The following is a 57,671-nucleotide window of genomic DNA, read 5'->3' as shown; positions in this document are numbered from 1 at the left end:
GGCTTTGATTTAACAAATGGTCAGGCTGAAAGAGCAATGAAATTGGCAATGGACGCTGCCCCCATTGAATTGTTGGGACTGCATTGCCACATTGGCTCTCAAATTTTTGAAACAACCGGTTTTATACTGGCTGCCAGGAAAATCATTGAAAAGGTGGCAGAGTGGAATTCTCAATACAGCTTTCATCCAAGGGTCCTTAATTTGGGTGGAGGGTTTGGAATTCGTTACACGAAAGACGATGATCCGATTCCACCTGCACAATATGTGAAGGAAATGATTGCTGCTGTTAAAGAAGAGGTAGAAAAATACAATCTCACGATGCCTGAAATCTGGATTGAACCGGGGCGTTCACTTGTAGGGGATGCCGGGACCAGTCTCTATACAATGGGGTCTAGGAAAGATGTGCCAGGCATCCGTAAATATGTAGCGATTGATGGGGGGATGAATGATAATATCAGACCTGCCCTGTACAAGGCCAAGTATGAAGCGATGATAGCCAATAAAGCGGACCGGATCACTGAAGAAACGGTCTCTGTTGCCGGGAAATGCTGTGAGTCCGGCGATATGTTGATATGGGATGTACCTTTGCCTCAATCAGAACCAGGAGATATTCTTGCGGTGTTCTGTACAGGAGCGTATGGGTATTCCATGGCAAATAACTATAATCGGATACCGCGCCCACCCGTCGTATTTGTCGAGAACGGAGAAACAAGATTAGCCGTACGGAGAGAAACATACGATGACTTAATCAGCCTTGATGTAACGTTTTCTTGATACAAGGGATCTAGTCTTTAAGTATATCATGCTTAAAGACTACTTTTTTTGCATTCCGAATTACATACTTTAACAAATTTCGTTTTTACTATACAATAACAATGGCATAAACGAATAGAGTTAGAAAAGGAGTCAGTCATGAAGATCAGTAATAAAGGGTTATTCTTGCTATTAATCGGTGCAGGTCTGGTGTGGGGAGTCATCTACTGGATGTTCATCGCCGGGAACTGATTGGTTTTGATTTGCTTAATAATAGTAAATTTAGTAAGATAAATAAACGTTCATATCATTAAATTTCTAGTTTTTGTCTATAATAGGAAATAAATAGATTAGACATAAAACATAACGAGGGGTTAATATGTTAATTCGGTATAAAAAGGCGTTTGAAAAGATTGCTATGGGATTATTATCTTTCATGCCAAATGAAAAGGATTTGAAGAAGCTTCAACAAACGATGAAGCAATACGAAACTGAAGAAAATTGGCAGCTCTTTTTATGGAAAGAAGAGGACATAGTAGGATTAATCGGAGTGTATAAAACAGATGGTACCTTAGAGATTCAACATATATCAGTCAACCCATCACACCGTCATGAGGGTATCGGGAAATCGATGGTCAAACACCTGAGGGAGATGCACTCAGAGCTAGAAGTGAAACCTAATTCAGAAACCGCTTCCTTTTTTGAGAAATGTGATGAAATGGATTCGTTAGAAATGAAACATGAGGAATAATGAAGAGACAGACCTCCTAACCGGAAGGTCTGTCTCTTTTTTTTCTCAAGGCATTTTCACGCTCGGCGATCACTTCAGACCTGTCTCGAAGGGAATGTCGGTGAACGAGTCCTGTATTTGACAGGTCACTTGGTGCACACCAGGTATAACCATTTTCCTTGCAAAGGTCTTGAACCTGATCTATAAGTGTATCATCAGTCAGAGGAAGGATGATACTTTGATAATGGTGACCATGGTTGATTTCATACGTAATCTCTAAAAGCTTTTCCTTCAGATCAATAGAAGCGATTCCCAGTTTCTCAAGTTCTTTTTGGTTCAGCTCGATATTATTGATAGCTTTATTGAATGTTCTAACCGCTCCTGCGAGGTTCCCTCGTCTGTAATGGTAAAAGCCGACAGCCACTTGGATCAATCCCACCCAATGAGAAGTCCTATTCTTGGGATCGGCCTCCTTCCAATATTCTTCTAATACTTCATGGCACTCAAAATAGTCACGATTTCCGTGGAAATACATCAGGAACTCGACAAAGGCTTTTGGATAAACCATAAGATCCCTCCATTGGATGTAAGGTAGTTTAAATTGTAGCACAAACCCTTATCAAAACGACAGGAAGCCCCATACATACAAAACTTTCTATTGGAGAATAGTGGTCTTTCTACTATACTATTAAGTAGCTATCAGGAAAGATGGTAATTAGAAATTTGGTGATAAAATGGAATACAATGTGAAGATTGACGCATTTGAAGGTCCCCTGGATCTATTATTGCATCTCATTAACTCGTTAGAAATCGATATATATGATATTCCTATGGCGGAGATCACGGAGCAATATATGTTATATGTACATACGATGAAAAACCTGCAACTGGATGTTGCCAGCGAATACTTAGTAATGGCGGCTACACTACTCGCCATCAAGAGTAAGATGCTTCTTCCTAAGCATGATGATGGCATGGTGAACGATGAAATTGAATTTGAAGAAGAAGATCCCCGTGATGAATTAGTGGAACGGTTGATTGAGTATCGTAAATTCAAAGAAGCGGCGATTGAGTTGAAGCACCGTGAAGAAGAGCGTGGACAAGTATATACGAAACCTCCTAGTGATCTTTCTGAGTTCAGTGAAGAGGTGGATTTGAAGAATACAGACGTACAGGTGTCTTTATATGATATGCTTGGGGCTTTTCATAAATTATTAAGAAGGAAGAAGCTTCAACGACCCGTTCAAACGAGAATCACCAGGCAGGAAATTTCCATTGAAAAGAGGATGAATGATATTCTCGAGAACCTGAGAAGTCTCAACGCACGTACATCCTTTACAAGTCTTTTCCCTTCCGATAGTAAAGAGCATCTTGTTGTGACGTTCCTTGCTGTGCTGGAATTAATGAAGCGGAAACAAATCATCGTCAATCAGGAAAAAAACTTCACGGAAATATTTGTGGAAGCAGGAGAGGAGGCAGGACTTGTTGAACAGTATTAATTGGAAAGGAATCCTGGAAAGCCTTTTATTTGCAGCCGGTGATGAGGGACTTTCTCTGAAACAGGTCTGTTCCGTATTGGAAATTGAAGAACAGGAAGCAATGGATGTCCTTGAAGAATTAAAGAATGATTACGAAAAGGATGATGACAGAGGCATTTACATCATTGAAATAGCAGGTACCTTTCAACTGGTGACGAAGAAAACCAATGCTGATTTCTTGAAAAAACTGGTAGAGTCACCAAATGTAAGCTTCCTTTCCCAGGCGGCTCTTGAAACACTTGCGATCATTTCGTATAAACAACCAATCACAAGGATGGAAATTGAACAAATAAGAGGTGTGAAGACCGAGAGACCGATTCAGACCCTTATGTCAAAAGGGCTTGTCAAGGAAGTGGGCAGGGCGGAGGGAACTGGCCGTGCTTACTTATTTGGCACAACGAAAGAATTCCTCGACTATTTTGGTCTGAAAAGTATCGAAGAGCTTCCCCCTCTCCCTGAAAGTATCCAAGACGAATTCGCGCAGGATGAAGCCGATCTATTCTTTGAAAAATTTCAGGAAACGATGGAAACGAACGAATAAGAACATAATCAACGAACAGGCAGGACTACTTGAGACAGAAAAAAAGTCCTGCCTGTTTTATCGAGATTAAATTCTGAACATTCGCAATTATGTCCTGTTGATGAGATGGAGGGGAATATGTGAACGAGTTCTTAATGAAAAGCCGGGTTCAGGAAATCCATAACTTTCTTGAAGATGTAATTACTCAATTTGAAGGGTATTTAAATGGTGTAACCATTAACATGCTGTTGCAAGAAAGGCCAGGAGATAAAGTATACTACGAAGGTCTTTTTTCCAATTTGAGAAGATTGGTGGTCTATTGTGAAGACGGTCTTGATTCCTGTACGACCCTGTTACAACTGGAGCCATACAAGAAGGATCTTGCCGAGAAGGCCCTTTGTAAAATCTATCATAAATGTATCGTTGAATATTACTCTCCCCGCTATAATCTCTGGTTTGAAGATCTTCGTACCACTTTCCCGGAAGGCAGCGCCATTCGATTCAGGCAGGAGCCTCCCCGCTGCCTTGCTGCATTGTTGCGACATGTGGAAGGGGACTTTCATGGGACGAGAGAGAATCTAGCTGAGTTTGTGAGCCAATGCCGGCAACATCATGCATGATTAGGATACAAATAGGAATGCTACACACAGTCCATCAGGATGACTGTGTGTTTTTTTATAACTCTCTTGATACTAAACAGCAGGGTATCGGTTTCTGGTGACATGGCCATCTGCTCATAAGATTTCACTCATATTACCCCTTGTCCTGCATAAACTTGTACAAACACGTTAGATTTAAAGGAGTAGATGGGTGTGAATCGAAAAAGAGCGAAATTTTACATATATTTTTTTCTGATATTCACATTATTATTTGTAACGGTATCCAATGACGTTCAGGCAGCACCTTCTGTCAGTTCCCAAAGAGCGATCTTAATGGATCAGGAAACAGGGAGGATCCTATACGAAAAGGATGCCCATACTCAAAGCCGAATAGCAAGCATCACGAAAATCATGACAGCGATCCTTGCCGTTGAGTCTGGAAAGATGGATCAGGAGGTGACTGTTTCTTCAAATGCAGCAGGTACGGAAGGTTCCTCCCTTTACTTAAAGGCGGGGGAAAAAATCAAACTCGAGGACCTGGTGTACGGGTTGATGCTGAGATCCGGGAATGATGCTGCGGTGGCTATCGCAGAATTTGTAGGAGGAAGCCTCGACGGATTCGTGTATATGATGAATGAAAAAGCAAACGAGATCGGGATGGAAAATACGCATTTCTCTAATCCCCACGGCCTTGATGATCATAAGGATCACTATTCCACTGCGTATGATATGGCCATTCTGACAAGGTATTCTATGGAAAACGGGGAATACAAGGAAATTGCTGGGACAAAAGTACACACAGCACCTAATCCTGAAGAGAAATGGGACCGGAAATGGAAGAATAAAAATAGATTATTGACTGAATTGTATAAACATAGTACGGGCGGGAAGACGGGGTATACGAAACTGGCAAAAAGAACACTTGTGTCCACTGCTTCAAAGGATGGAGAGAACCTGATTGCCGTGACCCTCAACGGTCCCGATGACTGGAATGATCATATCGGTATGTTTGAATACGGATTTAAGAACTATGATTATAAAATTGCCCTGGAAAAAGGAAAGATCGAAAAAATGGACGACAAAGTATATAAGGGCCATGCCTACTTAAAAAGGGAATCCATATTGACGCTGACAGATGAGGAAGTGAAAGAGGTAAAGGTCGAGTATAAAATGTTGAAGCCGAAGAAGGAATGGTTAAAGAATCAGGATGTGCCTGAGGTGGTTGGAAAGGCCATCGTGTATTTAGGTAACGAGAAAGTAGATACTCTTCCCATTTATTATGAAGCTTCAAGTGAAGAGAAGAAAGAAAAGAGCTGGTGGAAATTCTGGGCTTACTCATTCGAGTCCATCATAGGGGTAAAAGACAATGGTTAACTTAATATGGGTGGGCATGACGATCATTGGATTGGTATTCGCGGTCATTAACGGGAAAATGGCAGAAGTGAACGAAGCCATCTTCACCTCTGCGAATGAAGCCGTCACTCTCTGTATTGGCCTGGTCAGTGTCTTAGTGTTTTGGTTGGGCGTTATGAGGATCGCACAGGAAGCAGGGTTACTGGATAAACTGGCAAAGATGTTCAGGCCTTTTGTGACGAGACTATTTCCGGAAGTACCTGAAAATCATCCTGCAATGGGATACATCCTTTCTAATATGATGGCCAATATGTTTGGACTGGGAAATGCCGCAACTCCACTAGGCATCAAGGCCATGGAACAATTAAAAAGCTTGAACGGTGGCAGGGATGTCGCAAGCAGGTCGATGATTACGTTCTTGGCGATCAATACGTCAAGCATTACGATCATTCCAACCACGGTGATTGCGATCCGTATGAAATATGATTCAGCTTCTCCCACTGAAATTGTAGGACCGACTCTGATTGCTACTATGTTATCCACCATAGGTGCGATATTGATCGATCGTTATTTTCATTATAGGCGTACCCGTCGAGAGGTGAAGTAGATGCAATGGATATCCACAATCTCATTATGGCTGATCCCCATCATGATTGGGTTTATACTAATCTATGGGACTATCAAAAAGGTACCCACGTATGAAGTTTTCGTTGATGGAGGAAAAGAAGGGATCAAAATCGCCGTTTCCATCATTCCCTTCCTCATCGGTATGCTTGTGGCCATCACAATCTTTCGTGAATCGGGTGCCCTTGAATTTTTTGTGGGTCTTATAAGACCCGCACTGCTTGCCCTTGGGATTCCTCCGGAAATCGTCCCCCTGGCCATCATCAGGCCAATATCAGGAACAGCTGCCCTTGGCATGATGAGTGACATTATCGCAACATACGGCCCGGACTCGTTTATTGGCAGATTGGCTTCGACCTTACAGGGTAGTACAGATACAACTCTTTACGTATTAACGGTGTACTTTGGTGCAGTCGGAATCCGAAAAATGGGCGATGCCCTAAAAGTCGGTCTGCTGGCAGACCTTGTAGGAATTGCTGCCGCCATTTTCATCGTCACCATCATGTTCTAACGGGATAGCGTTACTTGAATAAAAGATAAAATGGCATAAAGAAATCGGCCAATGAGGTCGATTTTTCTTTATGCCTTTCTATTTTGCCTGGATTGTGTAATAATTCATGAAGACAAATGTATTGAAATTTAAATGAGGTGAAAGACCGTGGAACGATTACAAAAGGTTATTGCTCACAGTGGAGTGGCATCTCGACGTAAAGCAGAGCAATTAATTATAGAAGGCAAAGTGAAGGTCAATGGAAAAGTAGTGAAGGAGCTTGGGACAAAGGTTTCGGGTTCGGACCGGGTTGAAGTGTCGGGAATTCAAATTGAACGAGAAAACAAAGTATATTATATGCTATATAAACCAAGAGGAGTCATTTCCGCTGTCACCGATGATAAAGATCGTCAGGTCGTGACTGATTTCTTCCCGGAAATCGAGGAAAGGATCTACCCTGTAGGCAGACTGGATTATGAAACTTCAGGCATCCTGCTGTTAACGAACGATGGAGATTTCGCCAATGCTCTTATGCACCCAAGCAATGAGATCGAAAAAACATACGTAGCAAGATTAAAAGGAATTCCACCGAAATTTAAGATCCGTGAGCTTGAAAAAGGGATTAAGCTGGAAGACGGGATGACCGCTCCAGCCAAAGTGAAAGTCCTGAGCATTGATAAAAAGCAGGGGAAATCGATTGTTGAAATTACCATCCATGAAGGAAGAAACCGTCAAGTCCGCCGGATGTTCGAAGCCCTTGGATACCCGGTACAAAAACTAAAGAGGGAACGATACGCATTCCTCACACTTCACGGTTTAAATGCAGGAGAAGGCAGAGAGCTGACACCACATGAGGTGAAGCAGTTGAGAACACTGGCTGAAACTGGAAGCATTCATTAACGATTGACATGGAAAGTGTCACATATCCTTCATATAATTTACATTAATGTGAATCTGATAAATGATATAATGAGGAAGGAATTTTACCCTGAAATCATGGGATATTTCTCTGCTTATTATGAGGATATGAAACAGTACATTATGGCAGGGACTGGAATCATAAGTGAACCCTTATGACTTCAGGCCCTTTGCTACTGTAAAGAGAGAAAAAACTTCTCCATTCTTGAGAACGATTTCAATATGGGAGGCACACGTAAATGAATAAGAAAAAACGCAGATTACTCATCCGGGCCATCATTCTCATTGTGCTGACTTCTGCAGTTGCATATACGCTTTATGCAAACTTCACAAAGGATGAAAGAGGAATGTTAAAGGCAGGAGACAAGGCACCTGACTTTGTTCTCACGGATATGGAAGGGAATACACATCGCCTATCCGACTATAAGGGACAAGGTGTCTTCTTGAACTTCTGGGGAACATGGTGCAAACCGTGCGAAAGAGAAATGCCCTATATGAATAATCAGTATAAGAAATATCAGGACCAAGGCGTACAGATCTTAGCTGTCAATGTGGGTGAATCCAATTTCTTGATTAATCGATTCGTCTCAAAACACGGGTTGGAGTTCCCTATAATAGTAGATAAAGAAGAGGAAGTGCAGAATGCATACGGGATCGATCCACTTCCAACAACGTTCCTGATCAACCCTCAAGGGGAAATCGAGAAGATCATAACAGGTACGATGACAGAAAACGATATCATCGAAGATTTAGAGAGCATCAAGCCGTAAGGCAGTTTAACTTGAATTAAGGAGTTTTAACATGAAAGAGATCAAATGTGTATGCGGTCATGTGAATCCAAACGGTACCGTTCTCTGTGAATCTTGTGGAAGAGCTTTAACAGAAGAAGCAAAGAATGAGAAACTCCATGACATGCGTTATGAGGGAAGTGCCCGACGTTCCCAAACGTATAACAAATCGATTGTAGATAAGATATGGAACTTTTTCTCTTCTGTGAAGGTTGGGGTGTGGCTGATTGTTGTCACACTGGTGGCTTCAGCAGTTGGAACGATATTACCTCAGGAACAGTATATTCCAAATGGTCAGCCTGCTGATGAATACTATAAGGATGTTTATGGTTTCTTCGGAGACTTGTACTATACGGTAGGTTTCCATGACCTTTATAGCTCTTGGTGGTACCTGCTTTTAATCGCATCCATCGGGGTTTCCCTCGTCATTTGTAGCTTGGACCGAGTGATCCCCCTATACCGCGCGTTGAAGAATCAACGTGTTACAAGACATCTGGGCTTTCTTGAACGCCAAAGGATATACGGCAAAACAGAAATGATAGAGTATAAGGAACCTGTCAACAAAATAAAAGAAAAGTTGACCAAGAAAAAGTATAAGATCCGTGAAGAGGATGGAAATATCCTTGCAGAGAAGAATCGCTTCTCCAGATGGGGTCCATATGTAAATCATATAGGTCTAATCATCTTCCTTTTCGGAGGGATGCTGCGATTTGTTCCGGGGATGTACATCGACGAAACGGTTTGGATTCGTGAAGGCGAAACGAGAGCCGTACCTGGTACGGACCAGGAATACTACTTAGAAAACAAAGAATTCACACTTGAGACATACGATAAAGACAAAGATAAAGAAGTGTTTGGTGAAGCGATTGACAAAAACGGAACCATCGCTAAAAATTTCCAATCTGATGTAATCCTCTATAAAGAATCAGGGGATCGTGTTCCGGGCCAGAAGGCAAAACGTACAAAAGAGCAGGAAGAATCCATTAAAGTAAACCAGCCTCTTAAATTCGGCCATTTTGCCGTGTATCAGACAAGTTATAAATTGGATGAATTCAAATCAATGTCCTTTACCCTTGACAATAAAAAGTCGGGGGAAAGCTTCGGGGAATTCACCGTCGATTTATTCGATCCTCAGGATTCATATGAATTTGAAGATGGATATAAGGCAGAGTTGATGGGATATTATCCGGATTTTTCAGGTTTTAATGAGCAGGGGGAACCTCAAACAAAATCCCCACTACCAAATAATCCGGCTTTCCTGTTTAAGTTATTTTCACCTGAAAAGCCTGAAGGTGAAATCAGTTTTGTAGGGATTCGAAAAAACCTCGAGCCACTTGGGGAAAATGACTATAAACTGTCATTTGCAGGTGTTGGGACGAGAGATGTATCCGCCCTGACCGTGCATAAAGATCTGACTCTCTGGATATTGGCTCTCGGAGGCGCGATCTTCATGATCGGTGTCATACAAGGTGCCTATTGGCATCACAGAAGAATCTGGATTAGACGGAGTGAGGATGGAGTCATCGTGGCCGGTCATACGAATAAAAACTGGCACGGCTTGAAAAATGAAATCAGCTATGTGCTGGAGGGTACCGGAATCAACGAGCCCGACGACCAACAACAAAAAGACGAAGTGAGGAGGAATGAGGATGTCAACGACAACAATGGCTGAATGGAGCAGTAATTTACTCTATGTATCCTTTATCATGTATTTAATTGCTACACTATTTTTTGGCGGGAGTATCCGTCAAAAGAATACAACGGAAACAAACCAGAAGAAATGGGGATGGATTGGGATTGTCTTAACCCTGATCGGATTTGCCTCACAGTTGGGATACTTCTTTCTTAGATGGGGAGCATCCGGTCATGCACCTGTAAGTAATTTATTTGAATTTACGACGTTTTTCGGAATGATGCTTGTTGGGGCATTCATCATTCTTTACTTTATGTACAAGACAACGATACTTGGTGTCATTGCTCTGCCATTCGCCTTGTTGGTCATTGCCTACGCGAGCATGTTTCCTAAAGATATCAGCCCGCTCATCCCAGCCCTTCAAAGTGATTGGTTGAAGATCCATGTCACAACTGTATCAGCAGGAGAAGCGATTCTTTCCATCAGCTTTGTGGCGGGACTTATCTACTTATTAAAATCCGTTCAGCATACAAAGGGGAGCAAGCAATCTTTCTGGCTCGAAACCGTGATGTATTCACTGGTGGTCGTTTTAGGGTTTGTTGTCGCATCAACAGCCTTTACTCTGGGGAATTACGAAGCGGATTTCCAATATGTGAATCAACAGGGTGAAGAAGCTGTTGCGGAATACACACTCCCTGCACTTGTAGGACCGAATGAAGGTCAATTATTAACAGACGGTGTGATGGAGCCGGTTGTCGAAATGCCTGCCCTTATAAATGCCAAAAAATTAAACACAGTCATTTGGTCATTTACGATCGGTACTGTAATTTATCTAATTCTACGTTTGATCTTCAGAAAACGTATAGCAGCTAAGATGCAGCCCCTTGTCAAGAATGTGAATCTTGATCTGATGGACGAAATCGGATACCGCTCCGTCTTGATCGGTTTTCCAGTCTTTACACTTGGCGGACTCATCTTTGCCATGATATGGGCACAAATTGCCTGGACCCGCTTCTGGGGATGGGACCCCAAAGAGGTATGGGCATTGATTACATTTCTATTCTATGCAGCTTTTCTTCACCTTCGCCTGTCAAAAGGATGGCATGGTGAAAAATCAGCATGGTTAGCCGTGGTGGGGGTTGCGATCATCCTATTCAATCTTGTGGCCGTTAACCTTATCATTGCGGGATTACACTCATATGCTTAAAGGATCGTAATGAATGGGAAGGAGCTGATGATCACGAGAATTACATTCTCTTTGAGTCAGCTTCTTTTTTCATATAAAATATAGGATAATATGGTTAAATATACAAAGGGGGATGAACCCATGGAGGAAAATATCCGGATTTTAGTCGTAGATGATGAAGATCGGATCCGCAGACTGTTAAAAATGTATCTGGAAAGAGAAAATTATGTCATTGATGAAGCTGAAAATGGAGAAATAGCGTTAGAAATGGCTCTGGCACAAAATTATGACTGTATCCTTTTGGATATTATGATGCCAGGTATGGACGGAATCGAAGTGTGTCAGCACCTTCGTGAAAGTAAGGCGACCCCCGTCATCATGCTTACTGCGAAGGGTGAAGAAGTGAATAGGGTACAAGGGTTCGAAGTCGGGACCGATGACTATATTGTGAAGCCATTTTCCCCCCGCGAAGTCGTCCTGAGGGTGAAAGCTTTATTAAGACGGTCTACGAAATCCAGTTTCATCCAAAGTGATACAAAAGCTAAGGATCTTATCGTGTATCCGCATCTAACAATTGACAATGACGCACACCGTGTGACAGCGGATGGAATCGATGTCAATTTGACCCCTAAAGAATATGAACTTTTATATTTTCTTGCAAAAGCACCGGATAAAGTATTTGACCGTGAGCATCTTCTCAAGGAAGTTTGGCATTATGAATTTTTCGGTGATCTGAGAACGGTCGATACCCATGTGAAACGTTTAAGGGAAAAGCTGAATAAAGTTTCTGAAATGGCAGCCAAAATGATCGTGACCGTTTGGGGAGTTGGCTATAAATTCGAGGTAACAAATGAATGAGGCTTTGGCGTAGTGTAGTTGGGAAACTGTGGCTAACCATCCTGCTGCTGGTTTCATTTGTATTATTTATTCTGACCATTCTATTACTTGAATTCTTTCAGAATTACCATGTGGATGTAGTGGAGAAAGAATTGACCCATACGGCAGAGAAAGTGGCAAGAGTCATCGAGAATCATAATGATCTAACCCTTGGGATGGAATTAGGGAAGGAAATCATTGATGAACCGGTGAATATCATCATATCATTGGATCAAAATGAATCCCTGTATTCACAGGACTCGACCGCCTTTCAGAAGAAAGTTCACGATTATATTTCTAAGGATAAGCAGCTTCAATCGGTCAAAATGAAAGGCATCACGAGCAAAAAAGAGGTTGAACTGTCGAAGGAGTCGTCCAATCGATATGAGAATGTCATCATTGTCGGCACGCCCCTTCATATTAACGGAAAAGATGGAGCCGTTTACCTCTATCAGTCACTTGGGGTAATAAAGGATACAACTAGACAGACCACCAAGCTGATCCTGCTTGCAGCAGGCATCGCTATCATTCTGACGACCATCTTTGCATTCTTCCTGTCCACCCGTATCACTGCACCACTCAGGAAAATGAGAGAGGCCGCATTTGAAGTGGCTAAAGGAAAGTTCGATACCAAGGTGCCGATCCTGACGAAGGATGAAATCGGAGAACTCGCCACTGGCTTCAATCAGATGGGAAGACAATTAAAGTTTCACATCAACGCACTCAGTCAGGAGAAAGAACAGCTCTCATCCATTCTAAGCAGTATGGCAGATGGGGTCATCACCTTTAATCGGGACGGCACCATTCTGATCACCAATCCTCCTGCAGATCGTTTCTTGCAGCATTGGTATTATGAGCAAAGTGAAGAGGCGATCCCGACGACTGTAAGAGAATTATTGCAAAGCGTAGTTGTAACCGAGATGGAACAAACAGGTGAACTGAGTCTGCAGGGACGTTCCTATGTGGTGATCGTCAGCCCACTCTATAACAACAACACCATCAGGGGAGCCGTTGCGGTGGTTCGAGATATGACAGAAGAACGACGATTGGATAAACTTCGGAAGGACTTTATCGCAAACGTCTCGCATGAACTGCGTACACCTATTTCCATGCTTCAAGGATATAGTGAAGCAATCGTGGATGATATAGCAGGTTCGGAAGAAGAAAAGAAAGAAATTGCCCGTATCATCTATGATGAATCTCTTCGAATGGGGAGGCTGGTGAACGATCTTCTCGATCTTGCCCGGATGGAGGCTGGACATATCACGTTGAATAAAGACGTGATAGCGGTCATGCCTTTCACGGAAAGAGTGACAAACAAGTTTATCGGTTTGGCTAAGGAAAAAAAAGTTTCCATATACTTTGAAAGTGACGTAGAAATCAAGAAGGAAATCTATATGGACCCGGATCGGATTGAACAAGTATTAACCAATCTCATTGATAATGCATTGAGACATACACCGACAGGAGGGGAAGTGACGGTTTCCCTGACAGAGAAGAAAGGCGGTTACCTGTTTCATGTAAGAGACACGGGTTCTGGGATTCCTGAGGAAGATCTTCCTTTCGTGTTCGAACGTTTCTATAAAGCTGACAAAGCCAGAACAAGAGGAAAGTCCGGAACAGGTCTCGGTCTTGCGATTGCAAAGAATATCATTGAATCCCATAAAGGGCATATACAAGTGCAAAGCAAAGTCGATCAAGGGACAGCCTTCACTTTCTTTCTTCCTATTTAGCCAAAAATCGATGGAATCCATAGAAATATGGCGATTTTTCTTGTTACATGGGAAACATTCTTTATTTTTTATCGGATTGTAAAAGGATGTTGAAAAAAAGAATAATCTGGCCAACAGGGTGATTTTACTCTGTTGGCCTTTTTCATGGGGAAGCCTGTTCAATATAGGTCTTTCCTTTTCACCCAAAAAATACTATATTGATAGTGTGTAACTTTTTTACAGATAATACGACTAATAATTTGACGGGGAGGTAATAGAATGGACTCCGTTTTTGAGAAGTTATATTCTTCCTATCATCAGGATGTATTCCAATTCCTTATATATATGGTACAGAACAAGCAGCAGGCTGAAGATTTAGTTCAGGAAGTTTATATTCGGGTGCTTAAATCTCATGAAAATTTTGAAGGGAAAAGCTCCGAGAAAACCTGGCTTTTTTCCATTGCGAAAAATGTAGCCATTGATCATTTCAGAAAACAGAAAAACTGGAGAAATCGTATTCTGGATAAATTCGATTGGAGTCGAAATGAAGTAACAGATGATGGGGCTCTTCCCGAAGAAATCGCCGTCGCTAATGAGGAGATCCAAGTTTTATATGAATGCTTAAAGCATTGCTCAACAGATTTTCGAATGGTGATCATCATGCGGTATTTACAGGAACTTTCAATCATCGAAACCTCAGAAGTGCTTGGATGGTCAGAAAGTAAAGTTAAGACGACCCAGCATAGGGCGATCAAATGGTTACGAATTGAAATGAATCAACGGCTCCCAAAGGAGGAAAGAGACATTGAACCAGTCAGAATGGAAAGATCGTGATATTGAGGATCTTGTCAGAAAGCTCCCTCACATCAAGGATGATCGAAGCTCTCAATCTATCCACGCACGAATGGAAAGGCAAAAAAAGAAAAATCAACTATCATTTAAACGATTTACTCCTGCAGTTGCAACACTTGCTGCCATCTTTATCCTATTTCTGCTTGCTCCTGCCGTTTTAAATCAATTTAGCGAGCAAAGTATGGAAAAGTCCGAATCTGGTATGGCTGATACTTCAGGAAGCACAGAGGAAAAAATCGAGATCTCAACAAAAATGAAAGAACCTGAAGTTTCCGATAAAGAAGAAAAAGCAGCCGTGGCAGAAAACGGTTTAGAGGAACAGGAAAGTTTGACTGTAGCCGAGGACCTCGAAGAACCTAAAGAAAGGCTCTCTCTATATGAAGAGGACTTGAATGGGAAGGAGTTTTATTCCTTTGGACTTGTCTCTCTGGATGCAGTACCGATACCCGTTTCGATCGTAGATGAACAGACAGACGAAGACTGGTTATCACGACATGAGCAACTTGCGGAGAAGCTGCCGGAAACCGATTGGGGACTGGAGGACTACCTTCCATTAGATGGGGAATTTTCGTTGGACAGGAACAAAGTGGTCTTCACACTTGATGCGGATCATTCGTACAGCGGCAGCAGTGCAGTAGAATACGCTTTTTATCATTCCTTACAATATTCATTCCAACATAAAGGAATAGAAGAGGTTGTATTGAAAAACCCTGATGGTACTGTCCCTCAGTTCAGTTCCACTGGAGAATTCTCAAAGGTCGATCTGAACGAAGAAGGTCATACGGCATACTATCTGTATTCTCCAAATGGAAGGGACCGCTTCCTGGTGCCCGATAATATAAACAGAGGGGGCATCAAAGAATCCTTGGAAGCAATGAAAAATGCAGAGACTGGCCTCTTTCAGAGTGTGATCCCCAAAGATATTAACTTCAGTGTGACAGAAGGAGATCAATGGGTGACGATCAGCTTCTTAAACGAATTGGATTTGGACACATTTGATGAACAAACCGCCTTGGAGTTGATTGAAGGAATACTCCTGACAAGCAGAAGTTCTGGGTTTAAACAAGCCAGGTTTGACAATATCAAACAGGAAAGCTGGAACGGTTTCGACTTCAATGAACCTATCAAGACACCAATCAGTCCAAATAAAAAAAGCTTAGTCAATTGAATAGAGAGCAAAAGACCAGTAGCGGACACGGATCCGTTACCGGTCTTTTCTTTTTTTTCTTTGATATTTAGAATATTTACACGCTACATAGCCAAACTACCCAATGGAAAATGATTTCAGAATGGTTTTTCCGTGGGGTGCATGTAATATGCGTAAAAAGGTTAGAATGGTCTAATACATAGAAGTCGAGGTACGTCTGTCATAAGAATTGAGGAGGACAAGGATGATTTCCCATTGTGCAAAAAGGCTTTTCATCGTTTGGGTGCTATGTGTGAGCGTGATGCTCTTATCGGGACATGTGTCTGAAGCTGAGGAGGATAAGGTGTCTGAGGAAACCGTATCCTGGACATTTCCCGTAGAAGGGATGATCACAGACTCATATGGAACAAGGTCGGGTTCTCATAAGGGAATGGACATCGGAGGGGAGCTGGGGTCTCCCGTTTATTCTGTTGCGAAAGGGATAGTGATCAGATCGTATCTTTCTGAAAGCTATGGTCACGTTGTATTCGTCAGACACGAAAACGGATATGAAACAGTATATGCCCATCTTAAAAGCAGGAAGGTACACGAAAATCAGGAAGTAGAACAAGGTGAACAGCTTGGACTCTTAGGAAATACGGGAAGGTCGACAGGGGCTCATCTTCATTTTGAAATACATAGGGGAGAGTGGACGTTCGATAAAGAAAATGCCATTGATCCCTATCGTGTATTTGGAAACGGTGAAGTCGGTCAGCTCGTATTTGCGAAAGAGAAGGACCCTTATCAGACGGTTGGGGTAGCTGGCACACCTGAAGGAAATATGTCCCGGGACACAAAACATGAAGTGATGCATATCGTTCATAAAGGAGAAACTCTCTGGGGGATATCTCAAACGTACGAGGTATCAGTTGAAGATATTTTGAAGGAAAATGCATTAAAGAGTACTGAACTGGTAATCAATCAGCTATTAAGAATACCTGCCTCTTTACCAAGTGACCAGTATGAAGTAAAAAAGGGAGACACATTATATTCCATCTCTATGGCACATGGCATAGATGTAGAGGAATTAGCCGACAGAAATGGTCTGGACATGCAATCAGCTATTTTCCCTGAGCAGGTATTAATAGTGCAATGATCCAATCGAATCCCCGGCAAAAAGGCGATGTATGACATATAGTTCGAATTCGAACTGTTTTTCTTCACATTATCCCAAACATTATGTATAATGAAATGGAATAAAAAAATAAAGATTCGTCTTCGGGGCAGGGTGAAATTCCCTACCGGCGGTGATGAAACAATTTGTTTCTAAGCCCGCGAGCCTTTTGGGGCAGGATTTGGTGAGATTCCAAAGCCGACAGTATAGTCTGGATGGGAGAAGATGAAGGTTTATGCCAGAACGTTTAGAAAATGGGAAGCTAAACGTCTATTAAGGTATGCCTTTCATTCTCCTAGATATTGATATCTAGGGGTTTTTTAATGCTACCTTTGGCTTGGGCCGTCTTCGAAATGAGATGAATCTCCTAAAGGAGAGAGAGTTATGAAAAAAATGAATACGCGCATGTTTGTCACAGTAGGTATGTTAAGTGCCATTTCTTATGTGTTAATGTTGTTCAACTTCCCAATACCACCATTTCCAAAGTTCTTAATGGTTGATTTCAGTGATGTTCCTGCTTTAATCGCGACGCTCACACTGGGTCCACTTGCGGGAATATTAGTAGAATTATTCAAAAACGTGATAGACTACGTTTTGACAGGAAGCGATACTGGTGTACCGATTGGCCATGCAGCCAATTTTATGGCGGGAATCCTATTGATTCTTCCTACTTATTATATCTATTCACGTTTTCAATCCAAAAAAGGTCTGTTGATCGGTTTAATCACAGGAACAGTTGTGATGAGTGTCAGCATGGGGATCCTGAATTACATTGTGTTCCTTCCTGCTTATAAATACTTTATGAATTTCGAGCTTCCTGCCGAAATCATCATTACAGGTATTGTTCCATTCAACATTCTGAAGGGGATTCTGGTAACATCGGTCTTCGTCTTACTGTTTGTCCGCCTACAAGGCTGGTTATCAAGACAAATAGCCTTTAACAAAGCGGCATAGTGATCATATAAAATGACCCACCTTAAGGAAATTTAAGGTGGGTTTTTATTTGCCTTATAAAGAGTATGAAAAAAGGCTAAAGAGAAACGTTCTCTTTAGCCTTCAAACATGCTATTCAAATTTCAGTGCGTCTCCGTCGAAAGGTTCTTCAGATATTTTAATGGAATCTGTCGGGCAACCTTCGAATGCATCGACCATATCATCTTCCAATACGTCAGGCACTTCAACGGTTCCCTGGTTATCATCTAATGTTACGAATGCAATACCTTCATCATCATAATCATAAATGTCTGGAGCTGCAGCCCCACATGCTCCACATGCGATGCATGTGTCCTTGTCAACGATCGTATATTTTGGCAAAGAAAAAACCTCCCGGATAAATAATTCTATATAATTCATCATTATACACAATGTCCAATGGTGAAAAATCACTTAATGTTTATTTTATAGAGGATTGAATGACTTTTCAATAGTTAGGTGCTCTCTTTTTATTTTTATCCTATATAAGTAAAACAAAACATGGTTAAAAGTTAAATTCGTGGTACAATATTTGACAATAACCTACATAATAAGGAGTAGAGAATTGACCTATTTTAATTATGTGATTCTTTATTGTTTTTGGCAAATTAAAGGAGAGCGATCCATTTACTCTGTGTTCCATATCTTAAATGGGAAGAAATCTTCCCAGTCAATCCAGGATGCACATATCTTTCACTTACAGCCATTTTTCCTTTCTCTACCCAAGTTGAAACGTACATATTTCAACCAGAAGGTAAGGGAACTGGAGAAATCAGAGTACATCACCCATGGGGAAAATGATGTTGCCCTCGTAACAGAATTGGGATCAGCAGCCGTGTTAGAATATTTTCGTGGTGACCGGTTTCCGTCGGATATGAACGGGCTGATATATGGCGATCAAACCCGTCTGTTCTGGATGAGGTTGAGCCTTCTTGTACAGGTGCTTTCCAATGGGCAACGGCAGGAGAGCCTGTATTTTCCGGTTCAAAGGAACAGGGAAGTACAAGATTGGGTAAAGAATTGTATAAGGACCCACCCTGATAGGGAAAATCTCTCCTCAATTCTTTATAAAGAGCTTACCCATATTCTGAATATCCAGAAGGGAGATCCATCCTTACTTGTCAATCGCTTAACAGGATATAAGGACTATGGGTGGACAGAATTGCAGGTGGCAGAGATGTTGGGAATGAATAAAGAAGAATTCCGCTTCAGGTTTCTGAACCTCCTGCACGCGATGTTAACGGAAATAGAAAGGGACCCTTCAGTATACCCTTTATTATATTCCATCAGTTTGAGAAATGATCATCGAAACAACCTTACCATTTCGACAAGTAAGACCTACGACTTGTACAAGAGAGGCCATTCCCTTGAAGAGATTTCACGGATTCGTAAATTGAAGCAGAATACCATTGAAGATCATGTCATCGAATTGATACTCACACAAGAAGATTTTCCAATAGAACCGTTCATTACCCGGGAAGAGTATGTGAAAGTTCTTCAAGTGATGCAAGAAGAAAAGACGAAAAGACTTAAGACCATTAAAGAAAAGCTCCCTCAATTGACCTATTTTCAAATCCGGGCGGCAATTGCGAAGGCAGGTGAAACACGTGAATCTACAACAAGAGCTTAAAGACAGATTCGGTTATTCATCTTTCAGGAATGGACAGGAAGATATCATCCGTACTGTTTTAAATCAAAAGGACACGGTAGCCATGCTCCCTACTGGAACCGGGAAGTCATTGTGCTATCAATTGCCAGGATACTTGATGAATGGGCATGTGTTGATTATTTCACCTTTACTCTCTTTAATGCAGGATCAAGTGGAGCAGATGAAAGTGATGGGAGAGAAGCGGGTCATAGCCCTCAATTCATTTTTACCCTTTGTGGAAAGAAAAGCCGCATTGGAACAATTACAACTTTATAAATTTATATTCATTTCTCCTGAAATGGTCATGAATCCAGTCGTGATTTCCTCCCTTCAAGCATTGGATCTATCACTATACGTAATCGATGAAGCCCATTGTATATCTCAATGGGGACCAGATTTCAGACCGGATTATCTTAAGCTGGGAGAGTTGAAGGAGAAGCTTGGAAATCCAACCACTTTGGCCTTAACAGCAACGGCCACCGAAGATGTGAGGAGAGATATTAAACAAGTTCTTCAAATGGATCTTGCTGCTGAAATGGTTTATTCCGTCGATCGGGAAAACATCGGATTATTTGTTGAAAAGGTATCTGGTCATAATGATAAGCTGAGTACGTTATTGGATTATGTGAAAACGTGGGGTGGACCTGGAATTGTCTACTTCTCAAGCAAACGAATGGCAGAGGAGGTTGCCCACTGGCTTTCAGAGAAAGGTGTGTCAGGAGTTGCCCATTATCACGGAGGCATGGAGCAGGAGGATCGGATTCTCATTCAGCAGCAATTCCTTTCGGGGAAGTTGAGAATGATCTGTGCAACCTCTGCGTTTGGAATGGGTGTGAATAAAGAGGATATCCGTTTCGTTATTCACTTTCACTTTCCTTCAAGTATAGAATCGTTCTTACAGGAAATTGGGAGGGCTGGACGTGATGGAAAGAGTAGTGTTTCAGTCGTGTTATACTCTGAGCAGGATCTATCTTTGCCTTTACAGCTCATTCAAAGTGAGTTACCAGAAGATCGACAAATTCTTGGATTCATAGAAGAGAACAGAAAGGGACAATCAAAGGACCTCATCGAACAGTTGCAGTTGACCGAAGTGCAGCATCGATTTCTGACATATTATACGGAAGAGTTGACCGGTGGTCGGATAGATGACCGAGATAGATTACTAGAAAAAGTGAAACAAATCCGTAACAATCGATTACAATACAAGAAGGAAAAGCTTAGCACCATGATTCATTGGCTACAGGATGATATATGCAGAAGGCAGACTCTTCTCCGATATTTTGATGAGTCGTCAGGTGTCGAGAACCCATTCTGCTGTGATATATGCGGCGATTCACCCAGTGATTTCAAGAGTGAGTTTTTCATGCAGAGCTCACAGGACCCAGTGGGGACAGATTGGGAGAAAAGGTTAGAAAAATTATTATTAGGATAAGTGGTAACGATGCAGAAACAAGGGGAAATCATTCAACAGCTTTCAAAGAAGCAATTAACATTTCATTTGTATTTTACTCAATTTTTACTATTAACGATTGCCTGCGGATTAGGTATATTTTTATTTGATACATGGTCGGAATTCCGACAGCAATTTCACCTTACCCCATCCACCATGACAATCGGCATGATGAGTGGTCTTTTGATTGTCATGGTCGATATTTTGTTAATGAGGGTGTTACCGGCTAAGTTTTACGATGATGGCGGGGTGAATGCCAGGATTTTTACGAATAGAAGCATGTGGGAGATAGCGCTTCTAGCTTTCTTTATCAGTGTGAGCGAAGAAATATTATTCAGAGGAGTGATTCAGTTTCATTTCGGACTGATCATTTCCAGTGTTATTTTCGCACTCGTTCATTTCAGGTATTGGGCTCACTGGTTTCTTATCATTAATATTGTACTGCTCAGCTTTTGGATCGGTTTCATTTATGAATTCACAGATAATTTATTGGTTACAATCATCATGCACTTTGTCATCGATTTTCTGCTTGGATTACATATGCGTAAAATGGGTAGACAAAGTAGTAAAGAAGGGATGTCACATGAGTAAAGACCCATATCGAGATCAGGCAGCGAAACTGAAGAAAAAAATCGAACGAGTCCCTGAAGAACGCCCTGCCAAAAAAAGAGAGCCGCTCCCTCCAAGGAGTGAGCTTCATAGAGAAAAACAAAAAAAGAACAAATGGAAATTGAAATATCCCTTAATCAGTATGTTGCTCTTATTATTTATTTTATTGCCATTGACCGTTTTTAGTATTTACTCATATTTAGATAACAGGAATGGTCCCCTTGTGGTCTTGTCAGAAGATGCCGATGATGTAGTGGAAGTTCGATATGACCAACCTGAGGCGGAGAATGAAGGAAAGGAAGAAACTAAGGTCTCTGAAGAGGATGAAGTCGAGGTACCTGAAACAGCTCAGAAGGATGAACCATCAGAGGAGCAGTCCGATTCATCTGGTAAGAATCAGCCATCCTCTGCTCCAGCCAACACAACCAAAGAGGAAAAGCCCAAGGAAGAGATAAAGGAAGAGCCTAAAGAAGAAGTAAAGGAAGAAACAAAAGTCAAGGTTGTCTATCATACGGTTAAGGCGCAGGAAACACTATACCGTATAGCCATGAATTACTATAAGTCCCCTTCAGGTGTTGAGCGCATCAAAGAATGGAATAAGATACAGGATAATGACATTCAAACAGGACAAGTATTAGAAATTCCTTTAGATCAATAAAAGCACCCGTCCCCCGTTATTCTAGGGGGACGGGTGCTTATTTGATTATTTACATTTCTTTGCAGCAAATTTCAATAAAATTTACATTGATTTATCAGAGCCATTACAAACCGGAAATATAATGAAGGTGAACATTCCAGCACAAGGAAGGGGAGTTGAATAAGTGGATAGGCTTATGATGCGCTTTCAGCAGGCAGATGACAGATTGTTTTACAGAATCAATGGGAGTAAAGAACTGTATCGATCATTCTTTGGATATGTGACTCATTTGGGAGGAGCGAGGCTTACCATTGGTTCCATCCTTATCTTGTTAATGTTCGTGCAGCACTATACCGGGGTCAAGAATACGGTCATCGTGGCAATGATTTCTCTTGTCCTAAGCCACATCCTGATGACGTTGGTGAAAAGAGTCGTAAAAAGGATACGCCCCTATATGACATTACCCAACGCAATCATTCATGGCTACCAATTCAAAGACCATTCCTTTCCGTCCGGACATACAACGGCCATATTCTCCCTCACCATTCCATTCATGATTCACTACCCGGTCACGATTCTAGTACTGTTTCCGTTAAGCTCCCTTGTTGGGTATTCAAGAGTCGTCCTTGGAGTGCATTACCCTTCAGATGTATTGGCTGGGGCATTTCTGGCATTTGTAACGACGATGGTGGTGCTACTGTTTTTCTAAATGAAGAATGAAAAAGAATGTAAATGAAGAGGGGGAAATGTATATGAGAGTCGCGCTTTTTTCTGACACGTATTATCCTCAAGTAAATGGTGTGGCAAGGACTTTAAAAAGACTGACCGATCACTATGAGAAAAGAAGGATTGAATACAAAGTATTCGTACCGGATCTTCACGATCAGAAATCACCGTATCCAAATGTACACTCGTTCACGAGCTTTCCCTTTTTTCTTTATCCGGAATGCAGGACGGCAATTGCGAATCCGAAGACCATTGTAAAACAACTTAAAGATTTTTCCCCGACTCTGATTCATGTAACAACACCGCTCACCATGGGTTTCTATGGAATACGAGGAGCAAAGAAAATGGAAATTCCCCTTGTCGCCTCCTATCATACCCACTTTGACATGTACTTGAATTATTACAAGATGATGTGGGCTTCACCTTTACTTTGGAAATATATGAAGTGGTTCTATTCACAAGCTGATCGAATATTTGTACCTTCAGAAGAAACGAAGCTCCATCTTGAAAAACAAGGCTTTACCGATTTATCAATCTGGGGAAGGGGAGTTGATTGTGCTTCCTATTCACCTGAGAAACGAAGTGACTCCATTAGAAAGAAATATAGAATTGAAAAGAAATACATCCTCCTATATGTCGGGAGATTAGCTCCTGAAAAGGATTTGGACACATTGGAAAAAACGATAAAACATCTCCCAAAAGAGGTGAAAGATCAGGTTCAATGGCTTGTCGTGGGAGATGGACCTATGAAAAAAGAACTTATGGAAAAGACAAAAGGGGAAGATGTCATCTTCACAGGCTACGCTACCGGCAATGAACTAGCAGAAATTTATGCATCCTCGGATCTGTTTGTCTTCCCTTCAGCATCAGAGACTTTCGGTAATGTCGTGTTGGAGGCATTTGCATCCGGCTTGCCTGCGGTAGTGGCAGATAAGGGGGGAGTGACAAACATTGTGGAGCATAACCAAACTGGGAGAATAGCGGAAGCCCACCAATATCAATCATTCATCCAGCATATTACCGAAATGTTGAATGAAAACCGTCTTCAATACATGAAACGAAAAGCGTTGCAAATGGCTGATAAGCAATCCTGGGATGCTATTTTTGATGGTCTCATCAAAGAATTCAGGGAAGTATGCGACTATCGTAATGAGAGGCAGCTCTTTGGTTAATAGAAGGTGGAAAAGGTTCCTCATTAAGAGGAACCTTTTTGTATGAGTTGATTCTATCTCTAAGGACAAGCTCATATGTTATAAAGAGGAAAGGGGGGAATGGAGATGGATCGTTCAGGCAAAGAATTTGGGGAGTGGACGGATCAAGCGACGGAACAGATGTTACATAACCTGATTGAAAAAAAACGAAAATTTGATAAAGCAAAGGTCGTGCACCTTTACACATTATGGGGATCCTTATTTGCATCATTCTTTTTTCTGTATTACATGACGAAATTCGTATTGGGGCCCTATTCGTATTCATTTGCTGCCATGTTTTCCGTCTTTGTTTCGAATTCGGTACATTTGATCATGACACTCATACTGGTTGTCCTTTTTGGCGCAACCAAAATACTATTTGAAAAAAAAGAAAAAAAGGAAAAAGAATTTCATGACTTGAGATGTGAAGTCATCGATCGCAGCAAAGATTTATGGAAAGAAGAAGCATGGAAAAAAAGGCACCATGTATATGATAAATTGAAAAAAGAATGGGATATCAATCTGTTTCATGGAAGCAAGTAAACGATAAATTATTGATTATTTAGAGGAGTATTTAGAAAGAATTGGCCCACCACATTATACCTGAGTATAGGAAGGTCAAGCATGCCATGAGCCATAATACACATGAACCATCATCAAAAATAGATCTTTTTATCCCTTTCCTCCTTAAGTATCTCCACAGCTTCCCTGAAGCGCTGGGAGTGAATGATCTCACGTTCCCTTAAAAAGCGTAAGCCGTCATTCAGATCTGGATCATCACTCATATTAATGATCCATTGATACGTAGCCCTTGCTTTCTCTTCAGCAGCGATGTCTTCATATAAATCAGCTATCGGGTCGCCTTTAGCCGCTATATAAGAGGTGGTAAACGGAACACCAGCCGCATTTTGATAAAAGATCGCTCCATCATGATTGACATAATGGGGGTCAAGACCTGCGTCTTTCATCTGCTGTGGAGTGGCATCTTTAATCAATTTATAAACCATTGTCGCAATCATTTCTAAATGGGCGAACTCCTCGGTTCCAATATCCGTTAACAATCCAATCACTTTATCAGGGATTGAATAACGTTGGTTGAGATACCTGAGGGCAGCGGCAAGCTCTCCATCTGCTCCACCATATTGTTCGATCAGGAATTTTGCCAATTTAGGATTGCATGTACTTACTCTTACAGGGTACTGAAGTTTCTTTTCGTAAACCCACATCGTTCTGAACCTCCTTTTCATACATTAGACTTGCCATGGCCAAGGGGCATCCTTCCAATCCCAAGGATAATTGGAGTAGCTGTATCCATAATGGGTCAAGGGGCCGAATTCCTTTTCGAATTTCTTTTTTATTTGTTTCCGAGTCTTAATGTACATATTGTATTGAGAGATTGCCTCGAAATCATCAGGGTGAGTATCCAGGTAAAGCGTAAGGTCGACAATGACAAAATCGACGGCCTGCAATTCTTCTAGCACCTCATAATAATGGGGAGGAAGCTGTTTCATATTGGGTTACTCTCCCTTCGTTTTTTCGTAGGGACTATAATACGGATCGTAAAATACTTTCCAAAGAGTCCCTTTTTGCAGCGCTTCCTTAGGTGAATACTGCTCTAAATTCGGTGGCTGGAACCCAAGGTAAAGGTTGGGAGGTGTCGAATATACCTTTCGTGTAATCGGCTTACACGGATCGAACGGACTTACATACGGATAATATGCTTTATAATACTCCTGCATGATCATCCCTCCTTTAAACAAAATCCTTCGTAACAACATATGAGGGGGGGAGGGTGAACATGTTAATTTATTTAATTTCATATATATATGAAGGAAAATACGGTGAAAATGTTGAATAGGTAAGGTGTAGGATATTAATGATGAGGTGGTCAAATGTTTGTTAAAAATGCCATGATACCGAAACACAAATGCTATGTGGTAGATGAAAATGATTCAATTGAAAAAACGCTGACGGTTCTCGAGCACCATAAAATCGATGGGGTTCCGGTTCTTTCGGATGACCAGTTTAAAGGTGTGGCAACCAGATACAATATTTATCAAAGCTTTTTTCTGTCCGGAATGGAAAAAGGAGCTTTCCTTAAGGAGAAAAAAGCACGGGATATCATCACCAATTCGGACAAATACATTACCGACAAGGATGTATTCGAAAATGCATTGATTGAATTAAAAGATTCACCGATCCTCCCTGTAGTCGGTGAGAACAATGTATTCCTTGGACTCATTACCCGGTTTGATGTTCTGGATCAATTCAGAAGTGCATTCGGGATGGATCAAAAAGGCGTCCGCATCGCCTTCTCTTCTGTAGAAACTGAAGGGCGCATTGCCCGACTCGGTGACATCATTCAGCAATATTCAGAATCGGTGATATCCCTTGTGACCTTCGATGAAACCGACAAGCTACTCCGCCGCATTGTCCTTAAAGTAGAAAAGAAGGACAATATGGATAAGTTTCTTAATAAGCTGGAGAAATCAGGCTTCCGCATCCTTGATATCCAAGAAGATGAATAAGTGAAGAAAACCCTGTATGAAACACAATCCCTCTCATAAGATTTATGGGAGGGATTTTTTTTGATCAATTATTTTGCTAAACTGCTTATCACGTTTCTTTTGGGGTATCTATTCATTACATGGTTTCCGGTAGCTGAACGTCCCACTGAATCGGAGTTCATCGTCGAACTGGTTCTGAATCCTGTCCAATTCTTCGCCGCTTCCATCGCCTTCATGATCGGCCTCTTAGTTCAGGGGAATGTATTAAAAGCCGAAATCTATTCCATCATACAATTTTGGAATGGAAGATTACATAAAGAATTGATGATCATTCCTTTTCATATCGGACTGATTTATGCATTAAGTGTATATGGGGGCTGGCAAACCATGATTTTTTCCTGTTCAGCCTTTTTTTATGGTATTATTTCAATAGATTTTCGCCGTCAAGGAGGCCACAATGCTTGAATTTAGTATCATTTTATTAACAGGGGGGATAAGTCTCCTCTTTCTTATGTTGTATGAAGCCCGACGTAACGTGGTGAAAATAGAAGAGGTGAGACTTCCCCACTTTCCTGAACACATGCAGCCTATATCCCTGTTTTTCATATCGGATATACATAAACGAGAAATTTCAGATGACATCATTGAAGAAGTGAAAGGGAAAACGGATCTCGTCATCATCGGAGGAGACCTTCTGGAAAAAGGGGTTCCTTTATCCAGGGTTGAACGAAATTTGGATAAACTCCTGATATTAGGGAATGTATACTTCGTCTGGGGAAATAATGATTATGAAGGAAATACAACCGATGTAAAGCAACTATTTAAGAAAAAAGGAATCATAGAAATCATTAACTCATCAGTTAAGGTATCGCTGTCTAACGGAATGATGAATATAATCGGCGTAGATGATGCGAGTACTCAACGGACAGATTATCCTATGGCACTCGAACAAGTGTCACCTGAGGAATTCAACCTTCTAGTCAGTCATGATCCAAGACTGATGAACCAAGTTCGTAAAGAAGATGGAATCGATTTCATGATAAGCGGTCATACACACGGTGGACAGATCCGTTTGTTTGGTTGGGGAATGTATAAAAAAGGGAGGCTTGAAACTCTCCCAGAGACGACCCTGTTAGTAAGTAACGGTTATGGAACCACCGCGGTTCCATTGCGTTTAGGTGCCCCCGCTGAAACCCACTTGTTGTTAATCGATAGATTCCGAAAATGAACAATGGTTATTCATTACCTATACAAATTTTACACAAAGAGGTTTCTCGATTATAATTTTAGTGAGAAGAGAAATACTTGGGGGACTATTTATGAGCAATGACAAGAAGTTAGAAGGCAAATACAACATAAAAGCTGTGTCTACCATTTTAGGGATTCAACCAGGTACATTGAGGGCATGGGAAAGAAGATATCAGATCATTGCACCAGTACGGAATGAATCGGGTCACCGTCTATACACAGAGCAGCATTTAAATATATTAAAATGGCTTGTAGAAAAGGTCAATCAAGGGTTTACCATTAGTCAGGCCGTTGCGTTACTGGACAAACAGGAGCTTGAGGAGAACGAGATCTCGTCCTCTGAACAAAAGGATCGCACCCAAACAATTTCCGATGACTTGTTAAAGGCCCTGTTAAGTTTTGATGAAACGAAAGCCCATGAATTGATCAATCAATCGTTTTCGGTTTATACGATAGACAAAGTGGTCATAGACATACTTGGAAGCCTCCTCGTCAGAATTGGGGATCTGTGGGAAAATGGTGAAATCACAACGGCGCATGAGCACTTTGCTACATCCATCCTCCGATCCAGAATCGGAATTATCATGCATTCCTTCCCACACAATGGTATATTACCCAAGGTAGTGGCCGTCTGTGGACCAGGAGAATGGCACGAACTAGGATTGCTGATTTTTACCCTCTACGTAAGAAGGAAAGGGTTTGAGGTCATCTACCTTGGATCGAGTATAAAAGAAAACGATATAGATATTGTCCTGGATGAAGTGAATCCGAAGTTCCTATTCTTCTCGTGCACCCTGCTTGAAAATGTAGACAAGCTCCTATCCCTCGTTACTTCATTAAAAAACGAGCGAAGTGAACTAGTGATTGGAATGGGAGGATTTGCAGTAGATCACTTATCAAATGAGTTAAAAGAGGAATATGACGAACATATAGTGGGACAATCCAAGTCCGAATGGGAGAATTGGCTCAAAAGTAAATTATAAGTGGAGTATGCACTGTTTTCTGCCCCTTACATAGTATGATGATAAATCGTCACACTCTAGGGGGTACGAAGATGAAGCTCGAAAGAATTTCGGACAATAAAATAAAATTTTCCATTAGTGTAGAAGAGTTGGAACAAAAAGGCTTATTTGAACAAGACCAATGGAGAGATTCCTATATGTGGCATGATCTGTTCGAAGACATGTTAGATGAAGTACAGGGAAAGTTCGGTATCGAAACACAAATGGAAATCACAGTGGAAATCGAATCATTCGATGACCAGGAAATTTGCATGATCCTCACGTTGGAATCAGATGATGATTTTTCTGACTGGGAAGAAGGTACCGAAATGATGAAATCCATGAATGATTACGATGTACTCGTGTATTTCGATGATTTCGATGATCTGATTGCCCTTCTTAAACGGATCGATGAAATGGGTAAAGTCAACAATGCCCTCATTCAATGCAGTATTTTTTATTATGAAAATAACTACTATATTCTTATAGAGAATTTGCTTGAGGGAGATAGCTTCATCCTTGAAGCGATTTGCGCTGAGTATGGTCAGCATTCGACGGTGACAAAATACATCCTGATGGAATATGGACGTACTGTGTTACTAAGGGATTCCATTGAGAAGATCTTGTTTTATTTTTGAGTGATTGGTACAGTTTATGAATTTTTACCCCCTTTTAATATATGTTTCGTATTGTTTTTTTTGAGAAGTAGCCTTTTTAGCACTTTCAGGAGATCCTGGAGGTGTTTTTTTGTTTTTTATGGGGTGATTGTCGTGCGGATTTATTAGATGGGATACAGGAGGGTATTTTATCGACCGTTAATTGAATTTATCAACCCTTATCTTAATTTATCGACCGTATTTTCAAGATATCAACCTTATTTTCAAGATATCGACTGTTCGTCAATATACGACATTTTACTTCGCGAACTTGATCTGAATATGTTTGATCGCCCCAGTGCGAGCCCCTTCCGTTTTTCTAGATGTCCAGCTCCGGCGGCTAGTCCCTCGAGGTCATAAGCTAAATGGTCCAAGAAGGCAAAGAACGCCTTCCCGGCCCATTCATCTTATGCTTGTCGGGCCTGCTCAAGCCGCCTCTGCTTTTCTGGATGTCCAGCTCCAGGGGCTTGGGGCTCGAGGTCATAAGTCAAATAACCCAAAAAGGCAAAAAACGCCTTTCCGGGTTACTCGTCTTATGCTTGTCGCCCCAGTGCGAGCCCCTTCCGCTTTTTTGAAATGACAGCGTTTTCAAAAATTTGTTCGTTTTTTAATTTTCCTTCTTTGCAAGAGGAAATCAAACGTGTATACTATGTCATGAAAGCGGACGAGGTTCCGTTAAACAGTGAAGGATACTGGGAGGTTTACATACATGGTAGCCGAAAAGGGGAAAGAAAATCATCAAGCATCAGATCAACATGATGTACTGAAATCGACACAAACGGTTATTCATCTTGCACTTGATAAATTAGGATATTCAGAAGAAGTTTATGAATTATTAAAAGAACCTGTACGAATGTTAACGGTTAAGATACCAGTCCGGATGGACGATGGAAAAGTAAAGGTGTTCACAGGATACCGAGCACAGCATAATGATGCGGTCGGACCGACTAAGGGTGGGATTCGCTTTCACCCGAATGTATCGGAAAAAGAAGTTAAAGCGCTTTCTATCTGGATGAGCTTGAAATGCGGAATTGTCGATCTTCCTTATGGTGGAGGAAAAGGTGGGATCATCTGTGATCCGCGTGATATGTCGTTTAGAGAGCTTGAGCGATTGAGCCGTGGATACGTACGTGCGATCAGCCAGATTGTCGGACCATCCAAAGACATTCCGGCTCCGGATGTTTTCACAAACTCTCAGATCATGGCATGGATGATGGATGAATACAGCCGTATCGATGAATATAATTCTCCAGGGTTCATTACAGGCAAACCATTGGTGCTAGGGGGATCCCATGGCCGTGAAACGGCCACTGCCAAAGGAGTGACGATCTGTATCCATGAAGCAGCAAAGAAAAAGGGAATTAAGCTGGAAGGTGCAAGGGTGGTCGTACAAGGTTTCGGTAACGCTGGGAGCTTCCTTGCCAAGTTCATGCACGATGCTGGGGCAAAGGTGATCGGGATCTCGGATGCATATGGTGGCCTGCATGACGAGGATGGATTGGATATTGATTATTTATTAGACAGAAGGGACAGCTTCGGGACGGTAACGAAGTTGTTTAATAATACAATTACCAATGAAGAACTCCTGGAACTTGATTGCGACATTCTTGTACCAGCAGCCATTGAAAATCAGATAACAGAAAAGAATGCCCATAATATAAGGGCAAGCATCGTAGTAGAAGCGGCTAATGGACCGACGACATTGGAGGCGACGAAAATCTTGACGGAGCGGGGGATTCTTCTTGTTCCCGATGTGTTAGCTTCGTCAGGTGGCGTGACGGTTTCTTACTTCGAATGGGTACAGAACAACCAAGGGTATTACTGGACTGAAGAAGAAGTGGAGGAAAAGCTGGAAAAGATTCTGGTCAGCTCCTTTAACAATGTGTATGAAACGTCACAATCAAGAAGAGTGGATATGAGACTTGCCGCCTATATGGTAGGGGTAAGGAAAATGGCAGAAGCCTGCCGATTCAGAGGCTGGATATAAATTGAATGATTAGGATGGGGTGCACAGCACCCCATCCTTTTTAGTTGAAAAAAGATAATTTTGATCAACATGACAAATAATAGAACCGGAGTGCTACCTTTTGACCTGGATGCAATCTTATTACATAATAATTGAGTAAAGAATATTTATTAATCTGAAGTGTACGGGCGTAATTCACCATTCAGATAGAGGAATTGAAGGAGTGTCTGAATTTGAAAATGGAAGAATGCATCATTGTAGGTGGAGGACCATGTGGGTTGTCCGCTGCCATTAGTTTAAAAGAAAAAGGAATCAATCCTTTGATAATCGAAAAAGGAAACATTGTGAACGCGATCTACCACTACCCCACTCATCAAACGTTCTTTTCATCTAGTGAAAAACTTGAGATTGGCGGTGTGCCATTCGTTATCGAAGAACATAAGCCCAGAAGGAATCAGGCGCTAGTGTATTATCGTGAAGTGGCTAAGCGTAAAGACTTGAGGATCAACCGATTCGAAACTGTTCATTCAGTTAAGAAGAAAGACGGATGTTTTACCGTCTCAACTTCTAAAGGGACGTACGGAAGCAAAACAATTGTCATCGCGACTGGCTATTATGATCATCCCAATTATATGGACATCCCTGGAGAAAAATTGGAGAAGGTTTTCCACTATTTTAAAGAGGCCCATCCGTTTTTTGATACAGATGTTGTCGTCATCGGAGGGAAAAACTCTGCAGTCGATGCAGCACTTGAATTAAATAAAGCGGGAGCAAGAGTAACTGTTTTATATAGGGGAAGTGAATATTCCAAGAGTGTAAAACCTTGGATCCTTCCGAATTTTGATGCTCTTGTAAGAAATGGCGAAGTCACTATGGAATTTAATGCATGTGTAGATGAGATAACGGAAGACTCTGTTATTTACAACGTGAATGGCGAGAAGAAAGAAGTGGACAATGACTTTGTATTCGCCATGACCGGCTATCATCCTGACCACAGCTTCCTGACTAAGATGGGAATTAACATTGACAAGGAGACAGGGCGACCTGCATACAATCCAGAAACGATGGAAACAAATGTGGAAGGAGTTTATATTGCGGGAGTGATTGCAGCCGGGAATAACGCCAATGAAATATTTATAGAAAATGGGCGTCACCACGGTGGACAGATTGCGGATTCAATCACGGTGAGAGAAGGAGATCGTTAGAATAGAAAGAGGCCCATTTATATGGACCTCTTTCGTTTTGATATGAGTCAGTTTTTGAAGATCATTTCCAATTCTTTCATATCACTAGTCTGGGAAAGGGCTACCATCAATTTGATTCTTGCCTTTTGTCCATTCAGACCGTTTGAGAATATGACTCCTTTTTCCTTCAACTGTTTTCCTCCACCGGAATATCCGTAAATATCCTGTACGATACCGTTGAAGCATCTAGAAACCAAGACGACGGGAATGTTTGCTTCAAGGAGTTCTTCAATTCCTGTCACCGTTTCAGGTGGGAGATTCCCCTGCCCTAGAGCCTCTATGATCACCCCGTCGTATTGGAGGTCCTTTATTGCCCTCAGGAGGCCGGAATCCATCCCTGCGTATGCTTTAATCAGCGTCACCCGTTTTGAGATATCGCAAATCTCGTAGTACTCATTTGAAGTGGGTTGATGGTGGAAAAGGACCCCTCTTTTGGTCACGATCCCAATCGGCCCATATTGTGGACTTTGAAAGGTGGATACATTACTCGTGTGGGTTTTGGTCACATTTTTTGCAGAATGAATTTCATCATTCAGAACGACTAAAACCCCTTTGTTCTTTGATTTGTCATCCGCTGCGACCCGGACGGATGATATCAGATTGTACAATCCATCCGCTCCAATTTCATTGCTTGACCTCATCGCTCCTGTCACGACAATAGAGATGGGGAGGGACAGGGTTAAATCTAAGAAATAGGCTGTTTCTTCCAGAGTGTCTGTTCCATGTGTGATGACGACACCATGGAAGGCCTTTTCCTTATATTTTGCTTCAATAATTTCTTTTAGTTTCTGCATATGTTCCGGCGTAACATGGGGTGAAGGCAGGTGAAATGCTTCTTCTACCGTTAGATTTGCCAGGTTTGAAACGATGGACGTTTGTACAGAAAGCGGGTTTTCCTTGCCCGGAGTAACCGCTCCTGTTTGTTCATCCTCCATCATGGAGATGGTACCGCCTGTATGTATGACTAAAATATCTTTCTTCATCGTTCATTCCTCCAACCATTTAAATTCCTATTTCCAATCCTACATTAACATGATACGATTAAGAAAACCGAAAGAAAAGAGGACTTTTTATGCTGGTGATTTTATCAGCGGGTATAGCACCAGGATTAGCATTGTTAAGTTACTTTTATTTACGGGATCAATACGAGGCCGAACCCATTACGTTAGTGTTTAAAACGTTTATGTACGGGGCCCTTATTACTTTTCCGATAATGTTTCTACAATATGTTCTAGAAGTCGAGGGCATCATTGATTCTAATTGGACTACTGCTTTTATTTCCTCAGGATTCCTCGAAGAGTTCTTTAAGTGGTTTATTTTGATGTTTGCAATCTTCCAACACGTGGATTTCAATGAACCGTATGATGGAATTGTTTATGGAGCTAGTGTTTCACTTGGTTTTGCTACAGTTGAAAATATTTTGTATTTGATTGCCAATGGCGTCGAGCATGCATTTGGAAGAGCGATTCTTCCTGTTTCAAGTCATGCCCTTTTTGGTGTCATTATGGGGTACTACCTAGGGAAAGCCAAGTTTTCTTCCAGTGAGGAAAGGCATAAGTGGCTGTTTCTCGCCATATGCGTACCCTTATTTTTACACGGGACTTACAATTATATTTTCCTCGCTGAAAAAAACTGGATTTATTACATGGTTCCATTCATGCTTTTCTTATGGTGGTTAGGGTTAAAGAAAGTGAAAAGCGCCCACCAGCTTACAGAGAAGAAATACAAAAGGGAATTGAAGAAAGAAGTCATCTAAAGATGCTTCCGGTGGGAGCGTCTTTTTCTGTGAATCGCAGTGAAAAACGAAGCCCCCGCTCAATGCAGGGGCTTCGTTTTATTTATATGTTGCGGCAAGATCAGTTTTAGGTGCTTCTTTCCGCTTCACTTCATCAATTTTATTCACAAACATTTGAAATACTTTTCTTTTTTCATCCAAGTCGCGTATGTATTCTTTCAGTTCGTTATATTTTTCTTCAAATGGTTTATGATACATCTCACGGATATTATCAATGATTTCTTCATTCACAGTGGATTGAATGACCTGCTTTGTGATGCCATATTTATAGGAATAAACTTTCAATTCCTTTTTTACATCCTCGTAGTCTGAATTAATCTGATCCAAAACCTCTGATATATCCTTTTTCCATTCATCTAAAGATTTCGCTAAATAGTCCTCCATGATGACCCTCCCGTTAACATGATAGATTTTCCCTTCGTTTCAGTATAACTTTCCTTGTTTACATCCCTTTTGCTGAGACATTACATTGTCTTATCAAAGTAGTTCCATTATTTGTAAGTGTGTTGTCCTTTTCATATTTTTATCATTCCACTTGTATAAAATGGGAGTCTCTACAAAAACTAGAGTTAATGTTAATTGAAGATATGGAGGTTAAAGCATTATGAAAAGTCGTTTCAAAATGATTTCTGCTTCAGTCGTCATGGTGCTTATGTGTTCTCTCTTTATGATTTCTTCTGAAGGGGAGAAGGCAGATGCTTTTTCAAACCAGGTAATCCAACAAGGCGCAACGGGTGAAGATGTAATCGAGCTTCAATCCAGACTTCAATATATCGGGTATTATAACGGTGATATTGATGGGGTATTTGGATGGGGAACGTACTGGGCACTTAGAAACTTTCAATACGAATTCGGACTGAAAATCGATGGACTTGCAGGAGCAAAAACAAAAGCAAAGCTCCAGAAGGCGTCAAAGTATAATAAACAATTTGTGAAAAATCAAATTGAAAAAGGGAACAAATTCAGTCACTATGGCGGTACGGATCTTAATAAACAAAAAGCTCCCAGTGGAGGAGGCAAGAGTGGAGGGGGAGGTAAAGCCACTCAGCAAAATAAACCAGCTCAAAAACCTGCACCCTCTAAACCAACGGCAGCGAATACACCAAATGGATACTCTCAAAATGACATTCAATTGATCGCCAACGCAGTATATGGAGAGTCACGTGGTGAACCATACGAGGGTCAAGTGGCTGTAGCGGCAGTTATTCTCAATCGAATAGACAGTTCAGCGTTTCCTAATACCGTTGCAGGGGTCATCTTTGAACCAGGTGCGTTCACAGCTGTAGCCGACGGTCAAATCTGGTTAACCCCTAATGAAAGAGCAAAAGAAGCGGTATTGGATGCAATAAATGGTTGGGATCCTTCATCAAGTGCCCTCTATTACTTTAATCCTGCGACGGCAACTAGCAAATGGATATGGTCGCGTCCACAAATCAAGAAAATAGGAAAACATATATTCTGTAACTAAAGAGGTGAAGCGAAATGCTGCGTGTCATTCTAATTACGGTTCTTGTCCTGGGTGTAGCCGGTACCGCTTTCTGGGGGTACCAGGAACATCAGGAGAAAAATGCGATACTAATTAATGCAGAAAACAACTATCAAAGAGCGTTTCATGAACTAACATATCAAGTGGATCTCCTGCATGATAAAATCGGTACGACGCTTGCAATGAATTCAAGAAAATCATTGTCTCCGGAACTTGCAGATGTGTGGAGATTAACTTCACAAGCCCACAGCGATGTAGGGCAGCTTCCATTAACGCTGCTTCCATTTAATAAAACAGAAGAATTTTTAAGCAAAATCGGTGATTTCAGCTATAGGGTGGCCGTAAGAGATTTAGATAAAAACCCATTAACGGATAAAGAATATAAGTCCTTGGAAAGTCTTTATAAACAAAGTGCCGATATTCAGGATCAGCTAAGAAAAGTGCAACATCTTATCATGGAGAATAATTTGCGGTGGATGGATGTTGAGCTTGCTTTGGCAACCGGAAAAGAACAAGCGGATAATACCATTATCGACGGCTTCAAGACCGTTGAGAAGAATGTATCAGGATATGATGAGGCAAGCTTCGGTACGACTACATTTGTTAACTCAGAGAAAAAAGATCAAAACTTTAAAAAGTTAAAAGGAAAAGAGATTTCTAAAGAGGAAGCAGTTCAAATTTTACGTAAGTATTCAGGAATCTCTAAATCAAAAGATGCCAAGGTATCCAAAAGCGGGAAAGGATCGGACTATAAGTTCTTCAGTGTTTCAATCGGAAACGGTAATACTGAAGCAAGCATGGACATCACCCAAAAAGGCGGATATCCGATCTGGTATATCAATAACCGAGAAATCAAGAAACCGAAAATCAGTTTGAACAAAGCGGCTGAAAAAGCAACGGCTTTCTTAAAGGATAATAACTTTCAAAATCTGGAGATGTTCGAAAGTGCCCAGTATGATAATATCGGTATGTTCACCTATGTGACATCCTTGGACGGTGTGAGGATCTACCCAGATTCAGTCAAAATAAAAGTAGCACTCGATAACGGACAAATTGTAGGGTTTGCAGCTGAAGAATACTTAAAGAATAATCACGAAAGAGAAATACCTAAAGCAACGATTACAAAGGCCGAGGCGAAGGAAACGACCAATCCTAATCTTAAAATTATGGAAGAGCGCCAAGCGATAATCGTTAACGATCTTAATGAAGAAGTCCTATGCTATGAATTCCTAGGTATGCTAGGAAAAGATACCTATCGAATTTTCATTAATGCAAAAACGGGAGAAGAAGAAAAAGTAGAGCGACTCAAAAATGCAGAACCAATTTATGAAGAAGTAGTATAACACTTACTGGGACGGATCTCCTCAATCGGAGGTCCGTCCCTCTTTCCTGTTGGAAAATTCAAAAAGATGTGGAAAGGAGTAGGCTGACGTGCCATAATATAGATACAAAATACGGAAAGTGGGAATTTTGGACTATGATAAAAGCAGGTACCACGTTGCAATTGGAACCTATACATAATGAGTCATTTGATCGATATAGATGCAGGGTCGTCGAGATTGGACAGGAAGGGATTTATATTGATTATCCCATTCATACCAAAACTGAGAAAGCCATCTTTTTAATTGACGGCACACAACTCAAAGCAAGCTTTACCATCAATGAGCAAACGGTTCTGATGTTTGAAACGGAAGTGATGGGCCGTAAATTATCCAAAATACCGATGATCTACCTTCACTATCCCGGTGATGATGGATTAGTGAAGGTTCAAAGGAGACAATTCGTTCGGGTAGAAGCCAATACGGATATTTCATTGAAGATTGATGACTGCTTTTACCCTACCCTTACCGAAGACCTCAGCGCTGGTGGATGTGCAGTAGTGGTGAGAAAGGGGATGGATCTGAAAAGTGGAACGAAGCTGTCTACAATCATCGTTCTTCCAATGCAAACCGGAGAGTGTCAGTATGTAGAAATCGAAGGCAAGGTCATCCGGGTATGGGAGAAAGAGCATAAAGAAGTGGCAAGTATTGAATTTGTTCATTTAACTGAAAATCAAAGGCAGCTCATTTTAAGATATTGCTTTGAAAAGCAGCTCGATTTAAGAAAAAAAGGCTTACTTGAATAAAAAGTTTAAATGTACACATACTTTTTCTTAGAATAGAAAAAGGGTGATGTTAGATGAAAACAGTTGAACGGATCTTAATTAAATTAGCCATCATACACTTTATATTATTAATAGCGGTACAATTTATGGTCCATCAATTGAATATCATTCCAGAGCTTCATAAGATCGTCTTTTATGAAGGTGTGGAGAAAATGGAATACAGTGATATAGTGGAAACCATTTCAAACAGAGCAGGAGAATGAAACCTGCTCTCTTTTTCTGAATGGGTTTGTGAGGTAACACACTCATCAGAAAAGAATCCTTAAACGAAATCGTAGATTTATGTTAAAATGGGTAAGAAAATTATTAGGAACATAAGTAGGTGGACGAATTGAAAAAATTAAGAATTGCGATTGATGGTCCTGCAGCTGCAGGCAAAAGTACGGTTGCCAAAATAGTGGCAGGAAAATTATCTTATCTTTATATTGATACCGGTGCGATGTATCGCTCATTAACGTATAAAGCTTTGACCAATAATGTAGATTTGCATAATGAACAAGAATTGAATCAATTGCTATCCGGAACGACGATTGATCTTGAACCTTCAGATCAGGGACAGCTTGTGTTACTAGACGGGGAGAACGTAACAGATGAAATCCGTCAGGCATCTGTGACCAATTCCGTTTCCCACGTGGCTGTTCATTCTCGTGTAAGGGAAGAGATGGTGAAAAGACAGCAGGAACTTGCCCAGGAAGGCGCAGTGGTGATGGATGGAAGGGATATTGGAACTCATGTCATTCCAGATGCCGAAATCAAAGTCTTTTTACTTGCGAGTGTTGATGAAAGGGCCCAACGGAGACATGAAGAGAACCTCTCGAAGGGATACCCGTCTGACCTGGATCAATTAAAAGAAGAAATAGCCCGCCGTGACAAAATTGATTCAGAAAGAGAAGTGGCCCCGCTTAGAAAAGCAGAGGATGCCACGGAAATAGACACCACGTCCCTTTCCATATCAGAAGTCGTGGACCAAATTATGGTGTTAGTAGAAAGGAAAGGTTAAAGTGAACCTATATACCTTTGCTAGAGGTCTCGTTAAGTCGATTCTTTCTCCATTGTACCGAATAGAGGTACAGGGATTGGAGCACTTCCCAAAAGATGGCGGGGTGCTGCTTTGTGCCAATCATATTGATAACCTTGATCCCCCTGTTGTGGGGATCTCTGCCCCGAGGCCTGTCTCCTTCATGGCTAAAGAAGAGCTCTTCGGTGTCCCTTTACTCGGAAAGCTGTTACCTGGGTTGCGTGCATTCCCTGTCAAAAGGGGGATGAGTGACCGGGAAGCACTTCGAAAAGGATTGCAGGTTTTGAAAGAGGGAGATGTTTTAGGACTGTTCCCAGAGGGTACAAGAAGTAAGACAGGACAAATAGGAAAGGGATTGGCTGGTGCAGGATTCTTTGCACTCCGTTCTGATGCTTACGTTGTACCTTGTGCCATCATCGGACCATACAAGCCGTTCAAGAAATTGAAGGTAGTATTCGGGCAGCCGATCCCGATGGAAAGTATCCGCGAAGAAAGATTGAATGCGGAGAAAACGACGGAAATCATTATGCAGCATATTGAAAACCTGATACATGAACATCAATAATATAAGGTTTCCCGCTTGACAAAATGTAGTATTTATTAGAAGTTAGTAGAAAGAATATTTTATATTGCGAAGTCTTACAATAATCAAAATCTTTGCAGTCATGGATTAAGGAGGAGTACATAATGGAAGACATGAATGGAATTGAAGTGAAGAACCTTGAAATTGGTGAAAAAGTGAAAGGAACAGTTACTAAGGTTGAAGAAAAACAAGTCTTAGTCGACGTTCAAGATAGTAAAGTAGATGGCATCATTCCAATCAGTGAACTCTCGAGCCTTCATATTGAAAAAGCTTCTGATGTAGTCAATGAAGGGGATGTACTTGAGTTAATCGTGACAAAAGTGGAAGAAGAGCTACTGGTTCTTTCCAAGCGTAAAGTGGACGCTGAAAAGGCATGGGAAGAAATGAAGAGCCGCTTTGAAAACGGTGACGTGTTTGAAGCTGAAGTAAAAGATGTTGTAAAAGGCGGCCTTGTTGTCGACCTTGGAGTCCGGGGATTTGTTCCAGCATCTTTGGTTGAAGATTATTATGTTGAGGATTTTTCAGACTATAAAGATAAAACGTTAACGTTCAAAATTGTTGAATTAGATCAGGAGAAGAACCGCTTAATCCTCTCCCACCGAGCTGTAGTAGAGGCAGAGAAGCAACAGCAAAAGAAAAAGCTCCTGACGGATATCGAATCCGGTGCTGTACTTGAAGGAACGGTTCAACGAATCACGGATTTTGGTGCATTCGTCGATATCGGTGGGGTAGATGGCCTTGTTCATATTTCTCAGCTATCTCATGAACATGTTGAAAAGCCTTCCGACGTCGTTACAGAAGGTCAAAAAGTACAGGTGAAGGTATTGAGTGTCGATCGTGACAACGAACGTATTTCTTTATCCATTAAAGAAACCCTGCCTGGACCATGGAGTGAAATCTCTGAAAAGGCACCTAAAGGAAGCGTGTTGGACGGTGTCGTAAAACGCCTGGTCTCCTATGGTGCATTTGTAGAAGTGTTACCTGGAGTCGAAGGGCTTGTTCATATCTCTCAGATTTCACATAAGCATATCGGTACACCTCACGAAGTACTGCAAGAAAATCAGGATGTGAAAGTGAAGGTACTAGACGTTAATGAAAACGAACAACGCCTATCCTTAAGCATCAAGGCCCTCGAAGAAAAAGAGGAAGAAGTAACCGACTACGAAATGCCTGAAGAAAGTACCGGCTTCCAATTGGGCGAAATGATTGGAGACAAACTAAAAGATCTTAAGTAATGGTGATGAATTGTGACGAGAGCTCAAAGAAAGCAAGACCATATTAATTATGCTTTATCAACCGGCCAACAACGCAAGACCGGCTTTGATGAAGTGGCTTTTGTCCACCAAAGCTTACCGAATATAGCAGTAGATGACATTCATCTACAGACTCAAATTGGCGAACTTACTTGGAGTTCGCCAATTTTCATAAATGCTATGACAGGTGGAGGTGGGGAATCCACATCAAAGATTAATGAAGAATTATCAATCCTTTCCAGGGAAACGGGTCTTGCGATCGCGGTAGGTTCCCAAATGTCAGCGCTTAAAGACCGTACCGAACGAAGTACGTATGAAATTGTACGAAAGCACAACCCGAATGGGATGGTGTTTGGTAATTTAGGCAGTGAGGCTACCGTTCAGCAGGCGAGAGATGCCGTTGAAATGATTGAAGCCAACGCCTTGCAGATTCACTTGAATGTGATACAAGAACTGACGATGCCTGAAGGCGACCGTGACTTCAGAGGGGCATTGGACAGAATAAAGGAGATTGCCGAGCGTATTTCAGTCCCTGTCATCGTGAAAGAGACGGGTTTTGGCATCAGCAAAGAAGTTGCAGATGCCTTGTCCCACTCTAATATCTCAGCCATCGATATAGGTGGGTTCGGCGGGACAAATTTTTCGAAAATCGAAAATCAACGCCGAAAACGGATGTTGGATTTTTTCGATGATTGGGGGATTCCCACTGCCATATCCCTGGCCGAGTGCCACGCTGCTTCGGATAAGCCTATTCTTGCTTCCGGAGGTATCCAGAATAGCTTAGACATCGTTAAGGCTTTTGGTTTAGGGGCATCAGCCGTTGGAATGGCTGGAGTCATCCTTAAGCAGCTACTTGAATCAGGTCTGGAGGATACCATTGAGGAAGTACGCCAAATTCATTCAGATATACAGTTTTTAATGTGTGCTCTCGGATGCAGGAAAATTGAGGATTTTCATAGCGTACCAATGGTATTATCGGGCCACGTTTATCATTGGCTTGAAATGAGAGGGTTGAATCCTGAAGGATATAGCAGGAGAGCGTTAAATATGTAAAAGAACGATTTCTCAGTTTGAGAAATCGTTCTTTTTTTTTGAAATAGTTTCGTTATGGGGAATTTTAGAATTAGGCTGGATTATTAGTGAAAGCGGCCGGATTCCCTTTTATTTCTACTGGATTATCACTCAAAACGGCCGGATCTTTTACGATTTCGGCTGGATTAATGAGTGATGGCAGATAAACGATGAGAACGAATATGATTGTCACCTCTAACCAAGCCGCCTCCGCTTTTTGTGGTGTCCAGCTCTAGTGGCTTGGGGATCGAGGTCATAAGTCGCCCCAGGGCAAGCCCCTTCCACTTTTCTTGATTACCTCTGTCCTTTTTTAGCTTCTTCCGTTCCCTCAAGGCTGGTTGCTCCGTTGTAGTGTAAGCCTTGATCTCTGTCAGATTCCACTCGTTTGCTTTGTTTGAGTTTCTTTTCTTGTCGATCTTTACCCATTCGAATACACCTCCCTTCTTTATTTTTTCTTTGAAAAGTTTATTCATACGTGAATGAGATACATAAAGATTTTCCATAATGTAGATAATAGGAGGGGGAGATTGGGTATGGATGGGATTATGTATTTGTGGTTACTTTGGGGAATGTGGATTTATACAACGTTTTTAATGAGAAAGTCTCATCCACATCGTTTCCGGTATTCTTTTCTTTGTTTACTTCTCATTTGTGCATTTCCTTATGGAATGAAGATTGCATCGGTGGAGGTATCCTTTCCTGTTTTTGTACTCGCACTCATTTGTATCCTATACATAAGAAATCTTCATTTGAAGGATAAGTTATATATGCTTATCGCTGTACTGACGATGGGAATGCTTTATGCAGGGGTTGGGTTGCTTTCTATTTATGACCCTGTCCTCATGTTTATGGATCGTGATTATATTCTTTCTTTGTCCTTTGTGCTGGTGAGTGTTCTTTTTTATGGTCATTCTTCCCTTTCCGAGTTTCGTGTCATCGCGATCGGTGGAAGTAGTGTGATTGGCGATTTCTTTCTTAGCGTTCCATTAAACAACGTAGGATTCACCTATCCCATTGGTGGTCCGGCCTACCTGGATATTCTGGCTTTGTCCATAGGATTACACTTTGCATTGAAGGTGTTCGGAGAGTTGAATCAGTTCGTTACGATCAAGACACAGCCAAATAAGGGGGAAATGAAAAATCTATGAATGTCTATGTGTATCCGGTGATCTTTGGTGTGGTTGTAGGGACTTTGACGAGAATCTATATGCTTCGTACGGACTATCGCCAATATCCAACATATCTGCACGGAAAGATTATACATATTGCACTTGGTTTCATTGCAGCAGGTCTAGGCACCATCGCCATTCCTGCTTTATTGGAAGAGAATTTCACGGCGATTACGTTTCTTACGGTTGCTGCTTCTCAGTTCAGGGACGTGAGAAATATGGAGAGAAATACGCTTACGGAGCTTGATGCATATGAGCTTGTTCCAAGAGGGGCTACATACATCGAAGGAATTGCCATTGCCTTTGAAAGCCGAAATTACTTAGTCATTTTCACCTCTCTTCTAGCCACGATTGCGTATATCGTTTTTAACATATATGCTGCTCTAGTGATTAGTGCCATTTGTATGGTACTTGCTCATAAGCTAATGGCCGGCGGACGTTTGAAGGACATCGTGGACATTGAATATGTGAAGCCTCACTTTGACGGTGCAGGATTATATGTTGATAACATTTATATCATGAATATCGGTCTTAAAGTAAGGCAGGAGGAAATCTTGCGATACGGGATGGGGTTTATCCTTTCACCCAAATCATTCGATGCAAGATCGACTCTCGCGAATCTCGGTCAACGTCAGGCAATTCTTCATGACATGTCGACCTCCCTGGGGATTTTTAAAGATTCAGGGACTCCTGCTCTAACTCCTCTTGCTAAGAGAGACTTAGACGATGGAAGAGTCGGAGTATTTGTTTTGCCGCAGCGTAAAGATGTAGAAAAAGCTATCGCCATTCTAGGGCAGGTACCGACCTTGGAAAATGCGATCAGGATGCCGTCCGAGTCTAAGGCGAATCAAGAGGGGAGTCCTATAGAATGAGTACCACTATACAGAAGTTCATCCTCGCGACCGTGACAACAACACCTGAAAAAGTACCGAGCGGAACAAGTGTCTTCTATTGTAAAACAGACGAAGAATTACAAAAAATCTGTGCGAATTTAGAAGCCATTTTGGATGGGATTGCGCATGAAATTGCTGAGGGACTATTTATCATTGTAAAACATTGATTGCCAGTTTATTCTTTTATTGATAAAATAGTAAAGTTAGGGGGGCTGTCCCATAAGGAAACAATACCTTAAGGGCCAGTCCTTCTTATGCATAGCACTACATTAATATGATTGAAATGGTTTAAAAAGAGGAAATGTAAGAACAGGACAACTTCTTACAGAAAGGGTGAATAACGTGACAAAACCAGTAATAGCAATCGTAGGGCGTCCGAATGTTGGGAAGTCCACGATATTTAATAGAATTGTTGGGGAAAGAATATCCATCGTCGAAGATGTACCGGGTGTAACTAGAGACCGAATATATAGTTCTGCAGAATGGCTGACGCATGAATTTAACATCATTGATACAGGTGGAATAGAACTGGGGAATGAACCATTCCTGGATCAAATCAGGCAGCAGGCAGAAATCGCGATTGATGAAGCCGATGTCATTGTCTTTTTGACTAATGGACGTGAAGGCGTCACAGCAGCTGACGAAATTGTAGCCAAAATTCTTTATCGTTCCAAAAAGCCGGTCGTGTTGGGAATAAATAAAATTGATAATCCTGAAATGAGAGAAATGATTTATGATTTTTACTCTTTAGGATTTGGCGAGCCATTTCCTATCTCAGGTTCTCATGGGCTTGGGTTGGGAGATCTTCTTGATGAAGTTGTCAAGAACTTTAAGCATGAAGAGGATGAAGACTATGCGGAAGATGTCATCAAGTTTTCTTTGATCGGTCGTCCGAACGTAGGGAAATCATCTTTAGTCAACGCTCTATTAGGGGAAGATCGTGTCATCGTAAGTAACGTGGCAGGAACGACACGGGATGCCATTGACTCTTCTTATACGTATGATGGGCAGGATTATGTCATCATTGATACAGCAGGTATGAGGAAAAAAGGGAAAGTGTACGAAACCACTGAAAAATACAGTGTGTTAAGGGCACTTAGAGCCATAGAGCGTTCAGATGTCGTCCTATCCGTCATTGACGGTGAAGAAGGCATTATTGAGCAGGATAAGAAAATCGCAGGATATGCCCACGATGCCGGTCGGGCTGTCGTGATTGTCGTGAATAAGTGGGATGCAGTGGATAAAGATGAGAAGACCATGAACAAATGGGAAAAGAATATTCGTGAACATTTTCAATTCCTTGACTATGCTCCGATCGTCTTCCTTTCTGCGAAAACAAAGAAGCGTATTCATACTTTGCTGCCAATCATAAATACGGCAAGTGAAAATCACGCCATGCGTGTACAATCAAGCGTATTGAATGAAGTGGTGATGGATGCGGTTGCAATGAATCCGACACCGACGGATAATGGTAAGAGACTAAGAATTTATTACGCGACACAAGTAGCTGTAAAGCCACCTACATTCGTCGTATTTGTAAATGACCCTGAATTGATGCACTTCTCTTACGAACGATTCTTGGAAAACAGAATACGCGATGCATTTGGATTTGAAGGAACTCCTATTCGTATTATTGCCCGAGCTAGAAAATAATAAGGTGGGTGTAAAAAATGAAAAGTTCAAAAAATGTAACGGTAGTCGGAGCGGGAAGCTGGGGGACGGCTCTTGCGATGGTTCTTGCTGATAATGGATTGGAAGTCAGGTTATGGGGCCACAAGAAAGAACAAATTGACGAGATCAACTCTAAACATACCAATCATAAGTATTTAAAAGGTATTGAGCTTCCTCATTCCATTATTGGATATCACGACCTTAAAGAGGTACTGGATGGTGTAGACACCATCATTCTGGCAGTTCCTACGAAAGCGATCCGTTCCGTCCTGGGACAGGTTCAAGAATTTCAAAGAAGTCCGTTGACCGTCGTTCATGTGAGTAAGGGGATCGAACCTGATTCCCTCCTCAGGATTTCAGAATTGATCGAAGATGAAATGGCACCTGAGAATTTACATACGGTAGTGGTATTGTCAGGTCCAAGTCATGCAGAAGAAGTGAGCTTAAGGCATCCTACGACTGTGACTGTATCTTCGAAAGATATGAAGGCGGCTGAAGAAATTCAGGACCTGTTCATGAACATGAATTTCCGTGTGTATACAAATCCAGATATTCTCGGTGTTGAAATTGGCGGTGCACTAAAGAACATCATTGCCCTTGCTGCAGGGATCACTGATGGTTTGGGTTATGGAGATAATGCGAAAGCGGCACTTATAACGCGGGGACTCGCGGAAATCGCCCGCCTTGGAACGAAAATGGGAGCTAATCCATTAACGTTTTCAGGATTGACAGGAATTGGAGATCTTATCGTAACGTGCACAAGTGTTCACTCAAGAAACTGGAGAGCCGGGAACATGTTGGGTAAAGGGCATAATCTTGATGAGGTCCTAGCCAATATGGGTATGGTCGTAGAAGGGGTGCGCACGACAAAAGCTGCACACCAGCTGGCTGAGAAGTATGAAGTGAATATGCCGATTACAGATGCACTTTATGATGTCCTTTTCAATAAAGTCGAGGCGAAAGAAGCGGTAGATCATTTGATGGGTCGAGTGAAAACGAATGAAATGGAAGACCTTGTGAATATACTTGGTGAGCGTTTAAACTGAACCTGAAAAGAAAAATGGAGATCTATATTTCATAGCGAAAGACCATTTATTATTAAGTGTAGAATAAATCCTCGGTTTATGGGCATTCGAGGATGCGAACGTTGATGCAGATGCATACACTGTCATGAATATATACAGCTTTGCCTATGGATGGGTAGGTCTCCCTTATTCAGAGCTCCTCGAGTGATTGACGTCTATGATGTTGATACTCGAGGAGATTTTTTTTAGTCACAGGATGACATTCAAATATTTCTCAATATGGATTGTAACAGATTCTTGAACAACTATTCTTTTCTATTCTTTAGTAAAAATCTTATGATATAATACATTCGATAACAGGAGGGATGTACTTTGGATTCGATGATGAAGATGTGGATTTCGTTTGCATCAATGGGGTTCATGTTTTTTGCCATATTAACGATCTATTTCAGCAGGTATAAGATTAAGCAGAAGTTCCTGCGTTTTATTACAGCTTTCATGGCATACATAATGATGATCGCCGGTGGCCTTATGATGATTTATATAGTATTCAGCGGACCCACCAACTAGGTTCCGCCCGATTGAAAGGACGTTTTAGATTGAAGCGCATAGGTATTACAGCATTTCTTCTCATAATCACGATGAGCTTACTATCAGGTTGCTTATATCCGGAGGAAGAGCTAAGTCAAAATCAAATTCCTTATGAAACACAAGTGAAGGCTGTACAAGAAGCGGTGGAAGCCTATCAGAAAGATCAAGGTGGATTGCTTCCGATAAAGACTAGGGACCAGGATACCCCTATTTACCAAAAATATCCTATTGATTTCAGGAAATTATCTCCGAGGTATTTACCGGAAATCCCGGGCAACGCCTTTGAAAATGGTGGGATTTTTCAATATGTCCTTGTAAATGTGGAGGATAAACCGGAAGTCAAGATTTTCGACCTTCGAATAGCTGAACAAATCAGAGAATTGAAAATCAGGATTCAAGCCCAAGACTACCCTCCGTTTAAAAAGGAAGTAGCTAATAATGTGTATACATTGAATTACAAAGAACTTGGGTATGAGGAAGAAGTTTACGTAAACAGTCCATATTCGAATAAAAATCTTCCTCTTGTTATAAATGGGGACGGTGAAATTTTTGTGGACTATTCAATGGACTTATTTGAAAAGCTGGAGTCCAGCAAGGGAGAATGGGAAAGAGGAGAAGATATCAGAGATATGCTTGTAGATGGCACCTATTTTGTCCCTGCCTATTCTTTACCTTATACTGTTGATGAAAATAACGAACCTGTCTTTATGACAAAATAGGCATAACCCTTTTCTTACAAAATATATTGTAAGGGAAGGGTTATTATTTTTATGTCATCCTTTATAGGGTTATTTCATCAAAACAAATGATCATAAATGCTAAGACATAATAAATTTTCAACTTTTAATCATAAGGAGGGGAAAATAGCATATTAATAGTCATAAGTCATTGGGACAATCATAAATATAGAATGTGAGACACAGAATACACGGATGAAACATCCCTGGAATATAAGATGGGAGGGAATCTCTTGGAAAGAGTCGATCTATTTAAGGACATTGCTGAAAGAACAGGCGGAGATATCTATTTAGGTGTGGTTGGAGCAGTAAGAACAGGGAAATCAACATTTATCAAGAAGTTCATGGAACTTGTTGTCCTTCCTAACATCGCAAGCGAATCAGAACGTGCAAGAGCGCAGGATGAATTGCCTCAAAGTGCAGCAGGTAGGACCATCATGACGACTGAACCGAAATTTGTTCCGAATCAAGCCATCTCGGTTCATGTGGATGAAGGTCTCGAAGTAAATATTAGATTGGTAGACTGTGTAGGGTATACGGTCCCTGGTGCTAAGGGATACGAGGATGAAAATGGCCCTAGAATGATCAATACGCCATGGTATGAAGAGCCTATTCCATTCCATGAAGCAGCCGAAATCGGCACGCGAAAAGTTATCCAGGAACATTCCACGATCGGAGTGGTTGTGACAACAGACGGCTCAATCGGTGAGATTGGAAGAGGGGACTATATTGAGGCGGAAGAACGGGTCATCGAGGAATTGAAAGAAGTAGGTAAACCTTTTATCATGGTTATCAACTCGGCCAGACCTCATGCCCCTGAGACAGAAGACCTGAGAGTGAAGCTTCAAGACAAATACGACATCCCTGTCCTTGCTATGAGTGTGGAGAGTATGAGGGACTCAGATGTACTGAATGTACTAAGGGAAGCATTATTCGAATTCCCGGTGCTTGAGGTGAATGTCAACCTTCCAAGCTGGGTCATGGTATTGAAAGAAGAGCATTGGTTAAGACAGAACTACCAGGAAGCTGTAAAGGAAACGGTTAAAGATATTAAACGCCTTCGGGATGTGGACCGGGTTGTACATTATTTCAGTGAATTCGATCATATTGAACGAGCGGGACTTGCCGGTATCGATATGGGTCAGGGGATTGCGGAAATTGACCTGTACGCTCCTGATGAATTGTATGATGAAGTCCTGAAGGAAATTGTGGGAGTTGAAATTCGCGGGAAAGATCATCTACTGGAATTGATGCAGGATTTTGCACATGCCAAAGCCGAGTATGATCAGATTTCCGATGCATTAAGAATGGTAAAACAGACAGGGTATGGTATTGCTGCTCCGTCATTGAATGATATGAGTCTGGATGAACCGGAGATCATCAGACAGGGAGCCAGATTCGGAGTCAGCTTAAAGGCAGTGGCGCCATCAATACACATGATTAAAGTGGATGTACAGTCAAAGTTTGAACCGATCATCGGCACAGAGAAACAAAGTGAAGAATTGGTACGCTACCTAATGCAGGATTTCGAAGATGACCCGCTGTCCATTTGGAATTCCGATATCTTCGGAAGAAGCTTAAGTTCCATCGTAAGAGAAGGAATTCAGGCTAAACTCTCACTGATGCCTGAAAATGCAAGATACAAACTAAAGGATACATTAGAAAGAATCATTAACGAAGGATCCGGTGGATTGATCGCTATCATCTTATAAATGTCTAGGCCTTCTTAGGAAGGTCTTTTTTCATTTTTTAAACGCTCTTTTCGCAAAGAAAAGACTATGATTTACAAAAGTTCTGTCACTAGTAGCAAGTGTTGACAGAGCAATATGGTTCATAAATATCAGTTAAGCAGAGTATTAGTACTATTCACTATAATTGGTCACTGCTACTACAAGAAAAAGAGTTGGTGCAAGTGATCCTGGCATTTACACTGGTATTACTGAAACATTTATGCTTGGACAGTTGATTCTCGCTACAGGTGCTCGACTCTTGCGGGAAACGCTGGACAGGACGAAAAGCAGAGGTGGCTTGGTCAGACTCGACAAGCATAAGTCAAATCAACTGGAAAGGCGTTCTTTGCCTTTTTGGTTGATTTGACTTATGACCTCGAGGGGCCAGCCCCGCGGAAAGCGAGCACCTGCAGCGAAAATCAACCACCTCTCGCTTATTCATAAGCAACAATGTTTACGAAAACAGCCTAATAAAAAAAGATTTTTTTATCTGAACCCTGGATTAGGAAACAGAAATCAACATTGTATAAATATAAATTTATAGAAGAATTGAATAGGTGACTGATTTATTTTAGATAATGACTTAACCATTGATACATAAGCGTTTGTGGCGGTTTGGTGTGCTCGGATATTCCTCGATTTAGAGTATGCAAGTAGAAGGGGGAAATGGGTGTTGATGTTTAAGGGATTCCAAGGTTGGGAAGTAAGAAAGAGAACCTGATCAAGAAGGTATCAGTTGCAGTCATCCGAAAGAAGTGATACGTTGAATAGAGTGCATGGACAAAGGGATTGAGGGTAATTGTATTACATTTGTGTTTCAAATAAGAAAAGATTCCCATTATTTCTTGATTTGTTCTTGCTAAGGTCAATCCTTTGTGATAATCTTTTAACAGAATTGTTGTTGAATATTGATTCAGCAACGTTTTCAAGCGATTTTTCTACACTTTATGTATAGAATTCGCTAAAGTTGTTTACTAATGATAATAAAGTAAATGAATCATGACTGAGACATTTCCTTGGGAGGAGGTGAATGGCATGAATAAGACAGAACTAATCAATGCTGTTGCAGAAGCTGCTGAGCTATCTAAGAAGGACGCTACTAAAGCGGTTGACGCTGTTTTCGATACAATTCAAAATTCACTTGCAAACGGTGATAAAGTACAATTAATCGGATTCGGTAACTTCGAAGTACGTGAGCGTGCAGCCCGTAAAGGTCGCAACCCACAAACAGGTGAAGAGATCGAAATCTCAGCAAGCAAAGTACCTGCTTTTAAACCAGGTAAAGCGCTTAAAGAAGCTGTAAAATAATTACATACTTTGAGCGTAACGGGAAGGTCGCATATTTATGCGGCCTTTTTTGTGTTCTGTTCTATTATGGTTCGAGCAAATTGAAATTATGTACGGAAATTTGTTCTCAAGTAAACTGTTTTATATTATTATAAAACTTCTAAAGCACTAGTCTTTGATGACCTTATAGGCTTGTGCTAATATTAACAATGTTACTATTTCTTTAAGTTATTTTAGGAGGACAACATTATGGCACAAGTCAATCATGGCCAAATAGAAGAAGCAATTCGATTAATTTTAGAAGCAATTGGAGAGAATCCTAATAGAGAAGGTTTATTGGATACGCCAAAGCGTGTGGCGAAAATGTACGCAGAAGTGTTCTCCGGACTCGATCACGATCCGAAGGAATACTTTGAAACCATATTCAGTGAAGAACACGAAGAGCTGGTACTCGTGAAGGATATTCCATTCTACTCGATGTGCGAGCATCATCTGGTTCCTTTCTATGGAAAAGCACATGTTGCTTATATTCCTCGGGATGGACGGGTTGCGGGATTAAGTAAACTGGCAAGGGCTGTTGAATCCGTTGCTAAACGTCCCCAGCTCCAAGAAAGGATTACCGCAACTGTAGCGGATACGATCATGGAAACCCTACTGCCTCATGGTGCAATGGTAGTCGTTGAAGCGGAGCATATGTGCATGACGATGAGAGGCGTGAAGAAACCTGGATCAAGCACAGTGACAACAGCTGTAAGAGGCACGTTCAAAGAAGACGCTCAGGCACGCAGTGAAGTTCTTTCTTTTATAAAGAATTAGGAGTGATCGACAAATGAATTCAAATGATTATATTGTCATTAAAGCCATTGAAGATGGCGTCAATGTCATCGGTTTGACGAGAGGGACAGACACCCGTTTTCATCATTCCGAAAAGCTGGATAAAGGCGAAGTCATGATTGCTCAATTTACGGATCACACATCTGCGATCAAAGTAAGAGGGAAAGCAACCATCGTCACCAGCTATGGAGAAGTTGAAAGTGATAATAAGAAATAATCATCTATTTTGATTTTGGCTGATAGAGAAGTATAACGGTGGGACGGACTAAGAAGTATTCGGCTTCGTGGTCGTCCCCTTTGTTATAATCAGCTTAACGAGGGAGACTCACCCTCCCTATTGCAAAGAATTTTATGGTATAATATTTAATGCTGAAATTTTTAGACTGATACATAGTAGAAATGGGGATTAAAGGGTATGAAATTCATTGATTGTAACCATCAAGCGAATATCATTCATCAATACATAGAAGAGCAGTTGCATCACTCTTATCTGAAGGAATACATCGATCAACCGTATATTGACCGGGACCGGATCTATTTTCTGCTCCTGCCATTCGTAAGCGAAGGACGCGCGGTTAGTAAGGAAGTCGTACAGTGGATTTCAACTGCCATGTTATTGCAGATAGCCCTTGATACCCATGAAAAGGTTACAATATCTGAGCGTGATCCCTTAAAGGAAAGACAGTTGACTGTACTCGCAGGGGTATACTTTAGCAGCCTCTACTATAAAATCCTTGCAGAAACAGATGATGTAGAGCTTATTTCTCGTTTAGCCAAAGCGATTAAAGAAATAAACGAAAGCAAAATATCTATCTACAAAGAAGAACATGAAAATTTAGATGCATTAATGAAGAGGATGAAGACAAGAGAGTCAGCGATTGTTTCGAACTTTTATCATTTTTTTGAAGATACGAAATGGATTGAAATCGTTGAAGAAATCCTTCTCTGTAAGAAGCTTGTTCAGGAGAAAATTTGTTTTGAACATTTACAGAATACGAGTTTTCTCAAAGCATTGACTACATTAACGATTCATTCCGATCAAGAAGACTCGATCTTACACTTAACAAAGGAAGAGAGCAGACATTTGCTATCACAGATGGATGAACTCATAGAAGGGACTAAGAGTAAGGTGCGGGCACAGTTGGAGACCATCGAGCCTGGTTCCCTGTATTTTAAGAAGCTTATCGTAGAGCTTTTGCCTTATGAGGAACCTGAACCTATGACCAAACTATACGCGGAAGAAGGGTAAAACGACATGCAGCAGTCGAAAGAACAAAAAGTCCATGGAGTATTTGAAAAAATTTATTCCAATTATGATAAGATGAACTCTGTAATCAGTTTCCAGCAGCATAAAAAATGGAGAAAAGATACCATGAAGCATATGGATGTGAAGCCTGGTTCGAAGGCTCTTGATGTTTGCTGCGGTACCGCGGACTGGACGTTGGCCATTGGGGAAAAAGTCGGTGAATCTGGCAGTGTGGTAGGTCTTGATTTTAGTCAAAACATGTTATTGATCGGTAAGGAAAAAGTAAAACAGTCCGGTATGAACAATATCGAATTGATTCATGGGAACGCAATGGAGCTTCCATTTGACGATAACACGTTCGATTATGTGACGATTGGCTTTGGTTTACGTAATGTACCGGATTATCTGCACGTCTTAAAGGAAATGAACCGCGTGGTGAAGCCTGGCGGGATGGCAGTTTGTCTTGAAACGTCCCAACCCACCATGCTGGGTTTCAAGCAAATGTATTACGCATATTTCCGTTTTGTGATGCCTGTGTTTGGAAAAATCTTCGCGAAGAGCTTTAATGAATATTCCTGGCTTCAGGAGTCAGCAAGGGATTTTCCAGGCATGAAGGAACTTGCAGCGATGTTCGAAGAAGCGGGCTTCAACAATATACATGTGAAGCCATATAGTGGTGGCGTTGCCGCTATGCATTCCGGCAGAAAGTAAGAAATTCGTAAATTAGGTGGAAAAACTATGAAGCTAAACAGGATGTATTCGTTTCTAAAGACGGATATAGATGAAATAGAAAAGGAATTGGAAGTGGCGATTGAATCTGAATCCCAGCTCTTACAAGAAGCCTCCCTTCACCTTCTTCAAGCAGGAGGTAAGAGAATCCGGCCGGTATTTGTATTGCTTTCTGCAAAGTTTGGACAATACGATATCAATATTGTGAAAAATGTAGCCGTGGCATTAGAACTGATGCATATGGCCTCTCTAGTGCACGACGACGTCATTGATGATGCAGAGCTGAGAAGAGGGAAACCGACAATTAAGGCACAGTGGGACAACCGCATCGCGATGTATACGGGAGATTATATCTTTGCACGGGCTCTGGAGTATATGACTCACATAAAGGTTCCGGAAGCTCATCAGATTTTATCTCACACTCTGGTAGAGCTATGCAAAGGCGAGATCGCTCAGATCGAAGATAAATATCGATTTGATCAGAACCTGCGAAACTACCTCTTGCGGATAAAAAGGAAAACCGCATTGCTAATTGCTGTGAGTTGCCAGCTTGGCGCCATCTCTTCCGGTGCACCTGAAGAGATCCACCGACGTTTATACCGATTTGGTTACAATGTGGGAATGAGCTTTCAAATTACGGATGATATATTAGACCTTACAGCAAGTGAGGAAGAACTGGGTAAACCAGCAGGAAGTGACTTATGGCAAGGAAATATCACACTTCCCATCCTATACGCCATGGAAAATCCAAGTCTCAAATCCAAGATTGAAAAAGTGACGGAGTATACCACACCTGAAGAAATGAAAGAGGTCATCTCGTCCATTCTTGCTACCGATGCCATTGAGCGATCTCATGATCTCAGCAGAATGTACCTTGATAGAGCCCTGAAAGATCTTGATCAGCTTCCTTATAACCGGGTAAAGAAAACCCTTAAAAATATCGCGAATTTCATTGGTAAGAGAAAATATTAAGAAAATTTAAAATGGAAACGTTGCCAAAACCCCCAATCAGTGTTACTATTTTCGTGGGATGTCCTTGTGACTACCATACATACATATTTAGGAGTGGGGAAGATGGAAAAGACATTTTTAATGGTTAAACCGGACGGCGTACAAAGAGGATTAATCGGTGATATCGTATCACGTTTTGAAAAAAAGGGCTTTCAATTAGTCGGTGCTAAGCTAATGAGCATTTCAAACGAGCTTGCTGAAGAGCATTATGGTGAGCACAAAGAAAGACCATTCTTTGGTGAATTGGTTGACTTTATCACTTCTGGACCTGTATTTGCAATGGTTTGGCAAGGGGAAAACGTTATCTCGACGGCTCGTGGAATGATGGGTGCTACGAATCCGAAGGATGCTGCTCTTGGTACAATCCGCGGTGATTTCGGTCTTACGGTCGGCAAAAATATCATCCACGGATCTGACTCTGCTGAAAGCGCTGTAAGAGAAATCGGCTTGTTTTTCAAAGAAGAAGAACTAGTAGAATATTCTAAGTTAATGAACGAGTGGGTTTACTAATATACGAGAGCTTTACGATTTAGAAGCAAGTCGTTTTATAAACGGCTTGCTTTTTTTCTTTGGATCAGATTTAACTTTTTCTTTGAATGTTCGATATACATAATATAGCTGTAAACCCTTATTCAGAGCAGAGAGAGTGTGGACCTAATGTCAAATGATTATAGTGAATTTATTCAAGGAATCAAACGGAAAACGGGAATCGATTTGTCCCTTTATAAAGAAGCACAAATGAAGAGAAGGTTAACCGCCCTTTATGAAAAAAAAGGATACGGGAGCTTTCAGGAATTCTTTAGTTCATTGAATCGGAATAGAGAAGAAATGGAAGAGTTTTTGGATCGGATGACGATTAATGTTTCGGAATTTTTTCGTAATTACAAGCGTTGGGAAGTGCTGGAGAATAAAATCCTCCCAAGACTACTGGAGGGAAATACATCATTTAAAGTGTGGAGTGCTGCTTGTTCCACCGGTGAAGAACCTTACACACTTTCCATGATCTTGTCTAAATATGTCCCGCTACCTAATGGAACCATAACGGCAACGGACATTGATAAAAACGCCCTTCAACGCGCCATGAACGGTGTCTACCCAGAAAGGTCACTGTCTGAAATTCCAGAACAAATGAGAAGAAATCATTTCACTGGTGAGGGACCGCTGTATAAACTGAATGAAGAGGTAAAGAGGACGGTTTCCTTTAAGCAGCAAAACCTGCTCTCGGATTCATTCGAAGGAAAGTATGACTTGATCGTTTGCAGAAATGTGCTGATTTATTTTACAGAAGAAGCCAAAAGCATGCTTTATAAAAAATTCAATGCCGCATTAAAACCGGGTGGAGTCCTCTTTGTAGGAAGCACCGAACAAATCTTTAACCCCTCACAATATGGATTTGAAACCGAGGATACATTCTTCTATAAAAAAATATAATACACAGCGATGTCGATCTGCATTAGGTGAATTCCTCCTTGCCTTCCAAAAGCAATGGAAAAGGGAATTCTCGCTATATGGCGGATTCGCATCGTTTTTTATTTTAAACTGTTTTCGTAAACATTGTTGGTTTTAAAGTGGTGAGTAGTGGTTGAATTCCACACCATGTGTTCTCTTTTCATTATGTACAGCGCTTCCCCCAGGTGTCGAGCACCCTTAGCGAATATCCTATTTTCAAAAGTACGTTTTTGCTTTATCTAAAAACATGTAGCTCTGTCACCAAAGACTTATTAAGAGGGTGAGGGGAACTGTGTAGACTCGAAAACGGGCGTGCTGAGACCCCGGAAGCGTACTTGCACTGGACCCATAAAGTTGGACACTTATTTTCTATGCAGCTAATTCGGTGTTAACCCGATAAGCTACCGGACTTTTTCGTTTTAACCTTGATTTAATTCTCAGGTGATTGTAGTAATACATGTATTCTTTCAATTCGTCCTTAAAGTGCTCGATACTATCAAATTCTTGTAAGTACAGGAATTCGGATTTCAGAATCCCAAAAAAGTTCTCCATGACGGAATTGTCATAACAGTTTCCTTTACGAGACATGCTTTGGGTGATGTTATGTTTTTTCAGTGTCCTTCGGTACTGAGCCATTCTATAGTGCCAGCCCTGATCGGAATGAATCAAGAGCTCGTTTCCATCATTAACGTGTTTCAATCCTTGTGCCAACATCGTTTCGACCAAATCAAACGTGGGTCTTGATTGAAGAGTATACGTAATGATTTCGCCGTTAAACAGATCCAAAATGGGGGACAAATAAAGCTTCTGCCCAAATAATTTAAATTCCGTAATGTCTGTTACCCACTTTTGATTGGGTTTCTCGGCTCTGAATTTCCGGTTTAAGATGTTGGGAGCTGCTTTTCCGACTTCCCCTTTATATGATTTATACTTTTTCATTCGCACAACGCATTGAAGTCCTAGTTCTCTCATGATTCGAAGTACTTTCTTTTTATTAATATCGTGTCCTTTTTCCTGAAGGACGTCCGTAATACGGCGGTATCCAAAGCGCCCTGAATGCCTATGGTAAATGAAACTGATTCTTCTTTTCCATTTGCGGTCAGGGTCGGGTTGGTCCCATTTATTTATGATGTGGTAGTAAGTGCTTTTAGACAGCTTAGCTACTTTTATCGTTCTAGTCACCGGGAATTCGTTCCTTAGTTC

The 57,671-nt window shown here is 41.3% G+C and carries 67 protein-coding genes and 1 riboswitch (1 of these 68 running past the window's edge); of the genes, 57 read left to right on the top strand and 10 right to left on the bottom strand.

Going from position 1 to position 57,671, the window contains the following annotated elements; all coding sequences use genetic code 11:
* Together lysA and ACIGG7_RS05480 are read left to right on the top strand one after the other, a co-directional pair.
* On the top strand, positions 1-774 hold the 3' portion of the coding sequence (lysA, locus tag ACIGG7_RS05485) for a diaminopimelate decarboxylase (RefSeq protein ID WP_397549115.1). 528 nt of this gene lie to the left of the window's left edge; 774 of the gene's 1,302 nt are visible here — the last part of the coding sequence; the start codon falls outside the window, past its left edge; its stop codon occupies positions 772-774.
* 358 nt (positions 775-1,132) lie between these two features.
* Positions 1,133-1,504 (top strand): GNAT family N-acetyltransferase, encoded by a 372-nt coding sequence (locus tag ACIGG7_RS05480; RefSeq protein WP_224940322.1) that lies wholly within the window; start codon positions 1,133-1,135, stop codon positions 1,502-1,504.
* A 16-nt stretch (positions 1,505-1,520) separates the two neighbouring features.
* Here the strand turns inward: ACIGG7_RS05480 and ACIGG7_RS05475 are convergent, their stop codons facing one another.
* Positions 1,521-2,051 carry a DUF309 domain-containing protein gene (locus tag ACIGG7_RS05475; protein ID WP_224940323.1) on the bottom strand — a complete coding sequence of 177 codons (531 nt, stop codon included), beginning with the start codon at positions 2,049-2,051 and terminating at the stop codon, positions 1,521-1,523.
* 166 nt (positions 2,052-2,217) lie between these two features.
* Between ACIGG7_RS05475 and ACIGG7_RS05470 the strand changes: the two genes are divergently transcribed.
* The 16 genes from ACIGG7_RS05470 to ACIGG7_RS05395 all read left to right on the top strand — a co-directional run bounded on the left by ACIGG7_RS05470 (position 2,218) and on the right by ACIGG7_RS05395 (position 17,826).
* A complete protein-coding gene (locus ACIGG7_RS05470; protein ID WP_224940324.1) occupies positions 2,218-2,982 on the top strand; it encodes a segregation/condensation protein A in 765 nt (254 codons plus the stop codon).
* Entirely contained in the window at positions 2,969-3,562 is a 594-nt protein-coding gene (gene scpB / locus ACIGG7_RS05465) for an SMC-Scp complex subunit ScpB (protein WP_224940325.1), read from the top strand. The genes ACIGG7_RS05470 and scpB overlap by 14 nt, the downstream gene beginning before the upstream one ends.
* 119 nt (positions 3,563-3,681) lie before the next feature.
* Positions 3,682-4,161, top strand: a complete 480-nt coding sequence (locus tag ACIGG7_RS05460) for a DUF3907 family protein (RefSeq protein WP_224940326.1) — start codon at positions 3,682-3,684, stop codon at positions 4,159-4,161.
* A gap of 192 nt (positions 4,162-4,353) precedes the next feature.
* Positions 4,354-5,514 (top strand): D-alanyl-D-alanine carboxypeptidase family protein, encoded by a 1,161-nt coding sequence (locus ACIGG7_RS05455; protein WP_397549114.1) that lies wholly within the window; start codon positions 4,354-4,356, stop codon positions 5,512-5,514.
* Positions 5,507-6,100 (top strand): nucleoside recognition domain-containing protein, encoded by a 594-nt coding sequence (locus ACIGG7_RS05450; RefSeq protein WP_224940328.1) that lies wholly within the window; start codon positions 5,507-5,509, stop codon positions 6,098-6,100. Before ACIGG7_RS05455 ends, ACIGG7_RS05450 begins: the two co-directional genes overlap by 8 nt.
* On the top strand, positions 6,101-6,628 hold the full coding sequence (locus tag ACIGG7_RS05445) for a spore maturation protein (RefSeq protein WP_224940329.1): 528 nt from the start codon (positions 6,101-6,103) through the stop codon (positions 6,626-6,628). It begins immediately after the preceding gene.
* Positions 6,629-6,775: 147 nt separating this feature from the next.
* Entirely contained in the window at positions 6,776-7,507 is a 732-nt protein-coding gene (locus tag ACIGG7_RS05440; protein ID WP_224940330.1) for a pseudouridine synthase, read from the top strand.
* 257 nt (positions 7,508-7,764) lie between these two features.
* Positions 7,765-8,295: a thiol-disulfide oxidoreductase ResA gene (resA, locus tag ACIGG7_RS05435; RefSeq protein ID WP_397549113.1), complete on the top strand. Its 531-nt coding sequence runs from the start codon at positions 7,765-7,767 to the stop codon at positions 8,293-8,295.
* Between the two features lie 31 nt (positions 8,296-8,326).
* Entirely contained in the window at positions 8,327-9,985 is a 1,659-nt protein-coding gene (resB, locus tag ACIGG7_RS05430) for a cytochrome c biogenesis protein ResB (protein WP_397549112.1), read from the top strand.
* Positions 9,978-11,153 (top strand): c-type cytochrome biogenesis protein CcsB, encoded by a 1,176-nt coding sequence (gene ccsB / locus ACIGG7_RS05425; RefSeq protein WP_224941298.1) that lies wholly within the window; start codon positions 9,978-9,980, stop codon positions 11,151-11,153. The genes resB and ccsB overlap by 8 nt, the downstream gene beginning before the upstream one ends.
* A gap of 120 nt (positions 11,154-11,273) precedes the next feature.
* Positions 11,274-11,990, top strand: coding sequence for a response regulator transcription factor (locus ACIGG7_RS05420; RefSeq protein ID WP_224940333.1), 717 nt, complete (start codon positions 11,274-11,276; stop codon positions 11,988-11,990).
* Positions 11,987-13,741: an ATP-binding protein gene (locus tag ACIGG7_RS05415; protein WP_224940334.1), complete on the top strand. Its 1,755-nt coding sequence runs from the start codon at positions 11,987-11,989 to the stop codon at positions 13,739-13,741. Before ACIGG7_RS05420 ends, ACIGG7_RS05415 begins: the two co-directional genes overlap by 4 nt.
* Positions 13,742-13,999: 258 nt before the next feature.
* The gene (gene sigX / locus ACIGG7_RS05410; RefSeq protein ID WP_224940335.1) at positions 14,000-14,554 is read left to right on the top strand and encodes an RNA polymerase sigma factor SigX; all 555 of its coding nucleotides are present in this window, start codon (positions 14,000-14,002) and stop codon (positions 14,552-14,554) included.
* Positions 14,526-15,740: a hypothetical protein gene (locus ACIGG7_RS05405; protein ID WP_397549111.1), complete on the top strand. Its 1,215-nt coding sequence runs from the start codon at positions 14,526-14,528 to the stop codon at positions 15,738-15,740. The genes sigX and ACIGG7_RS05405 overlap by 29 nt, the downstream gene beginning before the upstream one ends.
* A 223-nt stretch (positions 15,741-15,963) precedes the next feature.
* On the top strand, positions 15,964-16,854 hold the full coding sequence (locus ACIGG7_RS05400) for a peptidoglycan DD-metalloendopeptidase family protein (protein WP_224940337.1): 891 nt from the start codon (positions 15,964-15,966) through the stop codon (positions 16,852-16,854).
* A gap of 114 nt (positions 16,855-16,968) precedes the next feature.
* Positions 16,969-17,103, top strand: a riboswitch (FMN riboswitch).
* 153 nt (positions 17,104-17,256) lie between these two features.
* Complete coding sequence (locus tag ACIGG7_RS05395) at positions 17,257-17,826, top strand: ECF transporter S component (protein WP_224940338.1); 570 nt, start codon at positions 17,257-17,259, stop codon at positions 17,824-17,826.
* 111 nt (positions 17,827-17,937) lie between these two features.
* Here the strand turns inward: ACIGG7_RS05395 and ACIGG7_RS05390 are convergent, their stop codons facing one another.
* On the bottom strand, positions 17,938-18,186 hold the full coding sequence (locus ACIGG7_RS05390) for a ferredoxin (protein ID WP_138775684.1): 249 nt from the start codon (positions 18,184-18,186) through the stop codon (positions 17,938-17,940).
* 223 nt (positions 18,187-18,409) lie between these two features.
* Between ACIGG7_RS05390 and ACIGG7_RS05385 the strand changes: the two genes are divergently transcribed.
* The 7 genes from ACIGG7_RS05385 (at position 18,410) to ACIGG7_RS05355 (ending at position 24,647) form a co-directional block, all read left to right on the top strand.
* The gene (locus ACIGG7_RS05385; RefSeq protein WP_224940339.1) at positions 18,410-19,474 is read left to right on the top strand and encodes a YpbB family protein; all 1,065 of its coding nucleotides are present in this window, start codon (positions 18,410-18,412) and stop codon (positions 19,472-19,474) included.
* A complete protein-coding gene (locus ACIGG7_RS05380; RefSeq protein ID WP_224940340.1) occupies positions 19,452-20,924 on the top strand; it encodes a RecQ family ATP-dependent DNA helicase in 1,473 nt (490 codons plus the stop codon). The genes ACIGG7_RS05385 and ACIGG7_RS05380 overlap by 23 nt, the downstream gene beginning before the upstream one ends.
* A 9-nt stretch (positions 20,925-20,933) precedes the next feature.
* Positions 20,934-21,533, top strand: a complete 600-nt coding sequence (locus ACIGG7_RS05375; protein WP_224940341.1) for a CPBP family intramembrane glutamic endopeptidase — start codon at positions 20,934-20,936, stop codon at positions 21,531-21,533.
* Positions 21,526-22,209: a LysM peptidoglycan-binding domain-containing protein gene (locus ACIGG7_RS05370; RefSeq protein ID WP_224940342.1), complete on the top strand. Its 684-nt coding sequence runs from the start codon at positions 21,526-21,528 to the stop codon at positions 22,207-22,209. Before ACIGG7_RS05375 ends, ACIGG7_RS05370 begins: the two co-directional genes overlap by 8 nt.
* Positions 22,210-22,372: 163 nt before the next feature.
* Positions 22,373-22,897, top strand: a complete 525-nt coding sequence (locus tag ACIGG7_RS05365) for a phosphatase PAP2 family protein (RefSeq protein WP_224940343.1) — start codon at positions 22,373-22,375, stop codon at positions 22,895-22,897.
* A gap of 43 nt (positions 22,898-22,940) precedes the next feature.
* Positions 22,941-24,086 (top strand): glycosyltransferase family 4 protein, encoded by a 1,146-nt coding sequence (locus ACIGG7_RS05360; RefSeq protein ID WP_397549110.1) that lies wholly within the window; start codon positions 22,941-22,943, stop codon positions 24,084-24,086.
* Positions 24,087-24,191: 105 nt separating this feature from the next.
* Entirely contained in the window at positions 24,192-24,647 is a 456-nt protein-coding gene (locus ACIGG7_RS05355) for a DUF2663 family protein (protein WP_224940345.1), read from the top strand.
* Between the two features lie 113 nt (positions 24,648-24,760).
* Here the strand turns inward: ACIGG7_RS05355 and ACIGG7_RS05350 are convergent, their stop codons facing one another.
* From ACIGG7_RS05350 to ACIGG7_RS05340, 3 genes are read right to left on the bottom strand one after another with little or no spacing between them, the layout of a single operon-like run.
* Positions 24,761-25,330, bottom strand: a complete 570-nt coding sequence (locus tag ACIGG7_RS05350; protein WP_224940346.1) for a manganese catalase family protein — start codon at positions 25,328-25,330, stop codon at positions 24,761-24,763.
* Between the two features lie 24 nt (positions 25,331-25,354).
* Complete coding sequence (locus tag ACIGG7_RS05345; protein ID WP_224940347.1) at positions 25,355-25,615, bottom strand: spore coat protein CotJB; 261 nt, start codon at positions 25,613-25,615, stop codon at positions 25,355-25,357.
* 6 nt (positions 25,616-25,621) lie between these two features.
* Positions 25,622-25,843 (bottom strand): spore coat associated protein CotJA, encoded by a 222-nt coding sequence (locus ACIGG7_RS05340; RefSeq protein ID WP_206849415.1) that lies wholly within the window; start codon positions 25,841-25,843, stop codon positions 25,622-25,624.
* Between the two features lie 153 nt (positions 25,844-25,996).
* Here ACIGG7_RS05340 and ACIGG7_RS05335 point away from each other — a divergent pair, with 153 nt between their 5' ends.
* The 7 genes from ACIGG7_RS05335 (at position 25,997) to ACIGG7_RS05305 (ending at position 32,687) form a co-directional block, all read left to right on the top strand.
* Positions 25,997-26,632 (top strand): CBS domain-containing protein, encoded by a 636-nt coding sequence (locus ACIGG7_RS05335; protein ID WP_224940348.1) that lies wholly within the window; start codon positions 25,997-25,999, stop codon positions 26,630-26,632.
* A 60-nt stretch (positions 26,633-26,692) separates the two neighbouring features.
* On the top strand, positions 26,693-27,076 hold the full coding sequence (locus tag ACIGG7_RS05330) for a hypothetical protein (protein ID WP_224940349.1): 384 nt from the start codon (positions 26,693-26,695) through the stop codon (positions 27,074-27,076).
* A complete protein-coding gene (locus ACIGG7_RS05325) occupies positions 27,069-27,839 on the top strand; it encodes a metallophosphoesterase (RefSeq protein ID WP_397549109.1) in 771 nt (256 codons plus the stop codon). The genes ACIGG7_RS05330 and ACIGG7_RS05325 overlap by 8 nt, the downstream gene beginning before the upstream one ends.
* Positions 27,840-27,930: 91 nt before the next feature.
* A complete protein-coding gene (locus ACIGG7_RS05320; RefSeq protein ID WP_224940351.1) occupies positions 27,931-28,842 on the top strand; it encodes a MerR family transcriptional regulator in 912 nt (303 codons plus the stop codon).
* A 71-nt stretch (positions 28,843-28,913) separates the two neighbouring features.
* Positions 28,914-29,498 (top strand): adaptor protein MecA, encoded by a 585-nt coding sequence (locus tag ACIGG7_RS05315; protein ID WP_224940352.1) that lies wholly within the window; start codon positions 28,914-28,916, stop codon positions 29,496-29,498.
* 727 nt (positions 29,499-30,225) lie between these two features.
* Positions 30,226-31,503, top strand: a complete 1,278-nt coding sequence (locus ACIGG7_RS05310; RefSeq protein WP_397549108.1) for a Glu/Leu/Phe/Val family dehydrogenase — start codon at positions 30,226-30,228, stop codon at positions 31,501-31,503.
* A 212-nt stretch (positions 31,504-31,715) separates the two neighbouring features.
* Positions 31,716-32,687, top strand: coding sequence for a YpdA family putative bacillithiol disulfide reductase (locus tag ACIGG7_RS05305; RefSeq protein ID WP_397549107.1), 972 nt, complete (start codon positions 31,716-31,718; stop codon positions 32,685-32,687).
* Between the two features lie 47 nt (positions 32,688-32,734).
* Here ACIGG7_RS05305 and ACIGG7_RS05300 read toward each other — a convergent pair whose 3' ends face one another.
* On the bottom strand, positions 32,735-33,709 hold the full coding sequence (locus ACIGG7_RS05300) for an asparaginase (protein WP_224940355.1): 975 nt from the start codon (positions 33,707-33,709) through the stop codon (positions 32,735-32,737).
* A gap of 89 nt (positions 33,710-33,798) precedes the next feature.
* On the opposite strand from ACIGG7_RS05300, the gene prsW reads away from it, so the two are divergent.
* Positions 33,799-34,482 (top strand): glutamic-type intramembrane protease PrsW, encoded by a 684-nt coding sequence (gene prsW / locus ACIGG7_RS05295; protein WP_224940356.1) that lies wholly within the window; start codon positions 33,799-33,801, stop codon positions 34,480-34,482.
* Positions 34,483-34,560: 78 nt separating this feature from the next.
* Here the strand turns inward: prsW and ACIGG7_RS05290 are convergent, their stop codons facing one another.
* The gene (locus ACIGG7_RS05290; RefSeq protein WP_224940357.1) at positions 34,561-34,905 is read right to left on the bottom strand and encodes a hypothetical protein; all 345 of its coding nucleotides are present in this window, start codon (positions 34,903-34,905) and stop codon (positions 34,561-34,563) included.
* 259 nt (positions 34,906-35,164) lie between these two features.
* On the opposite strand from ACIGG7_RS05290, the gene sleB reads away from it, so the two are divergent.
* From sleB to fni, 8 genes are all read left to right on the top strand, one after another.
* Entirely contained in the window at positions 35,165-35,989 is an 825-nt protein-coding gene (gene sleB / locus ACIGG7_RS05285) for a spore cortex-lytic enzyme (protein WP_397549654.1), read from the top strand.
* 14 nt (positions 35,990-36,003) lie between these two features.
* Complete coding sequence (ypeB, locus tag ACIGG7_RS05280) at positions 36,004-37,350, top strand: germination protein YpeB (RefSeq protein ID WP_224940359.1); 1,347 nt, start codon at positions 36,004-36,006, stop codon at positions 37,348-37,350.
* A gap of 155 nt (positions 37,351-37,505) precedes the next feature.
* Positions 37,506-38,132: a flagellar brake protein gene (locus ACIGG7_RS05275; RefSeq protein ID WP_263628058.1), complete on the top strand. Its 627-nt coding sequence runs from the start codon at positions 37,506-37,508 to the stop codon at positions 38,130-38,132.
* Between the two features lie 53 nt (positions 38,133-38,185).
* A complete protein-coding gene (locus ACIGG7_RS05270; RefSeq protein ID WP_224940361.1) occupies positions 38,186-38,374 on the top strand; it encodes a YpfB family protein in 189 nt (62 codons plus the stop codon).
* 128 nt (positions 38,375-38,502) lie between these two features.
* Complete coding sequence (gene cmk, locus ACIGG7_RS05265; protein ID WP_397549106.1) at positions 38,503-39,171, top strand: (d)CMP kinase; 669 nt, start codon at positions 38,503-38,505, stop codon at positions 39,169-39,171.
* Between the two features lies 1 nt (position 39,172).
* Complete coding sequence (locus ACIGG7_RS05260; protein ID WP_224940363.1) at positions 39,173-39,754, top strand: lysophospholipid acyltransferase family protein; 582 nt, start codon at positions 39,173-39,175, stop codon at positions 39,752-39,754.
* Positions 39,755-39,873: 119 nt separating this feature from the next.
* Positions 39,874-41,007 (top strand): 30S ribosomal protein S1, encoded by a 1,134-nt coding sequence (gene rpsA, locus ACIGG7_RS05255; protein ID WP_224941299.1) that lies wholly within the window; start codon positions 39,874-39,876, stop codon positions 41,005-41,007.
* A gap of 12 nt (positions 41,008-41,019) precedes the next feature.
* Complete coding sequence (gene fni, locus ACIGG7_RS05250) at positions 41,020-42,078, top strand: type 2 isopentenyl-diphosphate Delta-isomerase (RefSeq protein WP_397549105.1); 1,059 nt, start codon at positions 41,020-41,022, stop codon at positions 42,076-42,078.
* A gap of 70 nt (positions 42,079-42,148) precedes the next feature.
* Here the strand turns inward: fni and ACIGG7_RS05245 are convergent, their stop codons facing one another.
* Together ACIGG7_RS05245 and ACIGG7_RS05240 are read right to left on the bottom strand one after the other, a co-directional pair.
* Positions 42,149-42,289 carry a hypothetical protein gene (locus tag ACIGG7_RS05245; protein ID WP_224940365.1) on the bottom strand — a complete coding sequence of 47 codons (141 nt, stop codon included), beginning with the start codon at positions 42,287-42,289 and terminating at the stop codon, positions 42,149-42,151.
* Positions 42,290-42,390: 101 nt separating this feature from the next.
* Positions 42,391-42,522 carry a YpzI family protein gene (locus ACIGG7_RS05240; protein ID WP_224940366.1) on the bottom strand — a complete coding sequence of 44 codons (132 nt, stop codon included), beginning with the start codon at positions 42,520-42,522 and terminating at the stop codon, positions 42,391-42,393.
* 107 nt (positions 42,523-42,629) lie between these two features.
* Between ACIGG7_RS05240 and ACIGG7_RS05235 the strand changes: the two genes are divergently transcribed.
* The 16 genes from ACIGG7_RS05235 (at position 42,630) to ACIGG7_RS05160 (ending at position 56,450) form a co-directional block, all read left to right on the top strand.
* The gene (locus tag ACIGG7_RS05235) at positions 42,630-43,244 is read left to right on the top strand and encodes a YphA family membrane protein (RefSeq protein ID WP_224940367.1); all 615 of its coding nucleotides are present in this window, start codon (positions 42,630-42,632) and stop codon (positions 43,242-43,244) included.
* The gene (locus tag ACIGG7_RS05230) at positions 43,241-44,137 is read left to right on the top strand and encodes a YIEGIA family protein (RefSeq protein WP_224940368.1); all 897 of its coding nucleotides are present in this window, start codon (positions 43,241-43,243) and stop codon (positions 44,135-44,137) included. Before ACIGG7_RS05235 ends, ACIGG7_RS05230 begins: the two co-directional genes overlap by 4 nt.
* Positions 44,134-44,325 carry a capping complex subunit for YIEGIA gene (locus tag ACIGG7_RS05225; RefSeq protein ID WP_224940369.1) on the top strand — a complete coding sequence of 64 codons (192 nt, stop codon included), beginning with the start codon at positions 44,134-44,136 and terminating at the stop codon, positions 44,323-44,325. The genes ACIGG7_RS05230 and ACIGG7_RS05225 overlap by 4 nt, the downstream gene beginning before the upstream one ends.
* Before the next feature lie 175 nt (positions 44,326-44,500).
* Positions 44,501-45,811 (top strand): ribosome biogenesis GTPase Der, encoded by a 1,311-nt coding sequence (gene der / locus ACIGG7_RS05220; protein ID WP_224940370.1) that lies wholly within the window; start codon positions 44,501-44,503, stop codon positions 45,809-45,811.
* A gap of 17 nt (positions 45,812-45,828) precedes the next feature.
* The gene (locus tag ACIGG7_RS05215) at positions 45,829-46,875 is read left to right on the top strand and encodes an NAD(P)H-dependent glycerol-3-phosphate dehydrogenase (RefSeq protein ID WP_397549104.1); all 1,047 of its coding nucleotides are present in this window, start codon (positions 45,829-45,831) and stop codon (positions 46,873-46,875) included.
* 360 nt (positions 46,876-47,235) lie between these two features.
* A complete protein-coding gene (locus tag ACIGG7_RS05210) occupies positions 47,236-47,424 on the top strand; it encodes a DUF2768 domain-containing protein (RefSeq protein ID WP_224941300.1) in 189 nt (62 codons plus the stop codon).
* Positions 47,425-47,495: 71 nt separating this feature from the next.
* Positions 47,496-48,164, top strand: a complete 669-nt coding sequence (locus ACIGG7_RS05205) for a hypothetical protein (RefSeq protein WP_224941301.1) — start codon at positions 47,496-47,498, stop codon at positions 48,162-48,164.
* 251 nt (positions 48,165-48,415) lie between these two features.
* A complete protein-coding gene (gene spoIVA / locus ACIGG7_RS05200; protein WP_034758333.1) occupies positions 48,416-49,894 on the top strand; it encodes a stage IV sporulation protein A in 1,479 nt (492 codons plus the stop codon).
* 1,053 nt (positions 49,895-50,947) lie between these two features.
* Positions 50,948-51,220: an HU family DNA-binding protein gene (locus ACIGG7_RS05195; protein WP_034758336.1), complete on the top strand. Its 273-nt coding sequence runs from the start codon at positions 50,948-50,950 to the stop codon at positions 51,218-51,220.
* 228 nt (positions 51,221-51,448) lie between these two features.
* Positions 51,449-52,015 (top strand): GTP cyclohydrolase I FolE, encoded by a 567-nt coding sequence (gene folE / locus ACIGG7_RS05190; protein WP_224940372.1) that lies wholly within the window; start codon positions 51,449-51,451, stop codon positions 52,013-52,015.
* Between the two features lie 13 nt (positions 52,016-52,028).
* Positions 52,029-52,250, top strand: a complete 222-nt coding sequence (mtrB, locus tag ACIGG7_RS05185; RefSeq protein WP_034758340.1) for a trp RNA-binding attenuation protein MtrB — start codon at positions 52,029-52,031, stop codon at positions 52,248-52,250.
* Between the two features lie 198 nt (positions 52,251-52,448).
* The gene (locus tag ACIGG7_RS05180; protein WP_224940373.1) at positions 52,449-53,282 is read left to right on the top strand and encodes a heptaprenyl diphosphate synthase component 1; all 834 of its coding nucleotides are present in this window, start codon (positions 52,449-52,451) and stop codon (positions 53,280-53,282) included.
* Positions 53,283-53,288: 6 nt separating this feature from the next.
* Entirely contained in the window at positions 53,289-53,990 is a 702-nt protein-coding gene (locus tag ACIGG7_RS05175; protein WP_397549103.1) for a demethylmenaquinone methyltransferase, read from the top strand.
* A 27-nt stretch (positions 53,991-54,017) separates the two neighbouring features.
* Positions 54,018-54,980 carry a heptaprenyl diphosphate synthase component II gene (gene hepT / locus ACIGG7_RS05170; protein WP_397549102.1) on the top strand — a complete coding sequence of 321 codons (963 nt, stop codon included), beginning with the start codon at positions 54,018-54,020 and terminating at the stop codon, positions 54,978-54,980.
* A gap of 102 nt (positions 54,981-55,082) precedes the next feature.
* Positions 55,083-55,529: a nucleoside-diphosphate kinase gene (ndk, locus tag ACIGG7_RS05165; RefSeq protein ID WP_148995560.1), complete on the top strand. Its 447-nt coding sequence runs from the start codon at positions 55,083-55,085 to the stop codon at positions 55,527-55,529.
* Positions 55,530-55,676: 147 nt separating this feature from the next.
* Positions 55,677-56,450: a CheR family methyltransferase gene (locus ACIGG7_RS05160; RefSeq protein ID WP_224940376.1), complete on the top strand. Its 774-nt coding sequence runs from the start codon at positions 55,677-55,679 to the stop codon at positions 56,448-56,450.
* Positions 56,451-56,837: 387 nt separating this feature from the next.
* Here the strand turns inward: ACIGG7_RS05160 and ACIGG7_RS05155 are convergent.
* A partial coding sequence (locus ACIGG7_RS05155; RefSeq protein WP_397549101.1) for an IS3 family transposase occupies positions 56,838-57,671 on the bottom strand: 834 nt, incomplete at its 5' end.

Source organism: Rossellomorea sp. NPDC077527 (genome assembly GCF_044542955.1).
GTDB lineage: Bacteria > Bacillota > Bacilli > Bacillales > Bacillaceae_B > Rossellomorea > Rossellomorea aquimaris_E.
Note: the sequence above shows the minus strand (reverse complement) of the source record. Positions and strands in the feature narration are given on the sequence as shown.

Coding starts and splice junctions, on each gene's coding strand:
- ACIGG7_RS05450 (WP_224940328.1), top strand. CDS start 5,507: ATGGTTAACTTAATATGGGTGGGCATGACGATCATTGGATTGGTATTC.
- ACIGG7_RS05420 (WP_224940333.1), top strand. CDS start 11,274: ATGGAGGAAAATATCCGGATTTTAGTCGTAGATGATGAAGATCGGATC.
- ccsB (WP_224941298.1), top strand. CDS start 9,978: ATGGCTGAATGGAGCAGTAATTTACTCTATGTATCCTTTATCATGTAT.
- ACIGG7_RS05355 (WP_224940345.1), top strand. CDS start 24,192: ATGGATCGTTCAGGCAAAGAATTTGGGGAGTGGACGGATCAAGCGACG.
- resA (WP_397549113.1), top strand. CDS start 7,765: ATGAATAAGAAAAAACGCAGATTACTCATCCGGGCCATCATTCTCATT.
- ACIGG7_RS05370 (WP_224940342.1), top strand. CDS start 21,526: ATGAGTAAAGACCCATATCGAGATCAGGCAGCGAAACTGAAGAAAAAA.
- ACIGG7_RS05175 (WP_397549103.1), top strand. CDS start 53,289: ATGCAGCAGTCGAAAGAACAAAAAGTCCATGGAGTATTTGAAAAAATT.
- ACIGG7_RS05290 (WP_224940357.1), bottom strand. CDS start 34,905: ATGGAGGACTATTTAGCGAAATCTTTAGATGAATGGAAAAAGGATATA.
- sleB (WP_397549654.1), top strand. CDS start 35,165: ATGGTGCTTATGTGTTCTCTCTTTATGATTTCTTCTGAAGGGGAGAAG.
- hepT (WP_397549102.1), top strand. CDS start 54,018: ATGAAGCTAAACAGGATGTATTCGTTTCTAAAGACGGATATAGATGAA.
- ACIGG7_RS05395 (WP_224940338.1), top strand. CDS start 17,257: ATGAAAAAAATGAATACGCGCATGTTTGTCACAGTAGGTATGTTAAGT.
- ACIGG7_RS05230 (WP_224940368.1), top strand. CDS start 43,241: ATGAATGTCTATGTGTATCCGGTGATCTTTGGTGTGGTTGTAGGGACT.
- ACIGG7_RS05375 (WP_224940341.1), top strand. CDS start 20,934: ATGCAGAAACAAGGGGAAATCATTCAACAGCTTTCAAAGAAGCAATTA.
- ACIGG7_RS05360 (WP_397549110.1), top strand. CDS start 22,941: ATGAGAGTCGCGCTTTTTTCTGACACGTATTATCCTCAAGTAAATGGT.
- ACIGG7_RS05345 (WP_224940347.1), bottom strand. CDS start 25,615: ATGAAACAGCTTCCTCCCCATTATTATGAGGTGCTAGAAGAATTGCAG.
- ACIGG7_RS05205 (WP_224941301.1), top strand. CDS start 47,496: ATGAGCTTACTATCAGGTTGCTTATATCCGGAGGAAGAGCTAAGTCAA.
- ACIGG7_RS05470 (WP_224940324.1), top strand. CDS start 2,218: ATGGAATACAATGTGAAGATTGACGCATTTGAAGGTCCCCTGGATCTA.
- ACIGG7_RS05215 (WP_397549104.1), top strand. CDS start 45,829: ATGAAAAGTTCAAAAAATGTAACGGTAGTCGGAGCGGGAAGCTGGGGG.
- ACIGG7_RS05475 (WP_224940323.1), bottom strand. CDS start 2,051: ATGGTTTATCCAAAAGCCTTTGTCGAGTTCCTGATGTATTTCCACGGA.
- ACIGG7_RS05400 (WP_224940337.1), top strand. CDS start 15,964: ATGATTTCCCATTGTGCAAAAAGGCTTTTCATCGTTTGGGTGCTATGT.
- ACIGG7_RS05315 (WP_224940352.1), top strand. CDS start 28,914: ATGAAGCTCGAAAGAATTTCGGACAATAAAATAAAATTTTCCATTAGT.
- ACIGG7_RS05325 (WP_397549109.1), top strand. CDS start 27,069: ATGCTTGAATTTAGTATCATTTTATTAACAGGGGGGATAAGTCTCCTC.
- prsW (WP_224940356.1), top strand. CDS start 33,799: ATGCTGGTGATTTTATCAGCGGGTATAGCACCAGGATTAGCATTGTTA.
- ACIGG7_RS05210 (WP_224941300.1), top strand. CDS start 47,236: ATGATGAAGATGTGGATTTCGTTTGCATCAATGGGGTTCATGTTTTTT.
- ndk (WP_148995560.1), top strand. CDS start 55,083: ATGGAAAAGACATTTTTAATGGTTAAACCGGACGGCGTACAAAGAGGA.
- ACIGG7_RS05240 (WP_224940366.1), bottom strand. CDS start 42,522: ATGGGTAAAGATCGACAAGAAAAGAAACTCAAACAAAGCAAACGAGTG.
- sigX (WP_224940335.1), top strand. CDS start 14,000: ATGGACTCCGTTTTTGAGAAGTTATATTCTTCCTATCATCAGGATGTA.
- ACIGG7_RS05445 (WP_224940329.1), top strand. CDS start 6,101: ATGCAATGGATATCCACAATCTCATTATGGCTGATCCCCATCATGATT.
- ACIGG7_RS05225 (WP_224940369.1), top strand. CDS start 44,134: ATGAGTACCACTATACAGAAGTTCATCCTCGCGACCGTGACAACAACA.
- ACIGG7_RS05235 (WP_224940367.1), top strand. CDS start 42,630: ATGGATGGGATTATGTATTTGTGGTTACTTTGGGGAATGTGGATTTAT.
- folE (WP_224940372.1), top strand. CDS start 51,449: ATGGCACAAGTCAATCATGGCCAAATAGAAGAAGCAATTCGATTAATT.
- ACIGG7_RS05270 (WP_224940361.1), top strand. CDS start 38,186: ATGAAAACAGTTGAACGGATCTTAATTAAATTAGCCATCATACACTTT.
- ACIGG7_RS05415 (WP_224940334.1), top strand. CDS start 11,987: ATGAGGCTTTGGCGTAGTGTAGTTGGGAAACTGTGGCTAACCATCCTG.
- ACIGG7_RS05320 (WP_224940351.1), top strand. CDS start 27,931: ATGAGCAATGACAAGAAGTTAGAAGGCAAATACAACATAAAAGCTGTG.
- ACIGG7_RS05160 (WP_224940376.1), top strand. CDS start 55,677: ATGTCAAATGATTATAGTGAATTTATTCAAGGAATCAAACGGAAAACG.
- ACIGG7_RS05310 (WP_397549108.1), top strand. CDS start 30,226: ATGGTAGCCGAAAAGGGGAAAGAAAATCATCAAGCATCAGATCAACAT.
- ACIGG7_RS05195 (WP_034758336.1), top strand. CDS start 50,948: ATGAATAAGACAGAACTAATCAATGCTGTTGCAGAAGCTGCTGAGCTA.
- mtrB (WP_034758340.1), top strand. CDS start 52,029: ATGAATTCAAATGATTATATTGTCATTAAAGCCATTGAAGATGGCGTC.
- ypeB (WP_224940359.1), top strand. CDS start 36,004: ATGCTGCGTGTCATTCTAATTACGGTTCTTGTCCTGGGTGTAGCCGGT.
- ACIGG7_RS05340 (WP_206849415.1), bottom strand. CDS start 25,843: ATGCAGGAGTATTATAAAGCATATTATCCGTATGTAAGTCCGTTCGAT.
- ACIGG7_RS05335 (WP_224940348.1), top strand. CDS start 25,997: ATGTTTGTTAAAAATGCCATGATACCGAAACACAAATGCTATGTGGTA.
- ACIGG7_RS05480 (WP_224940322.1), top strand. CDS start 1,133: ATGTTAATTCGGTATAAAAAGGCGTTTGAAAAGATTGCTATGGGATTA.
- ACIGG7_RS05180 (WP_224940373.1), top strand. CDS start 52,449: ATGAAATTCATTGATTGTAACCATCAAGCGAATATCATTCATCAATAC.
- ACIGG7_RS05300 (WP_224940355.1), bottom strand. CDS start 33,709: ATGAAGAAAGATATTTTAGTCATACATACAGGCGGTACCATCTCCATG.
- resB (WP_397549112.1), top strand. CDS start 8,327: ATGAAAGAGATCAAATGTGTATGCGGTCATGTGAATCCAAACGGTACC.
- ACIGG7_RS05350 (WP_224940346.1), bottom strand. CDS start 25,330: ATGTGGGTTTACGAAAAGAAACTTCAGTACCCTGTAAGAGTAAGTACA.